The following is a 57,671-nucleotide window of genomic DNA, read 5'->3' as shown; positions in this document are numbered from 1 at the left end:
CTCCGGCATAAAACACCGCCTGCACGTCTCCGAAACCGACGCGGTCGCCATCCTTGAGCAGCGCCTCCTCGATTTCCGCTCCATTGACGCGGGTACCATTGCTGGAATCCAGATCCTGCACGAAAACGCCCTTCTCAGACTGTTTGATGATGGCATGCCGCCCCGAGGACGAGGGGCAGGTGAGCATGACATTGCTCTCAGGGTGCCGCCCGATGGTGGTGACATCGTTTTCCAGCTTGTGAACGAGCGTGGTGCCGTCCTCCATGTAAAAGACTACCGAGGCCATGAAAATGCAGAGGGGTGAGAGGGTGAAAGTTCGTCCATTCCTGAGTCAGGCACGAACAGCGGAACAGAAACTTGGGATTTTCCTGATGCAACGGCTATGTTCGCATGTGACAGTGAAATTCCCATCCGATTGTGTCATGCGCACTCCAGCCGCCTTTTCATCCCTCGTTTCCACCGCCCTTTTCGTTTTAACGCTGCTCATGCCGCCAGTGTGGCTGCATGCCGGTGACAAAGAAGACGCCGAGGCCGCCGCCCACGCGCTGGCCTACGACCAGGAGAAGGAGGAGTTCAACATCCGTGCGGAAACCTGGCAGAAGGATCTCGGCCCAAAAACCGGCAAAGCCCTGCGCATGCAGCTCTACAAGGGCAACGAATACTGCTTCTGCGTCGCCGTGCCGAAAAAATCCGGCGTCCACATCACCGGCGCGGTGCTGGATCTCGAAGGCAAGCCCGCCGGCGAAATCCTTCCGGTGCTCGATGGCTGGGGCTTCGTGCTCTTCTACAAGCCGAAGAAAACCGGCATGTACATGATCGCCATTCATCAGACCGACCAAGGCAAGCGCAAGGACGTGCCCTGCGCCATGGTCACCGGATACAAGTGAGCCGGGACGGTCTGACTCCGCAACCTGCGGACTTAGGCTGGTGCCGAATCGACACCTAGCAGTTGAGCCATTGGCAGCCCGATGCCGTGCTCTTACGCTTCAACGCACCGCGAGACACCGGATATGCAGCCGATCTTCGAGTCCGGAAAATGACGGCTCACACAAAAACTACGTTGCTCTAGGCCCTCCGCTCTCTGCTATCCCGCCCCGCATGTTTTACGTCGCTGAAGATCACGAAGAAGGAGTCGCTGGCCGCATCTCCAGGCCGCCGCTGGCGCCACGCATGCGGCACGCCTTCTCCAATGACGGCAAGATGGCCGAGTCACCGCAGTTCGAGTATCGCCCGCAGCAGCAGCGCATGGCGGAACTCGTCGGGGCCGCGCTCGATGGCAATCACGCCTTCGTCTGCGAAGCCGCCACCGGTGTCGGCAAATCGCTCGCCTACCTCGTTCCGGCCGTCACGTTTGCCCTCGAACAGAAGCGCAAGGCCATCATCTGCACGCACACGATCAATCTGCAGGAGCAGCTCATCACGAAGGACATTCCCATCGTCAAACAGCTCGTCGGCGACTTCCATGCGGAGATTTTGAAGGGACGTGGCAACTACCTTTGCCCCACACGCCTCAAACGCGCCCTCAACGAATCCGGCGACCTCTTTTCCTCCTCCGAAGCCTCCGAACTAAGTCTCCTGCTCGACTGGGTCGCTGAAACCGAGGACGGCACGCTTAGCGATCTCAATTTTACACCCAGCGCCCGCGTGTGGTCGCTCGTGTGCAGTGAGCCGCATGCCTGCACGCCACGCCGTTGCCCGCCCGGCAGCCGCTGCTGGTATCAGGACGTGCGCCGCCGCATGGAGCAGGCGGATGTCATCGTGCTCAATCACACGCTGTTCTTCACGCTGCTCGCCTCCGCCGACGAAAACACCACGGAAGACTGCAATTTCCTCTTCCCACGCGACTTCGTCATTCTCGACGAGGCCCACACCATCGAGAACGTCGCCGCCAAGGCCTTCGGCCTGCACATCAGCGAATCGAGCATCAAATTCGAGCTTGGCCGCCTGCACAATCCGAAGACGCGCAAAGGCTTCTTCCAACTCGTCGGCGACAAAGACGGCGTGCGCGAGGTCATGATGACCTTGGACAGCGTGGACACCTTTTTCCGCGCCGCCGAGGCCAGTTGCAAATTCAACGCCATGGGCCGCGAGTTCCGTGTGCGTGAGCCCGGCCTCGTCGAAGACACGCTCAGTCTCCCGCTGCAACGTCTCGCCCAAAAAGCCATCAAAGCCGGCGACGCTGCCAACAAAGAAGGCACCAAGCTCGAACTCCTCGACCTCGCCAAGCGTCTCAGCGCCATCCGCGTTGGCTTGAAGACCTTCCTCGATCAGGAAAACGAAGATCACGTCCACTGGGTTGAGCGCGGGGGCCTGGACAACCGCATCGTCTCCTTCCACACCGCGCCGGTCGATGTCGCGCCACGACTGCGGCAGATCTTTTTCGCCAGCCACAAGGCCTGCATCTTCACCAGCGCCACGCTCAGCATCGGCGATGACCCCAAGCTCCGCTACTTTCGCAACCGCGTCGGCGCCGAGGACGCCCGCGCCGCCTTGATCGAGAGCCCCTTCGATTTCAAAAAGCAGATGAAGCTCTATCTGCTCAAAAAGATGCCGCAGCCCAGCGAGCCCGGCTATCTCGACCAGCTTGAGCACTGGATCACCCATTTCATCGATCTCAGCATCGGTCGCGCCTTCATCTTGTTCACCAGTTACAGCCAGATGACCTCCCTGGCCGACAAACTTGAAGCGCATTGCGAAAAACGAGGCTGGCGCTTGCTCGTGCAAGGCCGTGGCATGCCACGCCATCAAATGCTCGCCGAATTCAGAAACGATACCCACAGCGTCCTCTGCGGCACCGACAGCTTCTGGACCGGCGTCGATGTTCCGGGCGAATCGCTGAGCAATGTCATCATCACGCGCCTCCCCTTCGCCGTTCCAGACCACCCGCTCACCGCCTCGCGCATCGAGCATCTCACCGAGCAAGGCCTCAACGCCTTCACCGAATACAGCGTCCCCGAGGCCATCCTCAAACTCCGCCAGGGCGTCGGCCGCCTCATCCGCACCGCCACCGACAAAGGCATCTGCGCCATCCTCGACAACCGCATCCTCACCAAGCCGTACGGTCGCGCGTTCTTGTCATCGCTGCCGGAATGCCCGACGGAGATTTTGCAATGAGCGTGAGATAGGATGCCAGTCTGTTTCACATCACGGAAACAGCCCACGAATCTGCTTCGCCTCATGCACACGCTGGATGCCGAGGCTCAAAGCGGCGAAGCGCATGCTGACGTTGCGTTTGCGGCTCATGGTGAGCGTCTGCACGAAGGCCTGTTCGAGGATGCGGTAGAGCTTGCTCATCACCTCGCCTTCGTCCCAGAAGAAGCTTTGCAAATCCTGCACCCATTCGAAGTAGGAGACGATCACGCCGCCGGCGTTGCAGAGGATGTCGGGGATCACGAAGATTTCCGGGCGCTGCGAGATGATCACATCGGCCTCGGGCGTGGTTGGGCCGTTCGCGCCTTCGGCGAGAATGCGGCATTGGATTTTCGCGGCGTTTTCAGCGGTGATCTGGCGCTCCAAGGCTGCTGGAACAAGGATGTCGCAAGGCGTGATGAGCAATTGCTCGTTCGTGATCGGCTCCGCGCCGTCAAAGCCGACGATGCTGCGCGTTTTCGTGACATGCTCGTCGAGCTTCACCAGATCAATGCCGCCAGCGTTGAACAAACCACCAAAGGCATCGCTCACAGCGATGATTTTGAGACCCATGCGTGACAGCGATGCAGCGGCGACAGCACCGACATTGCCGTAACCTTGCACCACGGCGGTCGCACCACTGGCGACGATGCCGAGGGTGTCCATCGCGCGCGAAATGAGATACGCCACGCCACGCCCGGTCGATTCACGTCGACCGAGCGAGCCGCCGATGCTCACCGGCTTCCCAGTGACGACAGCGGGAACGCAATGGCCGGTTTGCAGCGAATACGTGTCCATCATCCACGCCATCGTCTGCTCATTCGTGCCCATGTCAGGCGCTGGGATGTCGATCTGCGGCCCGATGAACGGGATCAGCTCCTGCGTGTAGCGTCGTGTCACGCGTTCGAGTTCGCCGATGGAAAGCTCGCGCGGATTGCAGGTCACACCGCCTTTGGCACCGCCATACGGCAGACCGGTCAGCGCGCACTTCCAGCTCATCCACATCGCCAATGCGGCCACTTCACCGAGTGTCACGTCTGGATGAAAACGCACGCCGCCCTTGGTCGGTCCGAGCGTGAGATGATGCTGGACGCGGTAGCCCATGAATACCGTCGTGCTGCCATCATCACGCCGCACCGGCATCGCCACGCTCACGGAGCGTTTGGGCATCTTCAGGCGGTCGCGGGCGTTTTCGGGAATGTCCAAAAAATCGGCCACCAGATCAAACTGCTGGCAGGCCATGCGGAAAACGGGCGTGTCATAGACTTGCGGGATCATGTTGCTCATGGTGACCGAACTATGTCGCAGACTGGTTGTTTGCCACACGCAAATATTGGTGTCTTGACAGAACCACCGGGTCTTGAACAACTTCACCGCCATGCACCGCCGCAAGTTCCTCGTTTCCACCGCAGGCATGCTGACGCTGCGCCCCGCCTGCCTGTGCGCTCAAAACGCTCCGCCTTCGGCGCTGTCTTTCATCGTCGTCACCGACACGCATCTCGGCTACAAGGACAAGGACACCGCGCAGAAGCTGTGGCGGCAAACCGCCGCCGAAATCGCCGCCGCCGAGGGTGCGTTCGTGCTGCATCTCGGCGATGTCATCGACGGCGGTCGCATGGAGCAGTATCCCGTCTATCTCGAAGGCCGGAAGCTCATCTCGAAGCCGGTGTACGAAGTTCCCGGCAACCACGATCCGGTGGAAGGCTTCCAACAGCATCTCCGCCCGCAGGTGGACACGTTCTTCGATCATCAATGGCTGCGCATCGTGCTCATGAACAACGCGCACCGCGATTCACACGACGGCTTTTTCACCAGCGAGCAGATCGCGTGGCTCAGCATGACGTGCGACGAAGCTGCCGCCAAGAATCTGAACCTGCTGCTCTGCTGCCATGTGCCCGTGCATGACAACAAGCACCCGGACCGCGGCTGGCATGTGAAACCCGGCGGCGGGCAGGCGGAATTCTATGAGATCGCGAACAAGCACGCGCCGCGCATCCTCGCCGCCTTTCACGGCCATTTTCACAACGGTCTGCGCGGCTGGAACGATCATGCGCCCATGCACGAGGTCTGCTTCCCTTCGGCGCTCTACAACCAAGACCGCAAACTCGAATCCCAGCAGGCCCCCGGTTACAACCCGCTCGAATTTCGGCCCGGCTTCACGCTCGTCAGCATCATGAACGGTGCCCTGCACCTGTGCTTCAAAGCCGTGGGCGAAGAGCCTAAACCTCTGCGCGAACTGAAGCTCGGTGCGGCTTGATGAATTGGTTGTCTTTCCCTCCTGCCCGTGACTGAATAACACCATGCCCGCCGTCAAAGCGCCCACCAGCCTCCGCCGCCTGTTCGATGAAATCGGCACCGTCGATTATGTCGGCATTGAGGAACGCGTCGCCAAATACACCACCCGCAGCATCAAAAAGAAGTCGAAGGTCTTCGGCTTGCGTCTCGCCGTGACGATGGTCGATTTGACCACTCTCGAAGGCAAAGACACTCCCGGCAAAGTCGCCTCGCTCTGCCAAAAAGCCCTCACGCCGCACGATGTGGGCGACATTCCCTCCACCGCCGCTGTCTGCGTCTATCTGGCGATGGTGAAGCACGCGAAGAAGCACGTCGGCGGCACGAAAGTGAAGATCGCCTCTGTCGCCACGGCCTTCCCATCTGGCCAGGCCCCGCTCAAAACACGCCTCGCCGAAGTTCATGCCGCCGTGAGTGATGGAGCCGATGAAATCGACATGGTCATCAATCGCGGTGCTTTTCTCAGCGGAGAATTTGGCCGCATGCAGGATGAAATCGCCGCTGTGGTCGAAGCCTGCGGCAAAGCGACGCTCAAGGTCATTCTCGAAGTCAGTGAACTCGAAACCTACGACAACATCCGCGCCGCCAGCTTTCTGGCGATGCGCGTGATCCGCCCGAATGACTTCATCAAAACCAGCACCGGCAAGACCTCGTCGAACGCAACGCTCGGCAACAATCAGGTCATGCTGGAGGCCATCCGCGATCACTTCCTTGCCACCGGCGTCCCCATCGCCATGAAACCCGCTGGCGGCATCCGTACCGCGAAGCAGGCACTGCAGTTCCTCATCGCCGTCAAAGAGACCCTCGGCGACGACTGGCTCAACAACCGCCGCTACCGCTTCGGGGCCTCCGCATTGCTCAACGACCTCGTCCGTCAGCTCGAAAAAGAACGCACCGGCGCCTACCAAGCCCCGTGGAACTTCAGCGATGCAACGGAGGGTTATTAACTCAATCATTGTATGGCCAAAAAAATCACCAAGCCCACCCGCGAACTCGTTTTTGGCGATCTGTGGGAGTTTGATCCGGCACCGGAGACGGCGGATCCGAAGCTGAAGAAGCGCTACGATCTGTTCATTAACGGTTCCTTCGTTGCGCCGCACAGCGGTAAGTACTTTGCCACGATCAATCCGGCGAATGAAGCAAAGATCGCCGACATCGCGCTGGCAGATGCGACGGATGTGGATGCGGCCTGCAAGGCGGCGCAGAAGGCGTTTGTGAGCGTGTGGGGACGCATGCCGGGCAAGGAGCGCGGGAAGTATCTCTATCGAATCGCGCGGCTGCTGCAGGATCACGCGCGGGAGTTTGCCATCGCGGAGACGATGGATGGCGGCAAGCCGATCAAGGAATCTCGCGACTTCGACATCCCGATGGCTGCGGCGCATTTCTTTTATCATGCCGGTTGGGCGGACAAACTGGAGTTCCTCGCGCCCGGCCGACAACTCGCGCCACATGGCGTCGTGGGGCAGGTCATCCCGTGGAATTTCCCGCTGCTCATGCTCGCATGGAAAATCGCGCCAGCGCTCGCGGCGGGGAATTGTGTCGTCTTGAAGCCGGCGGAGACCACTAGCATCACCGCGCTAAAGTTTGGCGAGATCTGCCAGGAGGCCGGGCTGCCGAACGGCGTCGTGAACATCGTCAGCGGCGCGGGTGAGACCGGCGCGGCGGTGATCAATCATCCGCTGACAACGAAGGTGGCCTTCACTGGCAGCACGGAGGTCGGGAAGATCATCATGCGCTCAGTGGCGGGCACGGAGAAGAAGATGACCATGGAACTCGGTGGCAAGGCCGCGAACATCGTCTTTGATGATGCGCCACTGGATCAGGCCGTGGAGGGCATCGTGAACGGCATCTTTTTCAATCAAGGCCATGTGTGCTGCGCAGGCTCGCGCTTGCTCGTGCAGGAAAGCGTGGCGGATGAAGTGCTCGCCAAGCTCAAGCGCCGCATCGCCGTGCTGCGTGTCGGCGATCCGATGGACAAGAACACCGATCTCGGTGCGATCAACAGCCGCGAGCAGCTCACGAAGATCACGGAGCTGGTGCAAAGCGGCGTCAAGGAAGGCGCGGAGATGCATCAGAGCACGTGCCGGCTGCCGACGAAGGGCTTCTTCTTCAAGCCAACGCTGTTCTCTGGAGTCAGCATGAGTCATCGCATCGCGCGGGAGGAAATCTTTGGTCCTGTGCTGAGCATCCTGACCTTCCGCACGCTTGAAGAAGCCGTCGAAAAAGCCAACAACACCGCCTTTGGCCTCAGCGCCGGTGTTTGGACGGACAAAGGCAGCCGCATCCTCAAAATGAGCACGCTGCTCAAAGCGGGCGTCGTCTGGGCCAACACCTACAACAAGTTTGATCCCACCAGCCCCTTCGGCGGCTACAAAGAGTCCGGCTTCGGTCGCGAAGGCGGCAAGCAGGGGCTGCTGGATTATCTCAAGACGGCGTGATCGCTGCGCGAAGAATGAAGAAAGAAACCCGAATGTCGAAACATGAGCAGCCGCGATAAGCGGCATCTGTGAATCCATGCTATGTCAAACCGCACTTACATTTGTATCGAATGTCGAACATCGAAGCGCGCAGAAGCGGCCGGGGGCCTCGATACAGCTCTTCGTTGTTCGAAGTGCGGAGGGAATCTTTGGGAGTTAAGCCACAAGTGGAGAATTCCGAAGCAGTCGGACGACAAGGCTTGGCGTGAGCTGATTGCGCTCGTGCAAGTGACCCAACCACTAAGGCGGGCGCGCACACAAAAGCGGGGTAAGGAGCTGCTTGGCCAGATAGACTGGCAAATCGAAGTCATATCAAACCGCAAACCATCTCAAGCGAAGGAGGCTGGATTGAAAAAACTCCGGCGCGAGCGCGCGGATGTAGTTGCAAAGTATTTCTCAAGTAGCCTCTCGAAAGTCGAGTGACTGCTTTCCATACTCATCATCTCTGCTTTCACACACCTCCTCATGTCACGTCTCCACATCACCAAAACTCCGAAGTGCTACGTCGGCGGTGCTTTCATCCGCAGCGAGAGCGGACGCGTGGCCGAGTTGCATGATGCCTCCGGCGCGTTCTTCGCCAACATCCCGCAATGCACGCGCAAAGACCTGCGCAATGCCGTGGAGGCTGCGGCAAAGGCCGGGCCGGGCTGGGCGAAGCGCACGGCCTTCAATCGCGGACAGATTCTGTATCGCATGGCGGAGATGATCGAGGCACGCGGCGTCGAACTGGCCGAGGCGATTGCTCTTGGCGGCAGCTCGAAGGCGGATGCGTCACGCGAAGTCACAGCGACGATTGATCGCATCGTGCATTACGCGGGCTGGACGGACAAATACGAGCAGATCCTCGGCAGCGTGAACCCGGTGGCCTCATCGCACTTCAATTTCACGGTGACGGAGCCGATGGGCATCATCGGCATCATCGCGCCAGATGATTCGCCTTTGCTGGCGCTGATCTCACTGATCCTGCCCGCGATCACGAGTGGGAACAGTGTGGTGGCGCTCGCCAGCACGACGCAGCCGTATCCGAGCATTCTGCTGGGTGAAATGCTGGCCACCAGCGACCTGCCCGGCGGCGTGGTGAATCTCCTCACCGGCCTGCGCAGCGAACTGCTGCCCACCTTTGCCACGCATGAGCATCTTCGTGCCTTGAGCGGTGTGGCGAATGCCGAAGAACGCAAGGCCTTGCGACTCGGTGCCGCTGAAAGCGTGAAACGCGTACGTTTGCTGAAGGCCGAAGAACCCATCGACTGGTTCGCGGACAAGATGCAGGGCGCGGAGGAAATCCGGGCGCTGATCGAGTTCAAGACGACGTGGCATCCGGTGGGTGCTTGAGGTTGCTCTTGGGCGATGGCGACTCACTATGGCGGCCTCCATGACCGCCTACCAATCTCTCTGCGAAGTTGTTTCTGAAATCGCCCTCATTACCTCGACCGAAGCGGTGCTGGGGTGGGATCAGGAGACTTACATGCCGGAGAAGGCGCTGGATCATCGGGCACGGCAGTTGTCGTATCTGACAGGGAAGGCGCATGCGTTGCTGACCTCGAAGCATACGCTGAAGCTGCTGGAACGGGCGGAGACGGAGATGCCGGAAGATGCGACGCAGGCGGCGAATGTGCGCGGGTTGCGGCGTGACATCGACCAGGCGACGAAACTGCCGCAAAAGCTGGTGAAGGAGGAGAGCGAGGTGTGCGCGCATGCGAAGGCGGCGTGGGCTGAGGCGCGCGGGAAGTCGAACTTTGCGATGTTTGCACCGCATCTGGAAAAGGTGCTCACCATTGCGCAAAAGAAGGCGGATCTGTTTGGCTACGAGGACGAACCGTATGATGCGCTGCTGGACCTGTATGAACGCGGGGCGAAGACGCGGGAGGTGGCGGTGCTGTTTGAAAAGCTGAAGCCGCAACTAGCGGAGATCGCCCGCGAGGCGGTGGCGAAGTCGAAGAAGGTGAAGCCGGGCGCACTGCGTGGGAAGTATCCCATCGAGAAGCAGCAGGTTTTGAACCGTGAAATCGCGGAGAGCATTGGTTTTGATTTCGACGCGGGCCGCATCGACACGACGGCGCATCCGTTCTGCACCACGCTGGGGCCGGGCGACGTGCGGCTGACGACGCGGTATGACGAGAAGGATTTTCTGTCGTCGCTCTTCGGCGTGCTGCATGAGGCGGGGCACGGATTGTATGAGCAGGGGCTGCCGGGGCTGGATTACGGCCTGTACTCGGGCAGTGCGGCGTCACTGGGCATTCACGAGTCGCAGAGCCGCTTGTGGGAGAATCACGTGGGCCGCAGCCGCACGTTCTGGGCGAAGTGGCTGCCGCGGGCGCAGGAGCTGTTCCCGCATCTGCGGAAGGTGAAGATCGACGCCTTCATGAAGGAAATGCTGCGCAGCGAATTCAGCTTCATCCGCGTGGAGGCGGACGAGGCGACGTATGATCTGCACATCCTGCTGCGGTTTGGCATCGAGCGTCGCCTGGTGAAGGGCGAACTGGCGGTGAAGGACGTGCCAAAGGTGTGGAATGAGGAATACCGTGAGCTGTTCGGCATGACGCCGCCGGATGACCGGCACGGCTGTCTCCAGGACATTCACTGGAGCATGGGCGGGCTCGGTTACTTCGCGACCTACACGCTGGGAAATCTCAATGCGGCGCAGTTGTTCGCCACGGCGAAGAAGCAGCGGAAGATCACAACGGCGCTGGAGAAATGCGATTATGCGCCGCTGCTGAAGTGGCTGCGCGACAATGTGCATGCACATGGAGGCGCGCTGCTGCCGCAGGAAATTATCACGCAGGCGACGGGCAAGCCGACGGATGCCAAATGGCACATCGCGCACCTGCGGGAGCGGTATGTCGGATAAGATGAGTCAAGACGGGTCAATAGGTCAAGGAGTGGTCAAGCGTCGTGGCTTTCGCCTCTTGACCATGCTTGACCCTTTGACAGCGCAGCCTTGACCTGCACAGCAGCCATTACTCCCTCCGCACATGGCGGATCAGTCCGATCATGACGCCTTGAATCGTCAGCTCACGTGCCGGAATGAGGTCAGGGAACTCAGGGTTCTCGGCCTTGAGGAAGGGCTGTGAGTCCTGGAGGAGGTAGCGCTTGAGGGTCGTTTCGCCGTCGATGAGGGCCGCGACGATGTCGCGGGGGCGTGGCTCACGGATTTCGAGGATGACGAGGTCGCCATCGCCGATGAGGGCGCCGATCATGGATTCGCCGCGCACCTTGAGCGCAAAGCTTTTCGCAGTGCGCGGGATGCCGAGGGTGTTCACATCGACGGAGATGCATTTCTCCGCGTGCTGCACCATGTCTGCCGCAGACATGCCAGCAGGGATTTGGCCAAAGACGGGGATGTCGATGATTTCGGCGCGATCGAGGTCCTCTGGGAAGACGACGGCACGCGCCTTGTGGGCGTGGCGCTGAATGACGCCTTTCTTTTCCAGCGCACGCAGGTGGCTCATGGCGGCGGTCTGACTGGAGAAACCGAAGTGGCGCTGGATGTCACGCGTGGAGGGCATGACGCCTTCGGTGCGCTGGTAGCTGCGCAGGTAGTCGAGCAGCTCTTGCTGACGGGCGGTGAGGCGGGTGTCGGTGTCGAGGAACATGGTGGTGTTTTGGCTGTTCGACCGAACATCCCTGTTCACAAGGCATGCGCAAGAAGTTTTCCTGTGGCGCTTTTGGCGCATAGTCGGGCCATGAGGCTCCCCAATTTGCTGAAAATCTCCGTGCTGCCAGTGATGAGCGCGCTTTGCCATGCCCAGGACGGCGCGGCGCAGTTCAACCCGGCGAAGATGGAAAAAACCGGCATGCTGCCGCCACATACGAAGGTGCTGGGAGAACGTGCAGTGGCGGCGTTTGGCAAAAAAGACTGGCCCGCCGCACGCAAGGCCTACCAAGAAATGCTGGAATTGGATGATGGAAATGCACTGGTTTGGGCAAACTTGGGCGCGGTTGAGCAGCAGGCGGGCGATTTGAAACGGGCCATCGAGTGCTTTGAAAAGTCAGTGCAGTTTAATCCGCAACTCGCGCCATCGTGGACGGCGCTGGGTTTGCTCGTGCAACAGCAGGGAGACACCTACCGGGCGATCTCTTGCTTCACGCGGGCGATCCATGAGGATCCCGAAGATGCACGAGCACACAATTTCCTGGCCATCGCCGTGAAGGGCCTCGCCTGGGCCGATGCGGCGGAGGTGGAATTGCAGAAGGCGATCGAAATGAAGCCGGACTATGGCATCGCGCACTTCAACATGGCGCTGATGCTGCTGGAGCGGCGCCCGCCCGCGATTGAGCTGGCGAGAAGGCATTACGAGAAGGCCCTGACGCTCGGCGTGGCGAAGGACGATGTGGTGGAACGCCGTCTGAAGGAGTGACGTATGGAAGAGCGCACGGAACCATGGAACATCACCACGCAGCTCGACGAATTGCGCGCCCAGAGGCTTTGGCGTGAACTCACACCGCTGGACGAGGTGGCCGGGGTCGTCGTGCGGGCCGGAGGCCGGGAGTGGGTCAATTTTTCCTCGAACGACTACCTGGGTTTGGCGGGATCACCGGAAATGCGGACAGCTCTCGCAGAGGGAGTGGCAAAATATGGTGGTGGAGCAGGCGCTTCGAGACTTGTGTGCGGCACGCATCGTGTGCATCGCGATCTGGAAGAAGCTTTGGCCGATTTCAAGGGGACAGAGGCAGCACTGACCTTCAGCAGCGGATTTGCCGTGGCACTGGGCACGATCCCGGCGCTCGTGGGGCCGGGGGACACGATCATCCTCGACAAACTCTGCCATGCCAGTCTGGTCGATGCAGCGAGATTGAGCGGGGCGGCGATCCGTGTGTTCCCGCACAATCACCTCGAAAAGCTCGAACGCCTGCTGAAAACCGCGAAGGGACGTGTCCTCGTACTCACCGAATCGATCTTCAGCATGGACGGTGATGCCGCCCCGCTACGGGAGATCGTCGAACTCAAAGAAAAGTACGGAGCCTGGCTGCTCGTGGACGAAGCACACGCCGTGGGCGTCCTGGGCCCGCAAGGGCGAGGTCTTGCCGCCGAACTTGGTGTGGATCAACGCGTGGATCTGCATCTGGGGACCCTAAGCAAGGCATTTGGCCTTAGCGGAGGCTATCTGGCAGCGTCACGACAAGTCATCGACCTGCTGGTCAACCGAGCGCGTAGTTTCATCTACTCGACGGCCCCGCCGTTTCATCTGGCTCATGCTCTTTGCGCCATCTTGAACTTCATCCGCAGCGAACAAGGTGATGCCTTGAGGAAAACGGTGCGGGGCAATGCCCAAAGCACGAAAAATCTACTGTCCACAATCGGACTCGGGCCTCCAACCGCTCCGAGTACCATTTTACCGGTGATTTTGGGTGATGAAGGGCTGGCCATGAGGGCGAGTCAGCAATTGCGAGAAGCCGGATTCCTGATCCCTTGCATCCGCTATCCCACAGTCGCCCGAGGCAGCGCCAGGCTGCGTATCACCGTCAATGCCCCTCACTCGGCCGCCCAAATCGATGCTCTGGGGACCGCCTTGCGAGCGAACGTTTAAATTCTAAGGCAAGGGCATTTGCCCCAAGATCTGCAGGGCTCGCTCTCGTGCATCCTTGATCTCCTGCTTGTTCAACGAGATTCCGTTCCTGCCTGACGCCATCAGGTTCGTATGATCCTGTCTGTGTTTCAGGAACAGCACATGGCCCAGCTCGTGTGCGGCAACACGAGCGACAGGGTTGTCCGCCCCCCCTTTGACCATGGTAAATTCTGGCTTTTCGCACACCACGACAGGCTCACCGTAAAAAAAGCCATTGGGGCCCATTTCCCGGACGAAACACACATCGATGGCGGTGAGGCTGAAATCGTTTGTTGGGATTGCGGATTTCACCCAGTTACGATCCCGTTCGAACCATTTCTTGGGTCCTATATCGAAAGCCTGGAGAACACCAACGGCCTCCAGTTCAAAACGAATGCCCGCCTGCGCCCATATGGCGTTCACTTCTTCAAAGATGGTGCGTACCTCCGCCTCGCCAAGCGTCGCCTGGAGCCTGGGATGAGCAGATGACTGCACCAGATGCACCCGGACTCTCAAGCTGATGGAAGGCAGCGCTTCCTCAGATCGTAGCGGCAACAGCCAGATCAAGAAAAAAACGGAGATCAAAAGGCGCGTCATGCGCATGACTAACCACCAATCCGCATGCCATTCAATCATGAAGATGCGCGCGGCCGGGGGGCACCTTTGAGCACAAAGGCGATGCAAGAGCTGCAGACGCTGTACAACACTGAAAAAAATGCCCAAAAAAGGAAAAAAGTTCTTTCCAGCGGTTACAGCACCTGCTATTTTCCAAATCTGAACGGCTCACGTACTTTGATTTGGGACTTAATTCCAGGTCATATCATGCGAGTGTCCGACCTCAAACCAACCAACCTAATACCAACATAATCAGACTATGAAATTGAATGCATTGCTGAAAACGCTGGGGTTCTTGGCACTGGCCGCCACTCCCGTTGTGGCCGGAACCGCTCCCGCTCCTAAAAATCCGATCGCCCCCGCTCCCGCGAATGACGATCTTGGCATCAACGCCACACTCGGCTACGACTCCAGCTATGTCTGGCGTGGCGTCACCTACGGATCCAACTGGGTCAGCGCTGGCCTTAACGGCGATCTCCTCCTCGTCGGCGGTGCCGGTGAAGATGGTGCCGGCAGCACCTCCCTCCTCTGGGACGTGAGCTGGGGTTTCCTCGCTGGTGACAATGACAGCTTTACTCCTGCTTTCAGCGGAGCTCCCTTCCCATTCAGCACCCTTGGCAATGACAGCAACTCTTTCCAGCGCCTCCAACTGGGCGCGGCTTTCGCGCATGACTTTGGTCCTGCCGTCGTGAGCCTCGGCTATCGTTACTTCTATAACATGGGTGACTTGGCAGACCAGAAGGGTTACAACACCTCGAGCATCTTTACTCCTTTTGGCACCGGAAACGGCTACCATGGCATGAAAGACACTCAGGAAGTTTACCTCGGCATCAGCACCGCCGTTGGTCCGATCGACCTCGCTGCCAGCGCCAACTATGACCTGAGCAACGACGGCTGGTACTTCGACCTGACCGCCAGCACCACTGTTGCAATCACGGACGCCATCAGCTTCGTGCCCAGCTTCAACGTTGGTTACGCGAACAATTACACCTGGCAGTTCACTCCAGATTCCGTCAACACCTTCTCGGGTGGTGCCGGTGGCCTCTTCGGTTCGGGTGTCGGTGAAAGCGGTGGCGACGACGTCTCCGGCTGGGCCGCTGCAAACGTCAGGCTTGCCTTCCCAATCAAGCTTAACAGCCGTGCCACTCTCACTCCCTATGTGGCTGTCAACATGCCCTTGGGAGCTTTGAGCAATGTTGCTCAGTCCTCCCAATCCAACCCGTTTCTTGGAGCTGGCGGCGTCAATCCTCCCAGCACAGGCTTCGAAACCACTTGGTACGCAGGTGCCGCTCTGAGCATCCGCTTCTAATCAAGCTCCTGACTTAACCAAGTCTTAATTGACCTCCCGGCTGCAAAGCCGGGAGGTTTTTTTGTGTTTGAAAGCAAGAGTCGTTTGAACTGGCGAGGAGTGGCTGGCCCTGTAGAGGCGCGAATCGACGACGCATCACGCAGAGGGTGAAGAATATATTTTAACGCCAATTTAACTGGCTGCACAACATGGCATGCCTCATGCTTAAACCTTCGTGAACTGCTGAATTGCCCTCCCGGCCAGGTCAGCGCCTCAACACCAACAAAACGAAACTCGACCAAACACATGAAGCCCAATAGCATGACATCCCTCATTGCCAAGTCGGTGGCCGTTCTTGCTGCCTGTGCAGCGCTGAACGCCTCCGCTGGCACCGTTCCCGCCAAGGCACCTCTCCCTCCGGTGACTGAGCCAAGCACCCTGTTCGACTCCATCGGAGCCACCCTCGATGTCGGTTACGACAGCCGCTACTACTACCGCGGTCTGTGGTTCGCTGACAACATCGTCTGGGGTGCCCTCAACATCGCCGTGCCGATCATCGGTGGTTCCAGTGAAGATGGTTCTGGCAGCCTGACTTGGGGTCTGGGCGCCACCTACATTTCCACGGTGGACACGCCGTTCGGCAATCCCCCCAACAACAGCTTCGACTACTCTGAAATCGATCTGATCACCTCGCTCACCTATGACGCTGGCTTCGCCAAATTCGGCATCCAGTATCTGCACTACTTCTATCCGGACAGCTACGCTGGAAGTTTTGCTCCGACTGGCCTGCCATACGCTCAAAATGGCGGCGCTGATTCAGAATTCGGCATCAAGGGAGCAGGAGAAATCGGTTTCACCGTGGCAATTCCGATTCAAGCGTTGAACCTCTACTTCGGCTACTACTATGACTTCCGTATCGGCGGCTCCTATTTCCAGGCTGCGGCTGATTACACCATTCCAGTCACTGATTGGCTGAGCATCGTTCCTGCCATCCAGACCGGTTATGGCATCGACTACTACACGGGCAACGGTTCTGCCTTGTTCACCAATGTGGGCGTTCCTCTTGCTGGAGCGCAAACGTCTGGTTTCACTCATCTCCTCGTCAGCGTGGGCACTCCGATCAAACTCACCAAGATCGCGACCCTCACCCCCTATGTCGCTTGGAACCACTCCTTCCAAACGCGCTCCGGGCTGAATCTGACCGAACACAACGAAGTTTTCGGTGGTGTGAAGCTGAGCCTCGCCTTCTAATCCACGCGGGTTTCATCACCCGTTTCCAAATCTGATTAATGGTTGGAAGCTCCCGGTCAGTTCGCTGGCCGGGAGCTTTTGTTTTGCCGTCAGGCGGCCCGCTCGCTAATTTCCCCGCCGCATGACAGAAAATCACCCGCTCAACTGGAACTCCCGCAACCTCACCCACGGCTGGCAGCGTGGAGTCAATGCCTTCTTCTGGGGTCTCGGCTTCAAGCCGGAGGATTTCGACAAAGCGCAGATTGGCATCGGTACCCCGTTGCTCGATGGCAACATCTGCAACATCCACGCCCACGAGCTGGCCCAGCTCATCAAACAGGGTTGTGCCGACGCCGGCCTAATCGGCTTCCCCTTCGGCGTCTCGCCGGTGAGTGATAACATCACGCAAGGCAACATCGGCGGCGCGGCCTCTCTATGCTCCCGCAATCTCATGGCCAACGGCGCGGAAATGGTCTGCACCTCGCACTGCTACGACGCCATCATCGGCCTGCACCACTGCGACAAAAACGGCCCTGCCTTCGCGATGGCGCTTGCACGCACGAACTACCCCGGTCTCATCGTCAACGGCGGCAGCATCATGCCCGGCTGCCACAAAGGTCACTCCACCAGCATTCTCGATGTGTACGACGCTGCCGCGAAGGAAAAGCAGGGCACGATGAGCTACGAGGAGTCCGAGCAAATCATCCGCACGGCATGCCCAGGCGCGGGAGGCTGCGGTATCGCTGCCTCCTTCAACACTTGGGGCATCGCCCTCGAAGCGATGGGCCTCAGCCTCCCCGACACCTCCTCCATGCCCGCCATTGAGGCCGGAAAACGCAGCGAATGCCTCCGCGTCGGCCAGGCCGTGCGCAACCTGCTCGAAAAAAACATCCGCCCGCGCGACATCATCACCAAAGCATCCATTTCTAACGCCATGACCGCGATCGCAGCCATTGGCGGCTCCACCAACGGCGTTCTGCACATCCTTGCCGTGGCGCGCGAGGCTGGCGTGGACTTCACGCTGCGTGATGTGCAGGCCATCTGCCGCAAAACACCTGTGTTGTGCAATTTCGCGCCGCGTGGACGCGGCACCATGAACGACCTGCACCGCCTCGGCGGCACCACGATGCTCTTGAAGCACATTTTCGACACCGGTCTGCTCGACGGCTCGTGCATCACGGTCACAGGGCAAACCTTGGCCGAAAATCTCGCCGACGCGGCACCCGTCCCCTTCCCGAACGATCTCATCTCCCCGCTCGACGCTCCGTTCAAAGAATACGCCGACATCCAAATCTGCTTCGGCAACATCGCCCCTCACGGCATGGTCTTCAAAGTCTCTTCCCTAGATGAACCGCGCTTTGAAGGCGCCGCCATCTGTTTCACCGACAGTAAAGGCGTCTCCGATGCCGCTGCTGCTGGCAGGATCAAACCCGGCCACATCGTTGTCATCCGTGGCTGCGGCCCCGTGGGCCTCGGTATGCCAGAAATGCACGTCGCCAGCGCCGCGCTCGCTGTGCCAGAGCTCTACGGCAAAGTCGCTCTGCTCTCCGACACACGCGTCTCCGGCGTCTCCGGCGGCGCGGTGGGCGTGCATTGCAGCCCGGAGGCAGCCGTCGGCGGACCCATTGCCCGCGTGCAGGATGGCGATAAGATTGCATTCGACCTCCTCGCTGGCACCATTGAGGTCAAAGCGGATCTGGATGCCCGGTCGCAGACCATTCATCCCATCTCTCATCCTTTTGGCTATCTGGCCGACTTTGCCGCCACTGTGACTCAGGCGCACGAGGGCTGTGTGCCGCGCTGGGTCACACAACGAACTTGACCCCTAGCGCAGATGCTCGCCGAGGAACTTGGCGACGAGAGACATCATTTCAGGTGCATAAAACTCGACACCACCGTGCTTGCTGCCCGGCATCGTGATGAATGTCACCGGCAGCTTTTTGGCCTCGCACGCCTTCGCAAACTCACGTGACTGCTCCACCGGCATCTGCGGATCTGCATCACCGTGAATCAGCAGCAGCGGTGGATCTCCCTTGTCGAGATGTGCCACCGGGCTGGCGAGCTTTGCCAATTCAGGTTTCTGCTCCGGCACCTCACCCAAAAGAAGTTTCAGCGCAGGAATCCTTACCGTGAGGCCAAACTCTGTGCTCTGGCCGAGGATCGATTGAAGATTCGATGCGCCGTAAAAACTGACAATGCAGCTCACATCACTGCTTTGATCGAGATTCTCGCCGATGGTTCCCTCAAGCTCCTTATGGCCGTTCGTCACACCAACCAACGCGGCAAGATGCCCACCGGCTGAGGAGCCGATGATCGCGATCTTCTCAGAGTTCACCTGAAACCGGGCGGCATTTGCCCGCAGAAATCGAATAGCCGCCTTGATGTCATGAATCTGCGCCGGAAACCGGGATTGCGTCGAAAGCCGGTAATCCACACTCGCAATGGCAAAGCCGTGATCGAGCAACTCCGCGACCGGCACATCCGACTTTGAGCCCGCACGCCATGCACCGCCATGCACATAGATGATGAGAGGCGGATTCACCGCCTGCGGGCGGTGCAAATCGAGCTTTAAAGACCAGTCACCCGCTTTCGCATACTCAAGATCCGTCTGCGTGTCACACCATCCGCTGGTGCAAGCGAGCAGGAGCAGAAAAAACGCGCTTCTCATACTTCACGCCACCTCCAGCCCGCGCATGGTCGTTTCGCTCGTTGCGAAGCGCTCCTCTTCGAGGCCGAGGCGTTGCAGGGAGCTGAGGTAGAGATTGGGCAGCGGGTAGTTGTCCTTCTGGTCAAAAGCGAGGTGCTGGCCGTGCTTGAAGCCACCTCCGGCAAAGAGGACTGGCATGTTCTTGTTGTCGTGGGCGGAGGCGTTGCCGAGGTTCGAGGTGAGCAGCACCATCGTGTCGTCGAGGAGCTTGTCGGTCTTCAGTTTGCGCAAGAAGGCGGCCCACTCGTTGATCGCCGCCTGCTCCACCAGCGCGAGCTGAGCCAGCTTTTCCTCATCCATGCCGTGGTGGCTGAGCGTGTGGTAGCTCTCGTCCACACCCTCGATGCCCTGCACGTTGTTGCCCGTGACGTGCAGTGTGATGAAGCGCGTGCTGTCCGTGACGAGCGCCATGTGGACGATGTCGAGAAAGATGCGCTCCACGGCCACTTCGTTGTCGCGTGGGATCTGCGTCGGCGGTTTGAGCGTCACTTTCGGCTTAGGTTTGTGTGTCCAGGCCTCGTTCGCGGCCAGACGCTGCTCCAGCTCGCGCACGCTGGTGAACCATGCGTCGAGTTTATCGCGATCCCCTGCCCCGAGTTCACGCTGGAGTGATTTGGCCTCCGCGCCGACAACATCCATCACACTGCGCCCCTGGCGGATCAGCTCCGCCTGCCGTTCCTGCTCCACGGGCGTGTCATTCACGAACAGCCGCGTGAACAGCCGCATCGCACTGTTTTCTGCGGGAATCATCGAGCCGTTCTCCGTGTAACTCGGGCTCGTTTGCGAGTTCGTGTTCAATACGAGCGATGGGAACCGCGTTTCATGCCCCAGATGCTTCGCCATGAGCTGGTCGAGCGAAATCGTGTTCCGCGACGTGGCCCCGCGAGCATTTGGGCAGGCCGAAAAGATGCTTCCTTCCGCCGTGTGACCGCCCGTGACGCCCGGATGCGACGAACCCGACACCACCGTGAAATCCTCCCGCAAATCCTGGATGCTCGCGAGATAGCGCGAAGGCTTGTAATCCCGCCCGCTGCCCTCCGGCACCAAGTTTGGATTGTGCAGCCCCAGCGCGAGGCTCATGCCGACGAATCGCTTCGCCTGTTTTGTCTCTTTGACCGCTGCAATCGCTGGCGTCATCGCCTCCAGCAGAGGCAAACCGAGCGTGATGCCCGCGCCGCGCAGCATGGCGCGGCGGGAAAGATGTTTCTGAAAGGTGACAGTGCTCATTGGGAATGGAAACATTACTTGGTTCGGAAAATGTCGCTCAAAACGGCCTCACGGAGGAGTGAACGCATGCCCGTAGCTTTGGAGGTGATCTCATTCAGCGTGGTTACGTTGCTGAAGCGCAAGGGAGCGCCGGTGGAGTAGGTCAGGAATTGCTGAGCAAAGCCACGGGCGAGTTGATCGGCTCTCTTCGTGTAGATTTGCTTCCAAGAACTAAGGTCAGTGAAGGCGTCGCCTTCGGGCGTGGTGCCCGTGGGATTGACCTTCGCACCTTTGTTGCCCTGACCGTAGCTCGTGCGCCAGACACCGACAGGATCATAATTCTCATGCGCGAACCCAGGCGGGTCGATAGTTTGATGACAACTGGCGCAGCTCTCGTTGTTGCGGTGCTTGTCGAGCTGGTCGCGGATGCTGGTGGCACCACGGATGTCCGGCTCGATGGCGGGAACACCGGGCGGTGGCGGCGGGATGTGATTGCCGAGGATGCGCTCGTTGATGAAGACACCGCGCACTACGGGCGAGGTGCTGGTGCCGTCGGCGGTGACTTTGAGGATCGCACCCTGCGTCACGAGACCACCGCGAATATCCTGCGGCTTCAAGGCCACCTTTTGCAGGCCTTCACCAGGCTTGAGTTCCAAATCGGCGCGGTAATGACGGGCGAGCCGGCCATTGAGAAAGACGAAGTCGGAATCAACGAGGTGCGTGATGTTCAAATCACTGCGCAGCATCTCGGTGACGTAGGCGCGAGTTTCCTGAAGCATGGACTCCTGCACGGCGGGATCAAAGTCGCGGAACTGGCGCGTGTCGGGCGTGGTAAAGTCGATCTGGTTCAGCTTGAGCCATTGGTCGGTGAAGCTGTGGATGAAGCGCTTTGATTTGGAATCAGTAAGCAGTCGCTCAACTTGCTGGGCCAGCACTTCGGGTTCGTGGAGCTTGTTTTCATTCGCCAACTTTGTGAGCGTGAAATCGGGCATGGAGCACCACAGCGCGTAGCTGAGCCGCGAGGCTATGGCGTGATCATCCAGCAGCCCCGGAGCCTCGATGAAGGTCAGGAAGCGTGGCGAGCACAAGATGGCACGATAGGCGGCGCGGAGCGCTTCGGTGGGCGAATCGCCGCCAGTGAGCGATTTGCGGGCGATCTCGCGATACGGAGCCGCTTGCTCATCTGTGACCGGACGACGAAACGCACGCGTGGCGAAGCGGGTGACGAGTTTTTCGACGTTCTCCGTCTTCACCGCCTCCAGACCAGTCTCGCCGAAGAGTTTTTTCTTCACGGTGAATCGATCTGCATTCGGGTGGATGCGTTCCATGTCGATGCCGCGATGCGCGATGCCGGAGAAGCCCTGTTTGGCAAGATCACGGCCTGCGAAGGACACATTACCGCCTTTGGCACCGGTTGGGGCGCGTTTGAGCGTGCCGTCGTTCGGCTTCATCTCCAGTTGATGCCCTTTTTGAATCCAGGCCTCATAAACCATGTCACGCGGTGTGCTGGTGGCCTCGACGAGACCGATCATGTAAAGCATCGGCGCGTTGGACTCGCACTCGCCTGAGCGCAATGTGCCCCAGACGGCCCCGTCGGTCCCAGGATTGATGGCCTCCACCTCTCGCAGTGTGATGCGATACCAGCCGCTCTGCGGCACCTGGGTGGGCGTGCGTCCGAAGAACTGCAGCGTGATCGGCCAGGTGATGCTCTTGCCTTCGCGCAGCTCCGGGCCGCGATAGTTGCCACGGCGGCTTTTCGCCAGCTCCTGCGGCGTGTGGTATCTCTGAAAGGATTCATCGCCATCGACGGCTCGTTTGAAGGCCTCGCTCAGCGCCAGGTCGGCCGCATCCAGATACGCCGCAAGCTGATGATGCGAGAGTTGCTGACCATCGGCGACCGTCTCAAAGCCATGGGAGGCGCGATCCTCGGGCAGGAGAATTTTGAGCGGGATGTCGATGCCAAGCAGATCGTGCAGCGTGTGCTCATACTCAGTACGCGTGAGCCTGCGGCTGCGCACACGGCCATTCGCGGCGATGTCGGCGGCGTCTGCCTTGATCAACGGTTCCTTGAGCGCGGCGATGAAGGCTCCCTTCTCCGCTTGCTCAGGTTGCGGCTTCTTCGCGGGAGGCATCTCACCATCGCGCACTTTGTCATGCACCTGCACCCAGCGCTCCAGATTGGCTTTGCCCTTCAGTTCAAAGGTCAGCGCGGTCAGATCCAGCCCGCCCTTCTTCACATCCGCGTCATGACACTCGATGCAGTGCTGATCGAGAAACACGGCGAGAGGTTGGGGCATTTCCGCGTGGGCATTGCCACAGAGAAACGCCAAGAGACAGATGAGATGCAGCTTCATATGTCTGCCGCTGAGGCGACAAATGCCGGTAGAGCCAGGGTATGGCAGATGATTTTCATGGGGTGTGCTTTGAACGCAGGAATAAGGCCCGGCTTGCCGCAAAATTCCGCTGATCTGGCTGGGAATACGCTCGTCCAAGCAGCCGCTCATGACGCTGCAAACGACATCTGCGCGCCTGGCACCTCCAACTGAATCTTCCCGTCGTACGCCAGTCCTGCCGTCCACGGCAGCAGTAATTCGAGCACATCCGGCTTCTGAAAGTGCTCAGGTTTCGTCTCGGGATGCGGAAAATAGATCAGGCCACTCACGGGCTGTGCGTCATCACGATGCACGATCACGTCGAAGAACGAAAAAAACTCCGCTGGCTCCGTGGGATGCCATTTCACATCGCGAAAGGTGAACTTCGGCTTCACGACGCGATAGCTCAGCGGAGCGATGCTCACATTCAGCGTCCCGAGGTGGTAGCTGCTCAGATCGAGTCCCAGATCGCGGAAGAATGGCAACTGCATGCGCAGCGTGCCGCCAGGGAAACGCGGATTGCCGTTGAGGCCCGAGGCGACGCGGTGGCCTTGGACGATGGTGGCGGGGATCATGCGTAGCATAGGCTTTCTAGCCTGTGTTTTAGTGTGCTCAAAAGCCCAGCCTAAAAGGCCAGGCTACGCCAGAATCTGTTTGATCACCTTGCACGGCTCCACGCCCGTCAGTTTGAAATCGAGTCCCGCTGCACGGAAGGACAAGCGCTCGTGATCAATCCCGAGCTGATGCAGGATCGTGGCGTGCAGATCGGCGACATGCACTTCGTCTTCGATGATGTTGAAGCCCATCTCATCGGTCGCGCCGAGAGTGACGCCGCCTTTGATGCCGCCACCGGCCATCCACATGGTGAAGGCCTGCGGATGATGATCGCGGCCCATGCTGCGTCCGAGCGACACGCTGGCCTCGACCATCGGCGTGCGGCCAAACTCGCCGCCCCAGACGACGAGGGTGTCATCAAGCAGGCCGCGCTGTTTGAGGTCTTTGACGAGGGCGGCACTGGCTTTGTCAGTGGCACCGCAGTTCTTCCTCACGTTGCCTTCCACATCGCTGTGGGCGTCCCAGCCTTCGTTGTAAATGTTGATGAAGCGCACGCCGCGCTCGACCATGCGCCGTGCGAGCAGACAGGCGCGGGCAAAGGATGGTACTTTGGGATCGCAGCCGTAGAGTTCGAGCGTGGCTTTGTCCTCGCTCGTGAGGTCCATCAGCTCCGGCGCGGAGGATTGCAGGCGGTAGGCCATCTCGTAATTCGCGATGCGCGTGGCCGTCTCCCCATCGCCATCCAGCTTGAGGCGGCGATGGTTCATCGCGTTGATGAGATCAATCGTGTCCTTCTGCGTGCCAGGCGTGATGCCTTCCGGCGTGCTCACATTCAAGATGGGGTCGCCCGTGTTGCGGAAGCGTGTGCCGGAATACACGCTCGGCAGAAAACCGCTGCTCCAGCAGGCCGCGCCGCCGCTGATGCCGCTGCCGGTGCTCATGACGACAAAACTCGGCAGATCACGCGACTCCGCGCCCAGGCCATACGTCACCCACGAGCCCATGCTGGGGCGTCCGGGCTGCGAGAAGCCCGTGTTCATGAAAATCTGCGCCGGCGCGTGGTTGAACTGCGTCGTGCGGCAGGATTTCACGATGGCGATGTCGTCCACCACCGTCGCCAGATGCGGCAGCACCTCCGAAAGCTCCGCGCCGCACTGCCCGTGTTTCGCAAACTTAAAGCGTGGTCCCAGCACCGCCGCGTCCGGCCGGATGAAGGCATATCGCTGCCCACCGATGACCGACGGCGGCAGCGGCTTGCCCTCATACTTCGTCAACATCGGCTTGTGATCGAACAGCTCGAGCTGCGATGGTGCCCCCGCCATGAACATGTGGATCACCGCTTTCGCCTTCGGCGCATGATGCGAAGCCGAGGCCGCATTCGGACTCTTCGCCGCTCCATAAGCCGATTCAGCCAGCAGCGATGCCAGCGCGATCTTCCCCGTGCCAATGGCACAGTCTTCAAAGAAGTGACGGCGAGTGATATTGGAGGTGTTCATAGCAATAAGTTGTTTGGTTAGCCTCCCGAGTGAGCATTCGTGTAAATCACGCACCATAGGCCAATGGCGCTCAGCAAACCCAAGCCTAGCCCAGCGAGGCACAGTGCTTTATGGGATCGAGATCGGAGAATGAAGCACACGAGAACGACAAAGAAAATCAAGTAGCCCCACGCTGCAACATGTCGCAAGGAAACCGTATGCACGAGAGGGGCAGAACCGGCATTCGCAGAAAAAAACAGGGGAGCGATAATGCCGGCTAGCATCGCTTCACGATTCTTGACTTCTGGAGGACATGCATCGGTTTCGTAGTTCGCATGGACCATGAATCCTGAGACAATCCAAATGGCCAAGACAACCACGATGCGCGTAAACCATGAGGGTCTGGTTACCTCACTGAAGCGTGCTGCTGTATCGACGGTGTCTGGTTGTTGAGATGCCATGTTTTGAATCATGGATGCGTGATGCTTTCGTCGAGGTTGAGCGCAGCGCGTGAGACGGCCGCCCAGAGCGCCTCGCCTTCGAGTTTTTGGTCGCGTTGCTTTTGGAGGAAGGTTTTGAGCATGGCGAGCTCATCGGCTGCGACGGGGCGGGTGGTGCAGCGGCGGAAGATGTTTTGGAGGCGGGTGTCGTCGTCTTGGGATTCGGCAATCACGGCTTTGGCCATGGCCTGGGCGGCTTCCATGAACATCTGGTCGTTGAGGAGCGTGAGGGCTTGCAGCGGGCTGTTGGAGACATCGCGTTTGGCGAGGCAGGCTTCGCCGGTGGGGGCGTCGAAGGTGGTGGACATGGCAAACGGGGCGGTGCGCTTGATGAAGGTGTAGAGGCTGCGGCGGTAGCGGTCCTCGCCCTCGCTGGTCTTCCACTCAAATTTGCCGTAGGTGCCCTCGGACGTGATGCTGGCGGGCTGGGGCGGATAGACGCCAGGGCCGCCCATCTTCGGCGACAAAACGCCTGCGGCTTTCAACGCGGAGTCGCGGATGATCTCGGCATCGAGACGGAAACGAGCGCCGCGAGCCAGCAGGATGTTTTCGGGGTCGCGTTGAGCGAGTTCGGGCGTGATGCGGCTGCTTTGCTTGTAGGTGGCGCTGGTGACGATGAGGCGATGGAGTTTTTTCATCGACCAACCCAGCTCCACGAACTCGACAGCGAGCCAGTCGAGCAGTTCGGGGTGGCTCGGCGGCTCGCTTTGATAACCGAAATCCTCCAACGACTTCACGAGGCCGCGACCAAAGAATGCCTGCCACTGGCGGTTCACCGTGACGCGTGCGGTGAGCGAGTTTTCGGGCGCGAAGAGCCACTTCGCGAAGGTGAGGCGGTTCGCGGGCGCATCCTTCGGCAAGGAGGGCAGGAAGGCGGGCACGGCGGGCGGAACGGTCTCTTTGGGCGAAAGGTATTCGCCGCGATGGTAGCGGTTCGTGGGACGTGGATTGCTGGCTGGGCGCTCGCTCATGACGAGCGTGGGCTGGCCGCGTGGCGGGTTCTTTCGCGCGGCGAGCAAGGGCGCGGTGACTTGCTTCATCTCGGGCGCAGTTTCGAGGAAGCGGCGCAGAAGCACCTCGCGCTTCGACGAATCATTCGCGGCGAGCGCTTCTTCCACCTCAAGGGGATGCCCGGTGGCAATCGCATGATCGCTGGTGGTCACGGAGATTCGGAAATGGCCGAGGGGACAGGCAAAGTGTTTTTCAAAGAGCATCTTCAAATCGAAGCCGCTGGTGAGATCAATGGGCTTCTCGAAATGAAACACGGCGGCGTGCTGCACGCCGATGCCGCCGAGCACCTGCCAGCCGCTGGACATCTCGGCGTCGAGCGCAGCGCTGGCGTTGTTGGTTTTACGCGGCTTTGCGGCGGCTTTGGCCTTCGCCTTGGGTTTGGCAGCGGACTGGTCGTTGATGCGGTCTTCCTCCTCATCGTTCGTGGCTTCAGCGCGGGTGATTTTCACCCGCTGGCCGTTTTGGAAGGCTTGCAACTCGCTGAGGAAGAAGCCGCCGAGCGGGCCTTCGTAGTTCGTGAGGCCGGGGCCGTCGTTTGGCAGGCTGGGATGGCTGGCAACTTCGATGCGCAGCGCCGTCACGCCTTTGATCGGTGCTTTGAGATTCAAATCATAGACATCGCTCTTCGAGATGTCGCCGCTGCCGAGGATGAAGCCGTTGGTCTGCTGCTCGAGATGCGGCATGGTGGTCTTCATGGCCGCGGGGCGCACGATTTGCCATTTCGAGGCGCGTTTGGATTCGCCTTCGATCCAACCGGCGAATCGGCTCTGCATCGCTGCTTCACCACCGGGGAATTTTTTCGGCAACTCGGCTTCCAACTGCGCGATCTTAGCCGCGTGGGCTTTCTGCTGCGCTTCGATGTCCGGCGTGGGGATGTGGTAAAGCGGTTCGTCGGCGTTGTTCAGCAGCGCCATGACGCTGTAGTAGTCGGTGTGCAGGATGGGATCGTATTTGTGCGTGTGGCACTGGCAGCAGTTCAGAGTGAGGCCCATCCAGGCCGTGCCGGTGACGCCGACGCGGTCCACCATGGCGTAGAAGCGGTATTCGTTCGGGTCGATGCCGCCTTCTTCATTCAGCATCGTGTTGCGATGAAAGCCGGTGGCGATCAGGTCTTCGGCGCTGGCTTTGGGCAGCATGTCACCGGCGATTTGCTTGATGCTGAACTGATCGAAGGGCATGTCGTCGTTCAGCGCTTTCACGACCCAATCGCGATACGGCCAGATTTGACGCGGGCGGTCTTTCTCGAAGCCGTTCGTGTCCGCGTAACGCGCGAGATCGAGCCAGCGTCGTGCCCAGCGTTCGCCGTAGTGTTTGGAGGCGAGAAGGGTGTCCACGAGCTTTTCATAGGGCTTATGGGAGCCAGGGGATTGATGGGACTGATGAACGAAGGCATCCGCCTCGGCAGGCGTGGGCGGCAGGCCGATGAGGTCGAGATAGACGCGGCGGACGAGCGTGTAGGCAGCGGCTTCTGGCGAAGGTTTCAGGCCTTCTTTTTCGAGACGCCCGTGGATGAAGGCGTCGATGGGATGAGTTTCAGGTTTCTTGTTTCTTGTTTCTTGGGGTTCTCCTGACTTGGAACCTGAGACTTGGAACTTGGAACTTGGAACTGGCCCCTGCTTCGGCGCCGAATAGGCCCAGTGCGCCTGATACTTCGCCCCCTCGGCGATCCAGGCCTTCAGCGTGGCCTTGTCCTTGTCCGACATGACCTTCTTCGTATGCGGCGGAGGCATGACCTCGTCTTCATCGGTCGAAAGGATGCGCTTGATGACCTCGCTGGCGTCCGGTTTGCCGGGAATGATGGCGATCTCGCCGGACTTGCCTTTGCCGTGGGCGGATTCGCTCAAATCGAGGCGCAACTTGCCTTTGCGCGCGTGATCATCCATGCCGTGGCAGGTGAAGCACTGCTGCGCGAGCACGGGCCGCACGTCGCGATTGAAATCGACGGCATGGGCGGAGGCAACGAGCAGCAGGAAAAGGGCGAAGGAAGGCTTCATCACCTTCACTAACGACGCAAACCCAGGCTTTTCACGGCAAGTTCAGTCAATGACAAGACAGGACAAGTCCACGGCATGATCCGACAACTCGCATTTCCTTCAGCGGTCACGTCTTCGGCTTGATGAAGATCACCTCGGCGCGTTCGATCCAGCCTTTGCGCAGGTCCATGCGGAACCAGCCGTCGCTGTTCTTGCGGTGAATGCGGCAGCCGGAGCGCGGGCCGAACTCCTTCAAGTCGTATTGCGCCCAGGTCTTGCCCATGTCGGGCGAGTAGATGATGCCGCAGGCATAGGTCGAGGCCGGGGCGCAGTGCGTGGCGAGCATGACGCCGTCCTGCACGAGCATGTTGGCGGATTCAAACATGGGATTGAAGAGCAGCGTGTGCTTTGACGTGTCGGTGATGTCTTTCGGGTCGCACACGAAGATGCCACGGTCGTGCCGGTTGGCGATGGCGGGGCCGTTCGCGTCGGCGATCCAGTAGCATTTGCTGTCGATGAAATTAATGCCGCCGCACTTGAAGCGGGAATTCGAATCCACCGAGATGACGAGCTTCCAGTCCCACGCATCGGCCTTGGCATCGTAGGTGCCGCGTAGCCAGTGGACCTCCTTGCCATGCGTGCGGTCGATGTCGCCGGTGCAGGCGTAGAAGGCGTTCTCGCCGGGGTTGTAGGTCACGTTGTGGACGTGACGGGCGATCAGCTTGTTGTTCGGCTCGCCGAGCAACGGCGCTTCGGGAGACGCGTCCTTCTGCTGGAACTTGGGGTTCTGTCCGAAAGCGTAGGCGAGCTTCACGGTCTCGCCGTTGTCAGTGGAATAGTAGATATTCACCGGCACCGGGCCGCCGAGCACGTTGCAGTAGTTCCCCCACACAAGCATTTCCTTGCCATCCACCTCGAAGCAGTGCTCGCCATCGAGCGAATGGAAATACCAGCCCGGCTGGTCGGCCTTCACCGGCGTGTGTGGCCGGTAGTCACTGCCATCGGGCTTCTTCACGATGATCTCGCGATGCGTCTTGAGATTGTCGGTGCTGAGGAAAAGCTGCGCCAGCGTGGCAAAGAGGATGTTTCCGTTCTTCAGGATGATGCTGAGCGTGATGTTGTCCGCCTCGGCGAACGCCGCGCTGTGCGGCCAGGTTTTGCCGTTGTCTTCCGACAGGTAAATCTTCCCACCACCGAAGCCGAAGGCTTTGTTGTCGCGCTGCGAGTCGATGTATGGCCCCTCGGGCGCGAGGCGATACCAGAAGTGCTCGGTCTCGGCCGCATCCGACAGGGCAGCGTTCAGTTTCGAGCTGTCTGGTAGGAACAGTCCGCCAACGGCGGCTGCGGTGGTTCCGAGAAACTGGCGGCGATGGAGCGAGGATGGTGGGATCATGGTGATCCATACCAAACGCTACGAGCAGCGTGAATCGAACGTCTGAGGCATCAATACCCGCCCGCACCGATCTTTCCGCCTGCGGCATCCAACGTGCCCGCGGCCTCGCGCTTGCGGTAGTCGTCCATCATCGTCGCTGTCGCCGTCGCCCCACAGCGGGACCCGCCGAGATCGCGGACTTTGATGAGGCCGTCGAGATCGCGCACGCCGCCAGCAGCTTTGACCTGCACTTTGGCCGACACGTTGGCACGCATGAGCGAGAGATCGTGTTCGGTCGCGCCTTTGTAGTTGTAGCTGCCGTCGGGCTGCTTCACGAAGCCGTAACCGCTGCTCGTCTTCACCCAGTCGGCACCAGCACGTTCACAGAGCTGACAGAGTTTGATTTTGAAATCATCGCTGCTGAGTCCTGCACCGCCATTCGTGAGATAGTCGTTCTCAAAGATCACCTTCACCTTCGCGCCATGCTGGTGCGCTTCGTCACAGACGGCTTTCACATCGGCCTCCACATAGTTCCAGTCACCGCCGAGTGCCTTGCCTATGTTGATGACCATGTCGATCTCGGCCGCGCCGTCTTTGCAGGCGAGTTCGGTCTCGTAGCGCTTCGATTCGGTGGTGCTGTTGCCATGCGGAAAGCCGATCACCGCGCCGACGAGCACGCCGGAGCCGCGCAACCACTCGACGGCCTGCTTCACGGCGTAGGGCTTGATGCAGACCGAGGCCACTTGGTATTTAGCAGCCACCTTGCAGCCTTCTTCGAGGTCTTTGTCGGTCATCGTCGGGTGCAGCAACGAATGGTCGATCATCTTGGCGAGGTCGGAGTAGGAGTAGTTCATGGCAGGGGTGCTTCATTAGACCGGAGCCACGAACGAGAGCAAGCACGGCTTGATCCTACTTCAGCCGCAGTTCCGGACTGGAGATCGTCAAGGTGGAGCCGTTCTCGGCGTGCGCATGGACGGTGATGACATCCAACGTCCGCATATCGCCATCAATCTTAGTTTCGCCGCTGTAGGTGGCCGGACCGGTCTTTTGCATCGGAGCCGAGTTCCAAGCATCGAACTCCATCGCAATCGAGTAATCGGGATGGCGGTTCACGGACCACCAGACGCTGTTTTCCTGCGGCTCGCTGCCATCGGGGAAGGTGACAGTCACGGCGAGGCGATGTTTGTCCTTGTCCCACTGCGTGGTGACTTTCGGCGGAGCGACTAGGCGGCGTGCGCCGAAGAAATGATGTGTGGCGAAGGCGTAGAGGTTTTCATCCACCTCAGGCAAACCGCCGACGGATTTGACGAAGCCCGCTTCCTTTGCGCCGCCATGCTGACCGCCGGGGACGATGTAAACGGGCAGTTGCGGGAAGCGACGGCCGAGTTCGACAAGTCCGGGGCTGACGTTGTCGTTGGAGCCCTGATTATAGAAGATCTCGGTGCCACGCTGCTTGAGCACGCCGAGGTAATTTGTCGTGCGGCAGGTCTCCCATGCGGCATTGCAGGAGGTTTTCATCTCCGCTTCACTCCAGCCGGCGTCACGGGCCATCTGCACGGTGATGCGTTCGTCAGAGCGCGCTTTTTGACGGAGGAGCAGTTTATCACGGCCCACGGGGTCGGCCATGGCGGCGATGAAGGCCTCGTTCATCTTCGTGATCTCGGCGGGCATCATGCCTTCGACGTAGGGACCGCCGGGACTTTCGATCACCGGTGCGACGACGGGCATGATGGCGGTGAAGCGATCATCTGCGATGCCTGCGGCGGCCGTGGCGACGCCGCGCTTCGATCCGCCGGTGGCGAGCACCTTCTTCGGCTGAAACACCTCCTTTTCCGCCATCGCGGTGGTGAGCGCGCGCATGTCGCTGATGCCCCAGATCCACGCGGGCGTGTAGCGTGTGTCTTTGGTCTGGATGAAACGCGCCTCCATCATCGTGTGGAGCTTGCCGACCGGTTCCATCGTATCGATCGGCACACAGCCGATGAAGACGAGGCCCACGCCATGCTCCTTGAGCAACCGGAGCTTCGCGCCGGAGGTGGCAGCCACCTTCAACTGCGCACTGGTGTTCTCGATGAGCACGTTGGTGCAGACACCCTTCGCAGGTGCGAGCATCGTCACCGGCATGCGCACCTTCTGGCCCGGCCACCATTCACAGACGGTGATCTCGACGAGTTTTTGGCGGATCGCGGCGTCTTTGGGGTTTGGATGCCAATCCTCGATCACCTTCGTCTCCAGCGTCGAGGTGTCGCGCACGCTCGCCATGTCAAACTTGCCGATGGTGATGTCCGAATGAGCGGACATGGCAGACAGGGCGACGACAGCGAGGATGGCGTGGAGTTTCATGTCTTATCAACGACTCGCCCTGGCATCTTCTGCCACTTCAGTTGGGACAGCGCGCTACTTGCTTCTGAAAATTTGACTCTGCACCACGGCGTGGATCAGATCACGCATCGCATGGCCTTTGGCCTTGGATTGCGCCACAAGCTTGTCGATCTCCGTGCGGTCGGAGAAGCCCATGGGACGCCCGGTGGCGAAGATGAGAAGCTTTTCCGCCACGCAGCGGGCCACGCGGTCCTGGCCGGCGAGGAGAAGCCTTTGGAAATCGCTCATGTTCGCGAATTTGGTGCCAGTGCTGAGTTCGCCAGCGGCATCGACGGGTGGACCAAGGCGGTAGCGGACTTTGCGGCCTTCGACGGTGAGTTTGACCTGCTCGCCTTTGTCGATGCTGCGGAAACGCTCACGCCAGCCACCGATGACATCATAACTTTCCAGCGCGAAGCCGGGCGGGTCGATGACGCGGTGGCAGCCGTTGCAGCTTTCCATGTTGCGATGCTTGTCGAGCAGCTCGCGCAAGGTGGTGGCGCCGCGAATGTCCGGCTCCACGCCGGGAACACCAGGCGGCGGTGGCGGCGGCTCCATGCCGAGGATGCGGTCCATGACGAATACGCCGCGCACGACGGGCGAGGTGTTGGTGCCGTTCGCGCTGACCTTCAAAACGCTCGCCTGGGTCAAGACGCCGCCGCGATGGCTGTCCGGCGGCAGTTTGACTTTCTGCAAGGCGACTCCACTCACACCTGGAATGCCGTAGTGTTGCGCGAGGCGCTTGTTGAGCATCGCGAAGTCGCTGTGGATGATGTTTGCGACGCCGAGGTTGCCCTGAATGAGTTCGGTGATGAAACCACGCGTTTCGCGCAGCATCGAGTCGAGCAGCAGTTCGTCGTATTCAGGATAGAGCTGCTTGTCCGGCGTGGTGAAGTCGATCTCGCGCAGATTTAGCCAGCCATCGGTGAAATCGGCCACGAAGCGCTCCAGCGTGTTGCTTTTGAGCAGACGTTCGGTTTGCACGCGCAGCACTTCGGGCTGGGTGAGCTTCGCGGCGAGCAGCTCGGCATCAGGAGCGCTGCGCGTGAGGAAGTAGCTGAGGCGCGCGGCGAGTTGGAGGTCATTCAATTTGCCCGCAGGCTCCTTCAAGAACAGAAACTCCGGCGAGCACAGCACCGCGATGGCCGCCGTGCGCATGGAGGCCATGAAATCCTGACTCTCGGCGAACTCGGCATCGAAAAGCTTCAAATACGGCTCCGTATCCAGCGGAGTGGCCGGGCGACGAAACGCGGCGCTGATGAAGGTGGGGAGCAGTTTGCGAGAGTCCGCGGCCGGATCGGCGCTGTCGGCGGTGTATTTGTGTTTGAAGTCCGGGTTCTTCGCTCTCCAGGCCTGTGAAGGCGGCAGGCCATGGGGCAGTTGCCGCAGCTTCAATTCACCGAGCAGCAGCTTTTGTCCGCGTGGAGGCCAATTGGTGACGATGGGTCCTTCGAGCGTGACTTCCTGAAACGCCATGCCTTCACCGGGATAATTGGCAGGACCATCTTTGGTGGGGGAATGTCCATCCGGGCCGTTGAGCCCCTGTGGACTGATCCAGATGCCTTTGCCTTGGTCGAGATGCAGCGTGACCTCGACTGTGCCCGATTTGCCGACCGGCAGCTCATGAAAACTGTGCGTGACGTTGTCCGCATTGCGAAAATTGAAGCTGCCGGTGATGAGTGCAAAGACGACCGGCTCTTCGATTTGATAGCCGTAACCGGTGACGCGCAGCTTGTAGGTGCCGGCCAGCTTGGAGCGGAGATTTGGAATCACGGTGCTGGGGAAGCCCCCGTTGTTGAAGACGACGATGGAACCGTCGTCGCGCTTCAGCCACTGCTTGCCGATGGTGTCCTTGCGATTGCGTTCGGAATCGAGCGTGGCGCGTTGGAGTGTCGATTCCGGGCGGGTTTCCTGATTCAGCGCTGTGTTGATCGCCAACTCGGCCGCTTCCATGTAGCGCAGCATCTGGATGCCGGAGATGGAGAGCGCCTCGCCGATGTTGTCGAAGCCGTGAGCGCGACCGTCTTCGGGCAGCGAGTCGATGATGTTCACCTTCACGTCGAGCAGGTCGTTGATGGTGTTCTGATACTCGCGGCGGTTCAAACGACGCAGCACGGTGCCTTTCTGCGCGTCCGACTTCGCCACCAGATCGCCGCCGAGCGCGGCCATGAAATCCTGTACAGCATCCTGCGACGGCTGCTTCTTCTTCGGCGGCGGCATCTCGCCCGCGGCGACACGATCAAACACGCGCACCCATTTTTTCAGCGCGGCGGCGTCAGCGCCATCGGTGGAAAGCTCGGAAAGATCGAGCCCGCCTTTTTTCATCTCCGCATCATGGCAGTCCATGCAGTTCTGATCCAGAAACGGCTGGATGGCAGGCAGCGCGGCATCGGTGGCAGAGGCGAGGGCAAACAGCGGCAAGGCTGCGAGAAAACGAGACTTCATGTTCACGCCTGATTGATGTCCAAAACACCGGTGCTGAAGCCAAATTTGTCCGCTTCAACGCCCATCCGTTGCGCCAGGGAGACGAAGAGATTCGAGAACACATGCTTCTCCTTGTCGATGGCGATGTGGCGGCCGTGTTTGAAGCCGCCTCCAGCGAGAACAAGAGGAAGGTTCGCGGTGTTGTGGGCGCTGGCGTTGCCGAGATTGGAGCCGAAGATCACGGCGGTGGTGTCGAGCAGCGGGCGGCCGTTGTCCTGCGTCTGCTTGAGCTTGGCGAGGAAATCGGCAAAGGCGGTGAACTCGGCTTTCTCGATGACTTTGAGCTCTTCGATCTTCGCGGGGTCCTGGCCGTGATGGGAGAGGTTGTGCCAGTCGTTTTTGACGCCTTCGATTTCGGGCACGGCGTTCATGCCGCTGAGGCGCAGCGTGACGGTGCGAGTGGAGTCGGTTTGCAGGGCGAGCACGATGAGATCCTGCATGAGCTTCATCTTCCCGATGGCATCCGTGCGGCTCTGGATGTCGGTGGGCGGCTTTGCGTCGATCTTGGGCTTGGGCTTTTGCACCCACTCCTCGTTTTGCACGAGCCGGCCTTCCAGATCGCGTACGGCGGAGAAGTATTCGTCGAGCTTCTCCTGGTCGCGTTTGCCGAGCTCGCCATGGAGTTTCTTCGCTTGTCCCATCACGGTGTCGAGGATGCTGCGTCCACGTTTGAGGCCGCGCACTTGCGCCTGAACTTCCGCAGGGGTGCCATCGACAAAAAGCTGCTGGAAGGCCTTCGAGGGCGAGCTTTCGGCCGGCAGCGGCACGCCGCTGGCCGACCACGAAAGCGATTCGCTGCCCGTGCCGAGGATGAGGCTGGGGAAGCGTGTCCGCGTGCCAATACTCTCGGCAATGAGCTGGTCGATGGAGATGGTGTTCTTGAATCCAGCGAGACCGGGATGCTTTGCGGAGGTAAGCCAGGTCATCTCAGATGTATGGCCGTTCGCGCCGTTCTGCTCCATGTGCTGGAGACCGGAGATGACCGAAAAATCACCCTTCAAGGCCTTCAACGGCTCCAGATACGGCGTGAACGTGTAGTCCGCGCCGGTTTCCTGCGGAAACAAAAACGGCGTGTGAAAACCGAGCGTGGCGCACATGGCCAGGAAGCGCGGTGGCGGCTGTCCGACGGCAGCTTGGGCGCGCGTGGCGAAGGCGGGAATCATCGCCTCCAAAAACGGCAGCGAGAGGACAGTTCCAGCCCCGCGCAGGAAGGCGCGGCGGTCGAGATGGCGTTTGGTGGCAATGTTCATGCGTGCAGGAGAACGATGCAATCTCTGGAACCTGACAAAGAAACCGCTCCAACATCGGACTGCCCCGGAAATACACGACGGGTTCTCAATTCACCGTGAAGGCGCTCGTGAGGTTGCGCTGCACGCCGGTGGCGCTGCCGAAGCGGACGTTCACGTTTCTCGCCCCGGTGGCGGCTCCGGCGTCGATGGTGAAGGTGGCGAGCACCAGCGTCTGACTGGGACGCGAGATGCCGCTCACGGTGATGCCGGTGCCGGAAGGAGTGACGGAGTAAACAATGACGTTCGCAGGCGGCAGATTAGGGGTGAGCGCGGGGTCGAGTTCGATAACAACATTCACCGCAGTGCCACGATCACCGCTGCCGGGTGTGACGGTGTTCGGGCCGCCTCCTGCCGGAGTGGTCGTTGTGAAATAAGTGCCTGCGATGCCGTTGCGGTCATATGTCGCGAGGCTGGTGCGCGTGGTGCGGTAGAAGCGGCGCGGATTCGTGCTCGCGGCGGCAGTTTCGATCACGCTGCCGTTGTCGTCGCCGCTGAAGATCACGTCAGGCGTCAAAGCGGACCAGTTCGTGAGGTCGGGGGAGGCTTGTATCTGATAGGTGCCACCCTCCACGCCGCTCCAGGCGAGCGTCACGTCACCCGTGGCTGAATTGACGCCCACGGTGTGGTCTTCGTCGCCGCGCAGCGGTCCGGCGAGCACGGCGGTGCTCACAGGCTCGCTGATCGTCGTCACCGCGCCGCCGGTGGGATCGCCGTAGAACTGCCGGCCGGTCGTGTAAGGAAAGGTGGGCGTGCCATTCGTGTCGATCGTGGTGAAGTAAACCCATGTGCCGCTGGGAAACTCCGGCGTGACGCAGAAGCGGGCGTTTTGCTCGTTCAGATCAAAGTGCATGCCCTGCGTGAAGCCGAGATCGCCGAGATACTCGAAGTCCTCGATGTAATGACCAAGCAGGAAGCCCGCGCCGATCACCGGGCCGTATTGATTTGCCGCGAGTGTGGCGCTGCGGTTCTGCACACGGGCAGCCCAGGCAGGCAAGATCTGCCGCACGGTGATCGCCGTCGTTCCATTCGTGCCATCACGCAGCGCAAAGCCGCTCACCATGCGCCGCACGCCGCTGTTCGCATCCATCGGTGACGAGTAGCCGTGCGGTCCATATACCGGCAGCCCATCCTGCGCCCAGGCGACGATGGGCGAGTGCTCCGTGACCGGCGTGGTGCTCTCCGTGTAGAGATTCGTCGTGGCATTGTAGTCCACATGATCGCCGAGCTGGTAACGCAGCGCGATGGGCTGCGCGTGGTAGTGGTAGTTGTTGCCCGCTTGATGCGCGTAGGCCGGATCAAAGGTCACGCTTTCATTGTGATACGCGTCGCGGTTCCAGATGCCGTCGCCGGTGAAAGCGCCGCCGGGCGTGGCGTCGGCGGAGTTGGCGTTCGAGTAGGAAAAGGCGTCGCGGCAGTCAAACAGGCTCACGCCATTGACCATGCGGCCCGTGGCACCGAGTCCGGTGCTTACCTTCGTCGTGGGGATCACCGGCGTGCGTGGAAAGCGCCATTTCACGACGGTGTTCGACGGATAATTCGGAAACAGGTTTGTCTTCGCCGCATTCAGATACCACGGTCCCATGATGTGACTGGCGAGGCCGGTGCTGTGGATATAAACCCAGCTCGTGCTGTAATCGACCTGATGCACATCACTGTAGGCCGGGGTGCTTTGCGTGCCGGTGCCGCGACTCCAGGTCGTGGTGGAGGTCTGCGCGGTCTGATCGGCCAGCGTGGGATAAATCCGCGCATACTCGCCGCTGTTCACCGTGTGCCAGGAGGTAATGAGCGGCACATTCGGCACGCCTGAGGCAGAATACGCCGCCGATTGCACCTTCAGCGCCGCGTAGGCCGTCTGCGCGGCATTGGTGATGCTGGTGCCGAGCAGGTTCGTGCCTTGGTTCACATCCGTCGCGACATTGAAAAGCTCCTCATGGCCGTCATCGAACTGCAGCAGCGTATAACCGCCTGAATCGGTGATCACGCGGCCACTCACGCTGGTGGCTAGCTCCGTGCTAAACATCTGGCTCATCACCACGCGGACGCTGTCCGCCGTGTTTTGCAAAACGGGCAGCAAACTGCGCGAATCGACCGGATTGGCCGCAGGCTGCGTCACGGCCACGCTGATGCCCGCCAGCTCCAAAATCGTGCTGTAAAGGTCCACCACATGCACGGGCACATCGCTATTGCGATTTGGGCTCACCACCGACGGCCCCGCGATGATCAGCGGCACCCGCGTTCCACCTTCATAGATCGTTTCCTTCGAGTGCGCAGCGCTGTAGGGCGTCTGAATGACGTTCGAGGGCGTGCCGTTGTCGCCCACAAAGATGACATGCGTCGTGGTGAGGTTCACACTGGCCAAAACGCGGCCCACTTCCGTATCCAGCGCCTCGCACATGGCCTCATACATGAGGCGGTTCGTCGCTGGCGTGCCGTAGCTGTGCAAATTCGACGGCGGCACATGCAGCGGCGCATGCGGCGCATTGAAGGCCGCCCACGCAAACCACGGCGTGCCGCCGGGCTGCGCCGTGATGAAGGAGATCACGTCATTGGCCGTGTCGGTCGTCGCATAGGTCGTGGTGGCTGCGGAGACGTTGTTGGTGATCTTGGTCCATGCGGAGTAGTCCGGCAGCGCCCCGATGATCGTGCCCGCAAAATGCGGCCAGCCGCCGATCGTGCGCGGCGTGTCATTCGTGCCCGCGCCGGAGTTGAGGTGCCATTTGCCAAACATCGCCAGCGAGTAGCCGAGGCCTGAATTGACCGCGAAAGCCTCCGGCAGCGTGAACTCCGCCGCGCTGAGCTGCGGACTCGTGGCTCCCGTGAGCTGCGCCCCGATGCCCGTGCGAAACGGATGCCGCCCCGTGAGCATCGACGCCCGCGTCGGCGAGCACGTCGGTTGCGAATGCGCGTTCCGAAACAGCACGCCGCTGTTTTTCAGCGCGGTGATGTTCGGCATCGGCGGCAGCGTGCCGCCCGTGGCCGTCAGCGGAAAACTATCCGCTCCCAGATCATCCGCGATGATGACGAGGATGTTCGCCGGCTGGGCATGCGCGGGCACCAGCACAACGCACCCAAGCAGGCCGAGTACGAAGAGGGTAGATTTCAGGTAAAACGACAAGGAAGAGTCCATACGCCGCCAGCATGGGGCAGACAACCTTTCAGCAGCATGAAGAAGCGCCGCCTTTTTGGCCCCGGCGGCGGCTGTCTTCATCTTCCTGAAAGGTTGCACATGCCACCTTCCCACTGCCAGACTCCATCATGCGCATCCTTGTTGTCGAAGACGAACCCGATCTGCTCCGCATCCTCGCCCGGACGCTGCGCGAGGAAGGCTATGCGGTCGATGAGGCGGCAGATGGCGAGGATGGTCTGTTCAAAGCTGAAGGCGTCGCCTATGACGCGATCATTCTCGACGTGATGCTGCCCGTGATGGACGGCTTTGAAATGCTGCGGCGGCTGCGGCTGGTGAAACACACACCTGTGCTCATGCTTACCGCCCGCATCAGGACGGCGGACCGCGTGCGCGGACTCGACAGCGGCGCGGATGATTATTTGCCGAAGCCTTACGACATCGACGAACTGCTTGCCCGCCTGCGCGCGCTAATCCGGCGCACGGGCTCTGCTGTGAGCACGACGATGAGCATCGCGGATGTCTGCATCGACTTTGCCGCGCGCCGCGTGACACGCACAGGCGCTGAGGTGGCGCTCACTTCGCGCGAGTACTCATTGCTGGAGTATCTCGCGCAGCATCGTGGGCGGCTGTTGACGCGCACGGAGCTGTACGAGCATCTCTATGATGAGAACAGCGACACGCTCTCCAATCTGCTCGATGTCGTGGTTTCCAATGTGCGGAAAAAACTCGGCCACGAATTCATCACCACCCGCCGCGGTCACGGCTACAGCATCGAATGAAACCGTCTCACTCGCTGCGCTGGCGCATCCAGATCTGGCACGGGCTGCTGCTCGTGGTGGTGCTCATGCTGTCGGGCGTGGCGGCGTATCGTCATCAGCACACCAGCGAGCTACGGCGCGTGGATCGTGAGTTGCGCGAGCGTGTGGCGGTGATTGTGGACTCCCTGCCGATGATCGGTGCCTGGGCGCGACATGATGCTGGTGCAACGCCCCCCGGCAGATCACCGCTCTACACCCTCCCTCCTGAACGGGCGGCCCTGTTTGATCCGCAAAGCAAGCCCGCCTTTTATTTCGTGGTGTGGAAACGCGACGGCACTGAGTGGGCGCGTTCCGCAGGCATCCATGTGGATGTGCCCATGCCGGAACGCCCGCCACCCGGATCACTGGGCCAAGTGGATCGCACTCGCGGCGATTTGCGCGAGGCCTTTACCTTCACTCCACCCGGCGAATGCCTGCTTGTGGGGCGTTCCACCGCACTCGAGATGGCCGCGCTGCGTGAGTATCTGCGCGGCATTATCACGCTCGGACTCGCCGTGCTTGCGCTTGGATTTGGTGGTGGCTGGTGGATCACCTCGCGTGCTTTGCGGCCGCTGCAAGCCATCACCGCAACGGCGGAGCGCATCTCCGAAGGCCAGTTGAGCGAGCGTATCAACGCGCCTGAAAGAGACAGTGAACTCGGCGAGCTGGCGGCTGTTTTGGACGATACCTTTGCCAAGCTGGAGACATCTTTTACGCAGCAGGCGCAATTCACCGCCGACGCCGCGCACGAACTCTGCACACCGCTCAGCATCATCATCTCCCACGCCCAGCGCGGCCTGCGTGGCGAGCGCAGCGCAGAGGAAAACCACGAACTCTTCGACGCCTGCCACCGTGCCGCGCGCCGCATGGAAAAGCTCACCACCTCGCTGCTCGCACTCGCGCAGCAAGATGCAAATGCTGCCGCGCCGGACAAACAGCCCTGCGATCTCGCCGATCTCGCGCGTGAGACTGCGGCACTCATCCGCCCCGCCGTCGATGCGAAACAACTCACGCTTCATCTCGATCTCGCGCCCGCAGCGTGTGTCGCTCATGCCGACGGCACCGCACAGATCATCCTCAATCTCCTCACCAACGCCCTCGAACACACGCCCGCAGGCGGCAGTGTCACGGTGAAAACCAGTGTAGATGCCGGTCATGCCACACTCGCCGTCACCGACACAGGTCCCGGCATCGCCGCCGAACATCTCCCGCATCTTTTCGAACGCTTTTACCGTGCCGACCCCTCTCGCAGCCGCAGCACCGGCGGCGCGGGTCTCGGCCTTGCCATCAGCAAAGCCATCGCCGACGCGCACGGTGCTGCGCTGGAAGTTGCGAGCACTGTGGGCGCCGGCAGCACCTTCACCCTCCGCCTCGGCGCGGTTTCCGCTGAACCGGCTACAACCGCAGCTTCTTTGTCAGCAGTGCTTCCTTTTCGTCTTCGGTCATCGGCTTGAAATCGACTTTGCAGTTCGGCAGCGCGGCCTTGATGGCCTCCACGTCGGCTTCGGTGATGTCCACAGTCTCGATGCGGAGCTTGGTCAGTTTTGGCAACGCTTTCAGGTGCGGGATGATCTTCGCGCTGAGCCGCGCCTCGGTGAGTTCGAGGGATTCGAGCGTTTTGATCTGCGCCAGCGTCTCCAGGGTCGATTCGTCGAAGCTGATGGGCGAGTCCTTACCCCAACTCGGCAGTCGCTGGCCGATGCGCAGGGCAGTGAGAGCGAGCTTGGTGAGATGCGCGTTCCCCGCCTGGGTCTGTGCGGTGTGCCAAGAGCGGAATTCTTTGAGCTGCGTGAGCTGGCCGATGGCCTCCAGCGCGGCATCGCCAGCCGTTGAGCCGGCAAAGGTAAGTTTCTCCAGCTTCGGCAATGCCTTCAAATGCACCAGCCCGCTGCCCGTGAACTGCTCCGAACGAAACGCGGGATGGAAGAACGACAACGATTTGAGCTTCTGAAACGCCGCGAAGTGCTTGTAGCCCGCGTCCGTGAGCTGGATGCCGTCGCTGCTGAGCCGTTCGAGCTCCGTCAGGCCGGTGAGCAGTGCGAGCGTGTCATCCGTGATCGTTTTGCCGCTGATGGTGAGGTCTTTGATCGTCTTGATGCCGCCGAGTGTCTTGAAATCGGCCTCGGTGAAGGCGTCGCACTTCACGTTCACCTGCGTGACGACTCCGGCGGTCTCCGTGACTTTCGCGCCGAGTTTGGTCAAGGCATCGGCACCGGGCGCGGCGACGCTCGATTGGATCAACAGGCAAAGGGCGAGAGTGGTGAGCGTGGGTGAGTTCATGGTGATGGTTGGAGTCAAACGGGCTGGAATTCAAATCATCGCCGCGATGTGGCCGCCGATGGCGAGGGAGGCGGTGGCGGCGGGGCTGGGGGCGTTGAGGATGTGCAGGGCGTGGTTGCGGACGACGATGTGGAAGTCCTGCACGAGGTCGCCCTGCGGGGTCATGGCCTGGGCGCGGACGCCGGAACCGCCGGGGGCAAGGTGCTGCGGCTGCACGTCGGGGACGAGTCGCTGGAGGGCGCGGCAGAAGCGCTCGCGGCTGAAGGATTGCGCCAGTTCGGTGAAGGCCATCGACGGATAGCGTTTCAAGAAGCGCCACAAGCCTGGGAAAGTGAGCGCGTCAGCGAGATCGCGCAGATTGATGTCGCGCAGGCGGTAACCTTCGCGGGCCAAGGCGAGCACGGCATTCGGTCCGGCTTCCACACCGCCGCCGATCATGCGGGTGAAGTGAACGCCGAGAAACGGGAACGAGGGATCGGGCACGGGATAGATGAGGTGACGGCAGAGATGCTGTGCGTCGGAGCTGAGCTGGTAGTATTCGCCACGGAAAGGCACGATGCGCACGTCGCGCTGCTCGCCCGCGAGTTCGCTGACGCGGTCGCAGTGCAGGCCGGCGGTGTTGATGAGCCATTGGCCGCGTGCTTCGCCGTTGGCGGTCTGCGCGATCCATTCGTCATTGTGGCGATGCAGCTTGGTGACCTGAGCATTGGTCAGGATGATGCCGCCGCGCTTTTGAATCTCGGCCGCCATCGTGTCGCACACGGCGCGGTAATCGACGATTCCTTCCTCCGGCACATGCGCGGCGGCGAGACCGGCGGCATGGGGTTCGATGCGCTTCATTTCATCTGGCTCGATGCGGCGCAGGCCGGTGAGGCCGTTCGCAGCGCCACGACGCAGCAGTTCATCGAGGCGCGGCAGCTCCTCTGCACGCGTGGCGACGACGAGCTTGCCGCAGATCTCGTGCGGAATGTCATGCGCGCGACAGAATGCTACCATTTCACGAATACCGGCGACAGCGAGCTTCGCCTTGAGTGAGCCGGGCTTGTAATAGAGGCCGCAGTGCAGCACGCCGGAATTGTGCGTGCTCTGATGCCGCGCGACGCCCGCTTCTTTTTCCAACAGCGTGAGTTTGGCCGCTGGAAAGCGCTCCAGCAGCTTCAAAGCCGTGGCAAGGCCGACAATGCCGCCGCCGATGATGATGCAGGAGTTCATTGGGAAAAAACGTCGATGAGTTCAGTGACGGCGATCCAGCCAAACAGCAGCAGCGAGACGACGAGCGCCGCATTGCGCACGATGCCGTTGCGCAGGTCGCCGATCCAGTCGCGGCGGTTGTTCAGGTAGAGCAGCAGCGCGGCGAGAAGCGGCATGAAAAACGCGCCGATGACGGTGAACAGCACCACCATGGCCACCGGTTTGTCCGCGAACAGCAGCACGAGCGGTGGACCGGCGAGAAAGAGCAGGTAGCCGCGATAGGCGGGGGTGTTTTTCAAGTCTGCGGTGCTCGTTGCGGCAGTACGCGTGCGATGCGCCATGAAGTCGGCAAAGAAATACGGCACGCCCTGCCACACACCGAGCATCGAGGCGAACACCGCACACCAGAAGCCGATGAGGAAAGCCCAGCGGCCCGCAGGCCCGAGCGCGGACTCCAGCCGCGTCGCGACCTCCAGCGCCATGCCATTACCCTGCGTGACGGCGGCATTGCAGCCTGCGGCGACGATGGTGAGCGCGATGGCGAAGATCAACGTGACGCCATAGGCCAGCAGCAGGTCCGCGCGCACCACGCGCTGGTGGCTGGCACCGCTCCAGGCGTTTTCACGAATCCAGTAGCCGTAGCAAAGCATCGTCATGCTGCCGCCGATGCCGCCAAAGATGCTGAGCACGGCCTTGCCCGAGTCCGGTGGCAGCACCGGCCATGCAAGATGCCGCAGCAGCTCGGCAGCGTTGGGTTTCAGCAGCACAGCGCAGATCAAAACGCTGAGCACCATCACGCCGACAAGCACTTTCATCACGCGTTCGAACAATCCAAAGCGCCCGACCCACACCAGCGCCGCCGCGATCACTGAATGAATGATGCCCCAGGCCCACACCGGCCATTGCGGAAACAAACTGTGCCCCGCGAGACCGCAGGCATTCGTGAGCGAGGCGCTGACGAAGAACGTCCACAGCAGCAGATAGAGAAAGAAATACACGCTCACCCAGCGCGGCAGCCGCGTCATGCAGGCTTCGATCACGGTGGTGCCGGTGGCGAGCTGCCAGCGCGCGAGGCCTTCATTGAGCACCCACTTCAACACCACGCACACCAGGAGCGCCCACGCGAGGCTGGTGCCAAACTGCGCGCCCGTCACCGTCGCCGTGATCACATCCCCCGCGCCAATGCCGGCAGCGGCGAGGACAAGACCGGGACCGAGGGCTTTGAACGGTGACAGAAGAGAAGGGCGCGACATGCGGAGGAGGCTTCGGCGGCATGATCGCGAGCATTTTAGCGTGCGCCAGTGAAGCCCATGTCCTTGAGCCATTCTTCCGCGCGCTGCGGCCAGCGCGTCACCGGCTGATCCGTGGGCCGTAATCCGTAGCCGTGGCCGCCGTGCGTGTAGATGTGCATCTCGGCGGGCACCTTTGCGCGCTTCAACTCGCTGAACAGCGCGGTGCAGTTGTCACTGTTCACCGGATCATCCTGAGCCATCGCGAAGAACATCGGCGGCGTGGTTTTGTCCGCGTGCAGCCAGGGCTTCAAATCACCGGTTTCTTTGTCCACCAACGCACCGGGATAGATGAGCAGGGCGAAATTCGGCGCACAGGATTGATCGTCAGCCGCATCAAGCTTCGCGTAAGCACGCTTGTCGCCGTTCAGGGCATTCAAGGCGGCGATGGCACCACCGGCGGAGAAGCCCAGGATGCCGATGCGCTGCGGATCAATGCCCCACTCCGCCGCGTGAACACGCGTGAGGCTCATCGCGCGCTGCGCATCCATCAGCGGGCCGAGCGTCATCAGCGATGCCTTGCAGTCGTTGTTCAGCGTTTCCGCCAGCGTGTCGCCATGCTCGCGCGTCGGCACGCGATACTTCACCACGATGGCTGCAAAACCGAGTCCGTTCAGCCATTCCGCCACCTCCGTGCCTTCCAAATCCCATGCGAGAATGGTGAACCCACCGCCAGGACACACCAGCACCGCCGCGCCATTCGCTTTGTCCTTCGCTGGCAAAAGCACCTGCATCTGTGGCGCGCTGACGTGGCCGAGTTTGATGATGCGCTGACCAGCGATGAGCTTGTCCTCAGGCTTGGCCAGATCACGCTCCTCGCCGTCAGTTTTCGATGCGGGGCCGGGAGGTGTCGCGGGCCAGAGGTTTTGAGTGATGGGTTCTGCGTTGGCGGCAGTCGCGATGATGGCGATCAAGAAAACGAGCTTCATGGGTTCGTGAAACGATCCCACGCATCGTTTTCTGACTCAATCATTCCACGCACCACTTCATCCGCTTCGCGAAGTCCGCCTGAAAATCGCCGCGCCAACGACTCACCGTGCTGCGCGGATCAAAGTCGGGCTTGGCGGGCAGATCACGCCACCAGCCGTCGGATTCGCGCTGAAACTGGCCGCCCCAGCCGGGTTTCGTCGGATCGGAGGGATCGTTGCCGCCGAGCGGGAGGAAGAAGAACCACGAGGGTGTGTTGCCTTCCTTCATGCAGGCGTGCTTGTTGGGCGCGGTGAAGGTTTTCATGGGATACAGCGCGCCGAGCGGTCCGCGTGACTTCACATTCGCCTCAATCCACGCCTTGCTGGTCAGTGATTCATCACCAGTGAGATACACGCCGCGATAAGTACCTTCGCGTTTGTCACGGCCTGGCGGTGCCTTGCCCAGGATGTAGTTCAGGCCGGGAAACTCACCGCGCATCCAGTCAGCAATGCGGTCCTGGTCGTTGATGTCATACACGCGCAGCTTTTTCGCGAACACCGCCATCCCCCCACCTCCACGCTCCTGCTTCACGCGCCAAAGCGCCTGCGCAAAATCCGTCTGCCCGCCCCAGATGGCCACATTCAGCGGCCGCTCCGCGCTGCCCGAATCGACAAGCCGGATCAACTCGCGCGAGCCCTCTGTGTCATGCCCCACGCCGATGTGCTCGCGCCCGCGTCGCGGATTGCCGGACTTCACCCGCTGTCGCAGCGCCTCCGCCTCCGGCCAGCCCTCCGCGTGCTTCTGCAGATTCGGCAGCACCTTCTCATAACCCGCGATGATCTCGCGAATCAGTTCCGGCTTCGTCACCGCCTCCTTCAGCTCCCCCGGCGTCCCCGCCGCACTCGCGAGCAGCAGTTCAACATCGAACTCATTCGCATACACCATCAGCCGCACCATCGACTGCTGGTCATCGGGGTCTCCGCCGATGTCGGTGAGGACGGCGAGGCGTGAGCCTTCGGCGAAGGCGTGGAGGGTTGCAGTTAGCAGAAGTGCGAGTGTGGCGGCCGTTCGCATGGGTGTGCTACTGCAAGCCGATCAATTCAAACTTCGCAACCATGAATCCAAGCACGAGTGGTTCCTCAAAACATTATCCTCAAACAGGGCGGCCTCATCTCATCCGATAGAAGCATGGGCCATCGTCGTTCGTGACTCATCATGAAGCGGCGAAGCTTTGTCACCAATACGGGCGCGGCCACGCTGGCGGCGGCGCTTGGCAATGCACAGGAAACATCCACTCCCCGACAGTTCCGCCTATGGGCGATGGGCGACGCGCATGTGGGCACGGACATCGCGCGGAAACGCGAGTCGCTCGCGGATGCGATCCGCCAGTCCGAGCAAGGAGGCAAGGAGGGCTCGCCGCCGTTTGACTGGGACCTCGCGATCAACGTCGGCGATTTCTCCGGGGATCAAGGCCCGCCCAAGGACGACGAAGGTCATGAAGTGGTGCGGCAGTTCGCGGCTTTGACGAAGCACCGGCGCGAGGACTTCTACGACATCGCGGGCAATCACGATGCGAGCGACCAAGGCGAGCCGACGATGGGCTGGTTTCGCAAGTGGGTTGATCCGCTCGGTGAGAACACGGTGTTCTCCGGCGTCGATGCAGCGCGCCGTCGTTATCCGGTCATCGGCACATGGGAGCGCTACGAGTTCCGGGTCGGTAACGTGCTCTTTCTCATGATGAGCGACCGCAATGACCTCCCGCAGCCGATGGGACGCGGTAAGCGCGGCGGCTATCCCGCAGGCGCCGTAACGCGGGAGACCTTCGAGTGGTGGCGCGGGCGGGTGGAGGCGAACCGTGACAGCAGCATCATCTCAGCGCATCACCACATGCTGCGCGAGACCACCGTCGGCTCAGGCGACTGGGAAGGCGTGCTCAAGAAGCCGGACGGCAGCTATGAGAGCAAGTATCACGGCTACCAGAAGGACGCCGGTGCCGCCGTGGAGGGCGCGTCATATCTCTACTTTGTGGATGACCAGCCCAAGGCGATGGCCTTTGAAAACTACCTCGCCATGCATCCAGGGGCGATTGATCTTTGGTTCGGCGGACACACGCACACGAATCCCGACGACAACTTCAACGGCCGCACACACATCGAGCGCAAGTGGGACGTGAACTTCATCAACTGCTGCGCCCTGACGCGCTTCCACGGCGCGGAGCGCTCACGTCCGATGAGCCGCCTGCTCACCTTCACCGAAGGCAGCGCCGAGGTGCGCGTGCAGTGCCGCCTGCACACGGACAAGCACGCGCCGCAGGGCTGGTATCCCAAGGCGGAGCGCATAATCCGGCTGGGAAAAGCGTTTCGACCTGGGTGAGACGGCGCGATCTGATTTCTTGCCAATCTGCGGTCTAACGGTCAGGATGCTCAAGCATGCGAGCCATACATTGCCGTTTTCTTTCTTTCTCCCTCATGGCTGCCGCGTCCGCAGCCAGCGCGCTCGATTCCATCCGCCCGCCGGGGCATCGACCTTTGGAATCTTCGTCTCATGCGCTGGTTGGCGCGCGCGTGGTCACGAAGCCGGGGCAGGAGATCGAAAAGGCAAACATCATCCTGCGTGATGGCCGCATCATCGCCGTCGGTGCAGATGCCGCCGTGCCGGCGGATGCGCGGGTGCATGACATGAGCGGCACGACGATCTATGCGGGCTTCATCGACATGCATGTGTCCTTTGCGAAGTCGGCCAGCTCACGAACAACGCAAGGCAATGAAGGGCCGCCTGTCGATGCCCTTGATCTCACATCGGGTGCGGGCAGTGGATTTCTCGGCGTGGCATCTGCGGCGGGAGAGCCTGGGACAAAGTCTGTCGTTACGCCGGAGCGGCACATGGCGCGGGAGTATGCGCCGGAAAAGAAGGCGCTCGATGCACTGCGCACGGAAGGTTTCACCGCGGCGAACATCGTGCCGGATGCGGGTGTCATTCGTGGCGTGAGCGCCTTCGTTTCACTGGTGTCGAGTGATCCTGATCTGGCGATCATGCGTGCGGAAAGCTTCCAGCATATCGCTATCGATTCACCGCGCTCTTCGAAGGAGGACTCGGAGCGGCCCGAGGCCTATCCAGGCTCGCTGATGGGAGTCATCGCGGTGATACGGCAGACGTTGCTCGACACGCGCTTTCAGTCTGCCGACCTCGCGCACTTTGAAAAGAATCCAACGAACCGTCCACGTCCGGCCTTTGATTCGTCACTCGATGCACTGCTGCCCGCGACGAGGAAGGCCATGTCGGTCATGTTTGAGCCAGCCAGCATGCTCATGGTGGATCGTGCTACTCGACTGGCACAGGAGTTTGATTTGCAGCCGATGATCCTCGCGACAGGCCAGGAGTGGCGCAGGCCTGATCTCGTCCGCGAGACGAAAGCTCCCTTCATCGTGCCCGTGGATTACCCCGAAGCGGTGAAGCTGCCCGAGGACGACGACTGGCTTGCCATGCCACTTGATCAACTCCGTGCCTGGGATCACGCGCCGGGCAATGCCGCGCTGCTGCGTCGCGAAGGCCGCGAGATCGCGCTCACCACTCATGCGCTCGCAAAAAAGACCTCCTTTCGCGCGAATGTGCGTCTCGCCATCGCGCGTGGTTTGAGTGAGGCAGATGCGCTCGCTGCACTCACCACCGTGCCTGCCAAACTCTGCGGCGTGGCGGATCAGCTCGGCAGCATCGAGCCAGGGAAGCTGGCGCACCTCACGGTGTTTGAAAAAGGTCGTGCCTTTGATGAAGACGCGCGCGTCCGCGAAATATGGATCGATGGCAGGCAGTTCCTCGCGCCGATGCGTGAAGACAAAAAGCCCCCTGCGAAGAAGGATAAACCCAAGCTGCGCGAAGAACTCACCGCTGTGCCATCGAACCAAGACCGCGGCTCGTTGCTCTCGCCGAAGTCCGTCTTCATCCGAGACGCGACGATTTGGACCTGCGGACCGAAGGGCAGTATCGAGCACGCGAGCCTGCTGATCACCGATGGAAAAATCACCAAGGTGGGTCAGTTCAAAGCAGAGCCCGGACCTGACACGCATGTCATCGACCTGCCTGGCATCCACATCACGCCCGGCCTGATCGACTGCCACAGCCACAGCATGATCATGGGCGGCGTGAATGAGGGCACGCTGCCGAGCACGTCGATGGTGCGCGTGGCAGATGTGATCAATTCCGAGTCTGAAACGATCCACCAGCAGCTCGCGGGTGGTCTCACCGTGGCGAACCAACTGCACGGCTCCGCGAATCCCATCGGTGGACAGAACTGCGTCATCAAGCTGCGTGACGGAGCCTCGCCGGACGGATTAAAACTCAAAGGCGCGCCCGAGGGCATCAAGTTCGCGCTCGGCGAAAACGTGAAGCAATCCAACTGGGGCGATGCCTTCAAATTCCGCTTCCCACAGAGCCGCATGGGCGTGCCTGCATTCCACACAAACCGCTTCACCGCCGCGCAGCACTACATGGCAGCGCTCTCCAAAAAGGGCGGCCCACCTGTGCGGCGTGATTTGGAACTCGAAGCCATCGCCGAGATCATTCGCGGTGAGCGGCTCATTCATTGCCACAGCTACCGGCAGGACGAGATCCTCGCCTTCCTGCGCGTGATGGAGAGCTTCAAAGTCCGCGTCGCCACACTGCAGCACATCCTCGAAGGCTACAAAGTCGCCGATGAGATCGCGAAGCATGGTGCAGGTGCCTCCGCCTTTTCCGACTGGTGGGCCTACAAGTTCGAGGTGCTCGATGCCATCCCCTACGCGGGCAGCATCATGCGCGAGCGCGGTGTCGTGGTGTCCTTCAATTCCGATTCATCCGATCACGCGCGACGCATGAATCTCGAAGCCGCGAAGGCCGTGAAGTATGGCGGCACGAGCGAGGAAGAGGCGCTAAAGTTCGTCACACTGAATCCCGCCAAGCAATTGCGCATCGACAAGCAGGTCGGCTCGCTCGAAACCGGCAAAGACGGCGACTTCGTCGTGTGGAGCGGGCATCCGCTGGCCACCAGCAGCGTGTGTTTGCAGACCTGGATCGAGGGCAAACAATACTTCGAGCGCGAGGCCGCACACCGCCGCGCCGCCGCTCGCCATACCGAGCACCTTGCGCTGATCGACAAGGCAAAGAAGCTCGCCACCGACTCCAGCGCTGATTCCGCCGACGCAAAAGCCGAGGCAAAATTCTTCTTCCGCGCCCTGGAGGAACGCCAGGGCCACCTCTGCATCGACTGCTGCATGGACCGCGAACTCTCATGGAAAAACTAATCCTCACCCTCCTCGTCGCTCTCACCACGACGAGCGCTTCCGCCGACACCCTGCTGCTGCGCGGTGCCACCGTGCATACCGTGGCCAACGGCACGCTCTCGACGGGCGATGTGCTCATTCGCGATGGCAAGATTGCCCAGGTCGGTGAGAAGATCGAGGCGCAGGCGGATCGCACGGTCGATCTCAAAGGCCTGCATCTTTTCCCCGGCCTCATCAGCGCCAGCACGGACCTCGGTCTCGTCGAAGTGGCTGGTGTGCGTGCCTCGGTGGATGATCGCGAGACAGGCGAGTTCACGCCCGAGGTGGAGTCCTGGCTCGCGGTGAATCCCGACTCCGAAATGATCCCCGTAGCGCGTGCGAACGGCATCATACACTTCGCGCCGACACCACAGGGCAAGCATGTGACCGGCACCTCCGCACTGCTCGCCACACGCGGCTGGACCATCGAAGACATGCTCGTGCAACGTCGCAGCGCCATGCATCTCGTATGGCCAGATCATGCGCTGAGCATTCCCAAGCCAGATGCATCGCCAACGGCGAAGTCGCTGGACGAGCAAGCCCGCGAGCGCCGCGAAAAGGTGCGCGGCATCGAGCAATTCTTCGCCGATGCCGAAGCGTGGTCAAAGCGCCCCGCCAACAGCGCTCCCGTGCCCGCTTGGGAAGCCATGCAGCCTGTGCTGAAGGGTGAAGTGCCGCTCATGATCCACGCGCAGGGTTTGCGTGAGATCCGCGCAGCTTTGAAATGGTCCGAATCGCATCCCAAACTGCGTATCACTCTCGTCGGCGGACGCGATGCCTGGCAGCTCGCTGATGAACTCGCCAAACGCAAGATCGCCGTGATCTACAGCGAGGTTTTCACGCTGCCCGCGCGCTCCAGCGATGCCTATGACGTGCAGTTCTCCGCACCCGCCGTGCTGCACAAAGCCGGTGTCACCGTGGCGATCAGCGAAGGACTTGAGAGAGCCAGCGCCTCCGGCCAGCGCAATCTCCCCTACATCGCCGCCCAAGCCGCCGCGTTTGGACTGCCAGCCGATGCCGCGCTCGCCGCGATCACGCTGGTGCCAGCACAGCTCCACGGCGCAGCAGATCGACTCGGCAGCATCGAGGCCGGCAAAGACGCTTCGTTGTTCGCTGCCACTGGCGACATTCTCGACATCCGCAGCGAGGTGAAGCACCTCTGGATCGGCGGTATCGAACAATCCCTCGAAACCAAGCACACCCGGCTCGCTGAGAAGTATCGCGCACGGCCGAAGGTGAAGTAACGCTCCATGAATACCGCCCGCCGCATCTCCCGATTGGTCGCCTTGTTGGCAGCGGCAGGCATTTTTTTCCAAGGCCTCGCGTCCGCTGCCGAAACGGAGAAGAACGCCGCCGTGCCGATGCGTGATGGCGTCATTCTGCGCGCGAATGTGTTCCGACCGGAAGGTGAAGGCCCTTGGCCCGTGCTGGTGCTGCGCACGCCGTATGGCAAGGACGCACAAAAGCCGGACGCTTATGTGAAGGCGGGTTACATCGTCGTCACGCAGGATGCGCGTGGGCGCTATGCCTCGGATGGCCGATGGGAGTCGTTTTACCGCGCTGACACACACGATGCGGCGGATGGCTACGACACCGTCGAGTGGGCGGCGAAGCTGCCGGGATCGAATGGCAAGGTGGGCACCTTCGGCGTGTCGTACAATGCATTCCTGCAATGGCGGCTCGCCCCACTGCGACCACCCTCGCTCGTGGCGATGTGCGCACGCTCCATTCCCGCGCGGCTCACACAGCTCGAAGGTCCGGGCACCATCCGGCCTGGGCGGCGGTTGAACTGGTTCTACGCCGGCATGGCACCGGACATGCGTGCGCATTCCGACACGGAAGGAGTCAAAACGAAGGCCGAGGCCGCCAGGCTTTGGAAAGAGGGCGAGGGCGAACGACTGCTGCATTTCCTGCCGTGGCTCGATCTGCCAAAAAATGTCTTCGAGCACGAGAAGGAGGCCGTCGATGCCTGGTTGCGCGAGCCGCATCGCGAGCCCTGGCAGTTCGTCGAGCACTGCGCGGAGATCAGCGTGCCGAACCTCGACATCTGCGGCTGGTTTGATCACTGCAATGACGGCATCGAGATGCACCAAGCCATGCGACGCGTGGGCAAGACCGAAATCGCCCGCACCGGCCAGCGCCTCATCATTGGCCCATGGAGCCACAGCGGCGCGGGCGCGAGCAAGGTCGGAAGTGTGAACTTCGGCAAGGCCGCCGCACTCGACACCAAGCAGGTCGAGATCCGCTGGTTCGACCACTGGCTCAAAGGCAAGGACAACGGCATGAGCAAGACCGCGCCCGTACGCATCTTCGTCATGGGCGCGAACCGCTGGCGCGATGAGCAGGAATGGCCGCCTGCCCGCGCGGTTACGACGACTTTCCATCTCCACAGCAGTGGCCGAGCAAACACACCGTCCGGCGATGGCACTCTGTCGACCAAACCGCCCGCCGCAGGCCAGGACACCTACCGCTACGACCCGCACGATCCCGTGCCCACACTTTGGAGCGCGGCGCTGTTCACCCTGCCTGCCGATCAAGCGCCGCTGGCGAAGCGCAACGACATCCTTGTCTATCAAACCGCCCCGCTCACCACTGCGCTGGAGGTCACCGGCTATCCCGAAGTCATCCTGCACGCCGCATCCTCCGCGCCTGACACCGATTTCTTCGCCAAACTCATCGACGTGGCCCCCGACGGCACGAATCGCGACATCGCCTCCGGCATGGTGCGCGCGCGGTATCGTGACGGCCTGGACAAACCCAGGCTCCTCAAGCCCGGTGAAGCAGTCGAATACCGTATCAAACTGCGGCCCACCTCCAATGAGTTCCAACCTGGACACCGCATCCGTCTCGACATCACCAGCAGCGATTTTCCCAACTACGACCGCAGCCACAACACCGCCGCCGACCCAAATGCCGACGCGGCCCTTGAAACCGCCGAACAAACCATCCACCACGGCGGCACGCGGCTGTCACGGCTTGTTTTACCCGTCATTCAGCCATGAAACATCTCTTTGCCACTCTCCACCTCGTCATAGCATCGGCGGCCATGGCTCAGCCCATGCTGCACACTTTTGACCGTGTGATTCTCACGGACATCTACTACTCCGAAGGCATTAACGCGGCCGACATCGACAACGACGGGCACATGGACGCGATCTACGGCCCGTTCTGGTTCGCGGGCCCGGACTTCAAGACGAAGCACCTCATCTACAAGGCCTTTCCGCAGCCGCGAGAGGCCTACGCAAACCACTTCTTCGCCTGGACGTATGACTTCAACGGTGACGGCTGGGCGGACATTCTCACCGCCGGATTCCCGGGCACTCCGGCTTATGTGTATCAAAACCCCGGCAAAGAAGGCCATGCCGCGCCGTGGCCGAAGCATGAAGTCTTCGACTGGGTATCGAACGAATCACCGCACTTCGTGAACCTCGTCGATAAAGACAAGCCGGTGCTCGTCTGCACGCGAGATGGCTACTTTGGTTATGCGGAACCGAGCTGGAATGTGCCTTTTGAGAAGTGGAACTTTTATCCCATCTCTGATCGCATCGCTCCAACGAAGTTCGGACATGGACTTGGCATGGGCGATGTGAACGGCGATGGACGTCAGGACATTCTCATGAAGGACGGCTGGTTCGAGCAACCCGAGGATCTCACCCAGGGACACTGGACACTGCACAAGGCCGCCTTCGCTCCACGCGGTGGTGCGGAGATGTTCGCGTATGATGTCGATGGTGATGGCGACAACGACGTCATCACCAGTCTCGCCGCGCATGAGTTTGGCCTCTCCTGGCATGAGCAGACGCCTGCGGGTTTCAAAGAACACCTCATCATGGGCGACCGCCCCGCACAGAGCCGCTATGACGTCGTCTTCAGCGAGCTGCACAGTGTCCAACTCGCCGACATGGATGGCGACGGATTGAAGGACATCGTCACCGGCAAGACCTACTGGTCACATCACCAAAAGTCACCGATGTGGGACGCTGGCGCGGTGGTGTATTGGTTCAAGCTCGTGCGCGGCAGCGATGGCGTGGACTGGGTGCCGATGAAGGCTGATGGCGAGGCGGGCATCGGCAGGCAGGTCATCCTCAAGGACGTCAACGGCGACAAGCTGCCCGACATCCTCACTGGTGGCATGAAAGGCGCTCATGTGCTGCTGCATCGCACGAAAACCGTCTCCGAAGCTGAATGGCAGGCGGCGCAGCCCGAGCGCGTCTCCATCACCGAGACACCGCCGCTGCGTGGCGATCCCGCACCGATTGATGCGGCCACTGGCAACGTACCTGACGCTCTCGAAGGTGAATCGCTCACCGCCACGGCCAGCAAGGGCAAGGCGGCCACGCAAGGCATGAAGAACTTTAAAGCCGCGCGCTGGAGCGGCGACGCGCAGCTTTTCTGGCGCGGCGGCGGCATGGGGGACACGCTGGAGTTTGACCTCACCACACCTGCAGCCGGTGATTACATGCTGGAAAGCGTCTTCACCATCGCGCCCGACTACGCCATCGTGCAGCTCGTGCTTGATGGCAAAATGCTCGGCGATCCGATCGATCTCTACGACTCCGCCAAAGTCGCCACCACCGGCGTGCTCAAACATCCGCTTGGCAAGCTCGGCGCCGGTACCCGCAAGCTGACGATCCGCATCACCGGTGCCAACCCTCGGGCGAACCAGGCCTTTTGCGTGGGTCTGGATTATGTGAGGCTCGTGCCGGTGAAGTGATTTTCATTCCTGCCCTGTCATCCATGCCGTCGCCTCGTGATTTGCCTGAGTGATCGCTTGCAGCGCCTCCTTGTCCGGTTTTTCCGCAGCATCACGCAAAGCGCGCTTGCGAGCATTGTTGCGGAGATAGGCACCGCAGAGGTGGTAGCCAATGCAGCCAGGGGCTTGACGTAAAGCGGCGAGTGTTTGGGCATAACCTGACCCATCGTGACGACCACCTCCATCGGCAGCGCGAATCTGAATGCAGTGATCGGCGAGGAGGACGGGTTTGCCGGTTTTCTCATGCCAGTGCGTTAGATTGGCGGCGACTTTGTCCGGCGAAGCGAAATGCTGGAAGCTCAGGACATCGACATACGGCAGCGCCGCGTCGACGACCTCATCGGCGATGGGTCTGGCGGCTTCATAGCGGTCGCCAAAGATGAGGTGATGCTTGTCGTAACGGCGGATGGCATCGTGCGTGATACGATACCACTTGGTGGCGAGAGCGTGGAGTTCCTTGCGGCCCGCTTCCGTTTTGAGCTGCTCAGGATCGAACATCGGACCTTTCCATTCGTTCTCCGGGCGGGCGTGAATCCAAGTGGGACAGTCGAGGTAAAAGTAGCCGATCAGATTTGGATCGTCCCTCATGCGAGCACAGTGCTCGCGGGCCACATAGTCACACCATTCGGCGAATTCGGGCGCGTCAAAGCTTGGATGCCGCGTCTCAGCCTCCCACTGATGGAAATCGGCGAACGGCAACTGATGAAAATACGGCTGCCCCAGCCACTGATACTCCTCCAGCGTGAATGCCCGCGAGTGACGATGATTCGTAAGCCCACGCGTGACGACCTCCTGTGTCCAGCCGACCGAATTGAAACCCCAGGCTTTCAAATCCGGCGCGACGGCCTCTTTGAGCCACTTCTCCATCGAGTTGCCGTATTTGCGCTGCCACAGGTCGCCATTCACCTCATAGCGCAATGGCGACGGATCAATGTGATTGAGGCCGATGGAGAAAAAGGGCTTCCCCTCCGGCGTGATGAGCCACCAGCGGCCTTTGCGCTGCGCAAGGGTGAACCATCTGCCCGGCACTGCGGCACGAGCCGCCATAGATGCCGAGGCGAGTGCGGTGATGAAATGGCGGCGGTTCACGAGACGTGGCACGAACGAAGCCACGCTATGACGACTTTCAATTCACGTCACTCTTTGGCAGCCGCTGCTCCCAGAACCGGCCCGGAGGGCAGACGGATGCTGAAGATGTGGGCGATGATGTCCCAGCGCTGCGCTTCCGTGAGCGTCTTGTCAAAGCTGACCATGGGAGTGCCATTTAAACCGGTGGTGAGGACGCGGAAGACGTCAGCAGGGCTATCGCCACAACGCAGATGCGGCTGGCGAAGATCCGACGGAGCGGCGGGGATGCCCCAGATGTCCTTCAAGGCGATGGCGGCGGGGCCTTTGCCATCCGCTTTGTCGCCGTGGCAGGCAGTGCAGTTCGTGGTGAAGAGCTTTTGACCGGCCTGGGCATGGGTTTTGAACGCTACGGGATCCTTGAGCCATTCGGGTGGCGGCGAAAGCTTCACGGGCTGTGCGTGATTCTCCGGCTTGCGCCAGCGGCGGGAGAAGGACTTCACATAGGTGATGACAGCGACGATTTCCTCCGAGGAAAGCTGGGTGAACATGCCCATCGCGGTGCCGCTGAGACCGCCGGTGATGGTGCGGCGCAAATCGGCATCGGTTGGCAGGAAACCCTGCGGAGTGGAGCGGAATTTGAACATGCCTTCGCGGAAGGAGCGGGGTTTTGGCTTCAGCGTGGGGCTGAGCTCGCCGTTGCCATCGCCACGGGCACCGTGGCAGACGATGCAATTGCGCTCATAGACGTAACGGCCCTGCATGTAGAGGTTGAAATCCAGCGACGCGGCGGGGTCGGCCGCCATCAGAGCTGAGGCGGCGGCGAGCAGGGCAAATGCGGCGGGGATTTTCACAAACAGTTCATCGCGCCGAGAAGGCTCTGGCACCATGCGGTTCTTGCCAAACGTTGCGCCGCAACTGCCGCAAAGGCAGCTTGCGTGCGTGGGCGCGCCCGCCACTTTGCGCGCCCCCCACAACACCACGCCATGTCCAAGAAAACCGCCGCCAAGCCCAGCCTGCACCGCAAACACAGCGCCATCGTCGTTGATGGCGTGGAACGCGCGCCAAGCCGCGCCATGCTGCA

The 57,671-nt window shown here is 60.9% G+C and carries 43 protein-coding genes (1 of these 43 running past the window's edge); 20 read left to right on the top strand and 23 right to left on the bottom strand.

All coding sequences use genetic code 11. The features are described from left to right. Window positions 1-286, bottom strand: partial view of an FHA domain-containing protein gene (locus U1A53_RS08820; protein ID WP_322280291.1) — the 5' portion only. The gene continues 362 nt to the left of window position 1, outside the view; the window shows 286 of its 648 coding nt (coding positions 1-286); the start codon lies at window positions 284-286; its stop codon lies off the left edge, out of view. A 136-nt stretch (window positions 287-422) separates the two neighbouring features. Between U1A53_RS08820 and U1A53_RS08815 the strand changes: the two genes are divergently transcribed. Both U1A53_RS08815 and U1A53_RS08810 read left to right on the top strand, forming a co-directional pair. Further along, window positions 423-887 (top strand): hypothetical protein, encoded by a 465-nt coding sequence (locus U1A53_RS08815; protein WP_322280290.1) that lies wholly within the window; start codon window positions 423-425, stop codon window positions 885-887. Between the two features lie 211 nt (window positions 888-1,098). Then, on the top strand, window positions 1,099-3,114 hold the full coding sequence (locus tag U1A53_RS08810; RefSeq protein WP_322280289.1) for a helicase C-terminal domain-containing protein: 2,016 nt from the start codon (window positions 1,099-1,101) through the stop codon (window positions 3,112-3,114). A 30-nt stretch (window positions 3,115-3,144) separates the two neighbouring features. Here the strand turns inward: U1A53_RS08810 and U1A53_RS08805 are convergent, their stop codons facing one another. Continuing rightward, entirely contained in the window at window positions 3,145-4,416 is a 1,272-nt protein-coding gene (locus U1A53_RS08805) for a Glu/Leu/Phe/Val dehydrogenase (RefSeq protein WP_322280288.1), read from the bottom strand. A 91-nt stretch (window positions 4,417-4,507) separates the two neighbouring features. Between U1A53_RS08805 and U1A53_RS08800 the strand changes: the two genes are divergently transcribed. The 5 genes from U1A53_RS08800 (at window position 4,508) to U1A53_RS08780 (ending at window position 10,746) form a co-directional block, all read left to right on the top strand. Beyond that, window positions 4,508-5,386 (top strand): metallophosphoesterase, encoded by an 879-nt coding sequence (locus tag U1A53_RS08800; protein ID WP_322280287.1) that lies wholly within the window; start codon window positions 4,508-4,510, stop codon window positions 5,384-5,386. 43 nt (window positions 5,387-5,429) lie between these two features. Then, window positions 5,430-6,368, top strand: a complete 939-nt coding sequence (deoC, locus tag U1A53_RS08795) for a deoxyribose-phosphate aldolase (protein ID WP_322280286.1) — start codon at window positions 5,430-5,432, stop codon at window positions 6,366-6,368. A gap of 12 nt (window positions 6,369-6,380) precedes the next feature. Beyond that, window positions 6,381-7,859, top strand: a complete 1,479-nt coding sequence (locus tag U1A53_RS08790) for an aldehyde dehydrogenase family protein (RefSeq protein WP_322280285.1) — start codon at window positions 6,381-6,383, stop codon at window positions 7,857-7,859. Between the two features lie 504 nt (window positions 7,860-8,363). After that, window positions 8,364-9,230: an aldehyde dehydrogenase family protein gene (locus U1A53_RS08785; protein ID WP_322280284.1), complete on the top strand. Its 867-nt coding sequence runs from the start codon at window positions 8,364-8,366 to the stop codon at window positions 9,228-9,230. 40 nt (window positions 9,231-9,270) lie between these two features. Next, complete coding sequence (locus tag U1A53_RS08780) at window positions 9,271-10,746, top strand: carboxypeptidase M32 (protein ID WP_322280283.1); 1,476 nt, start codon at window positions 9,271-9,273, stop codon at window positions 10,744-10,746. A 109-nt stretch (window positions 10,747-10,855) separates the two neighbouring features. Here the strand turns inward: U1A53_RS08780 and lexA are convergent, their stop codons facing one another. After that, a complete protein-coding gene (gene lexA / locus U1A53_RS08775) occupies window positions 10,856-11,491 on the bottom strand; it encodes a transcriptional repressor LexA (RefSeq protein ID WP_322280282.1) in 636 nt (211 codons plus the stop codon). Between the two features lie 90 nt (window positions 11,492-11,581). On the opposite strand from lexA, the gene U1A53_RS08770 reads away from it, so the two are divergent. Both U1A53_RS08770 and U1A53_RS08765 read left to right on the top strand, forming a co-directional pair. Then, a complete protein-coding gene (locus U1A53_RS08770) occupies window positions 11,582-12,256 on the top strand; it encodes a tetratricopeptide repeat protein (protein ID WP_322280281.1) in 675 nt (224 codons plus the stop codon). Window positions 12,257-12,259: 3 nt separating this feature from the next. Continuing rightward, window positions 12,260-13,426 carry an 8-amino-7-oxononanoate synthase gene (locus U1A53_RS08765; protein WP_322280280.1) on the top strand — a complete coding sequence of 389 codons (1,167 nt, stop codon included), beginning with the start codon at window positions 12,260-12,262 and terminating at the stop codon, window positions 13,424-13,426. Between the two features lie 3 nt (window positions 13,427-13,429). Here U1A53_RS08765 and U1A53_RS08760 read toward each other — a convergent pair whose 3' ends face one another. Continuing rightward, window positions 13,430-14,080: a hypothetical protein gene (locus U1A53_RS08760; protein ID WP_322280279.1), complete on the bottom strand. Its 651-nt coding sequence runs from the start codon at window positions 14,078-14,080 to the stop codon at window positions 13,430-13,432. Here U1A53_RS08760 and U1A53_RS08755 point away from each other — a divergent pair. The 4 genes from U1A53_RS08755 to U1A53_RS08740 all read left to right on the top strand — a co-directional run bounded on the left by U1A53_RS08755 (window position 14,066) and on the right by U1A53_RS08740 (window position 18,399). Continuing rightward, window positions 14,066-14,311, top strand: coding sequence for a hypothetical protein (locus tag U1A53_RS08755; RefSeq protein WP_322280278.1), 246 nt, complete (start codon window positions 14,066-14,068; stop codon window positions 14,309-14,311). The two genes, U1A53_RS08760 and U1A53_RS08755, sit on opposite strands and share 15 nt — an antisense overlap. 7 nt (window positions 14,312-14,318) lie before the next feature. After that, window positions 14,319-15,368, top strand: coding sequence for a hypothetical protein (locus tag U1A53_RS08750; RefSeq protein ID WP_322280277.1), 1,050 nt, complete (start codon window positions 14,319-14,321; stop codon window positions 15,366-15,368). 300 nt (window positions 15,369-15,668) lie between these two features. After that, on the top strand, window positions 15,669-16,598 hold the full coding sequence (locus U1A53_RS08745; protein ID WP_322280276.1) for a hypothetical protein: 930 nt from the start codon (window positions 15,669-15,671) through the stop codon (window positions 16,596-16,598). 121 nt (window positions 16,599-16,719) lie between these two features. Further along, window positions 16,720-18,399, top strand: a complete 1,680-nt coding sequence (locus U1A53_RS08740; protein WP_322280275.1) for a dihydroxy-acid dehydratase — start codon at window positions 16,720-16,722, stop codon at window positions 18,397-18,399. 3 nt (window positions 18,400-18,402) lie between these two features. Here U1A53_RS08740 and U1A53_RS08735 read toward each other — a convergent pair whose 3' ends face one another. The 12 genes from U1A53_RS08735 to U1A53_RS08680 form a co-directional block, all read right to left on the bottom strand. Then, on the bottom strand, window positions 18,403-19,245 hold the full coding sequence (locus U1A53_RS08735; protein WP_322280274.1) for an alpha/beta hydrolase: 843 nt from the start codon (window positions 19,243-19,245) through the stop codon (window positions 18,403-18,405). A 3-nt stretch (window positions 19,246-19,248) separates the two neighbouring features. After that, on the bottom strand, window positions 19,249-20,511 hold the full coding sequence (locus U1A53_RS08730) for a DUF1552 domain-containing protein (protein ID WP_322280273.1): 1,263 nt from the start codon (window positions 20,509-20,511) through the stop codon (window positions 19,249-19,251). Window positions 20,512-20,525: 14 nt separating this feature from the next. Beyond that, on the bottom strand, window positions 20,526-22,787 hold the full coding sequence (locus U1A53_RS08725; RefSeq protein WP_322280272.1) for a DUF1592 domain-containing protein: 2,262 nt from the start codon (window positions 22,785-22,787) through the stop codon (window positions 20,526-20,528). Window positions 22,788-22,990: 203 nt separating this feature from the next. Further along, window positions 22,991-23,437 carry a hypothetical protein gene (locus U1A53_RS08720; protein WP_322280271.1) on the bottom strand — a complete coding sequence of 149 codons (447 nt, stop codon included), beginning with the start codon at window positions 23,435-23,437 and terminating at the stop codon, window positions 22,991-22,993. A gap of 63 nt (window positions 23,438-23,500) precedes the next feature. Beyond that, complete coding sequence (locus tag U1A53_RS08715; RefSeq protein WP_322280270.1) at window positions 23,501-24,913, bottom strand: DUF1501 domain-containing protein; 1,413 nt, start codon at window positions 24,911-24,913, stop codon at window positions 23,501-23,503. A 448-nt stretch (window positions 24,914-25,361) separates the two neighbouring features. Next, the gene (locus U1A53_RS08710; RefSeq protein WP_322280269.1) at window positions 25,362-28,397 is read right to left on the bottom strand and encodes a PSD1 and planctomycete cytochrome C domain-containing protein; all 3,036 of its coding nucleotides are present in this window, start codon (window positions 28,395-28,397) and stop codon (window positions 25,362-25,364) included. Between the two features lie 106 nt (window positions 28,398-28,503). Continuing rightward, window positions 28,504-29,769 carry a hypothetical protein gene (locus tag U1A53_RS08705; RefSeq protein ID WP_322280268.1) on the bottom strand — a complete coding sequence of 422 codons (1,266 nt, stop codon included), beginning with the start codon at window positions 29,767-29,769 and terminating at the stop codon, window positions 28,504-28,506. 50 nt (window positions 29,770-29,819) lie between these two features. Next, window positions 29,820-30,602 (bottom strand): deoxyribose-phosphate aldolase, encoded by a 783-nt coding sequence (deoC, locus tag U1A53_RS08700; protein WP_322280267.1) that lies wholly within the window; start codon window positions 30,600-30,602, stop codon window positions 29,820-29,822. 55 nt (window positions 30,603-30,657) lie between these two features. After that, on the bottom strand, window positions 30,658-32,091 hold the full coding sequence (locus tag U1A53_RS08695; RefSeq protein ID WP_322280266.1) for a PhoPQ-activated protein PqaA family protein: 1,434 nt from the start codon (window positions 32,089-32,091) through the stop codon (window positions 30,658-30,660). 54 nt (window positions 32,092-32,145) lie between these two features. Next, window positions 32,146-34,554, bottom strand: coding sequence for a DUF1592 domain-containing protein (locus U1A53_RS08690; protein ID WP_322280265.1), 2,409 nt, complete (start codon window positions 34,552-34,554; stop codon window positions 32,146-32,148). Window positions 34,555-34,556: 2 nt separating this feature from the next. Continuing rightward, a complete protein-coding gene (locus U1A53_RS08685; protein ID WP_322280264.1) occupies window positions 34,557-35,843 on the bottom strand; it encodes a DUF1552 domain-containing protein in 1,287 nt (428 codons plus the stop codon). Window positions 35,844-35,928: 85 nt separating this feature from the next. Then, a complete protein-coding gene (locus U1A53_RS08680) occupies window positions 35,929-39,009 on the bottom strand; it encodes a sulfatase-like hydrolase/transferase (RefSeq protein ID WP_322280263.1) in 3,081 nt (1,026 codons plus the stop codon). Between the two features lie 128 nt (window positions 39,010-39,137). Between U1A53_RS08680 and U1A53_RS08675 the strand changes: the two genes are divergently transcribed. Both U1A53_RS08675 and U1A53_RS08670 read left to right on the top strand, forming a co-directional pair. Further along, window positions 39,138-39,788, top strand: coding sequence for a response regulator transcription factor (locus U1A53_RS08675; RefSeq protein WP_322280262.1), 651 nt, complete (start codon window positions 39,138-39,140; stop codon window positions 39,786-39,788). Next, window positions 39,785-41,260: an ATP-binding protein gene (locus U1A53_RS08670; RefSeq protein ID WP_322280261.1), complete on the top strand. Its 1,476-nt coding sequence runs from the start codon at window positions 39,785-39,787 to the stop codon at window positions 41,258-41,260. Before U1A53_RS08675 ends, U1A53_RS08670 begins: the two co-directional genes overlap by 4 nt. Here the strand turns inward: U1A53_RS08670 and U1A53_RS08665 are convergent. The 5 genes from U1A53_RS08665 to U1A53_RS08645 are packed head-to-tail and all read right to left on the bottom strand — an operon-like array spanning window position 41,202 to window position 46,549. Further along, window positions 41,202-42,086: a hypothetical protein gene (locus U1A53_RS08665; RefSeq protein ID WP_322280260.1), complete on the bottom strand. Its 885-nt coding sequence runs from the start codon at window positions 42,084-42,086 to the stop codon at window positions 41,202-41,204. The genes U1A53_RS08670 and U1A53_RS08665 overlap by 59 nt on opposite strands. 30 nt (window positions 42,087-42,116) lie before the next feature. After that, a complete protein-coding gene (gene lhgO / locus U1A53_RS08660; RefSeq protein ID WP_322280259.1) occupies window positions 42,117-43,298 on the bottom strand; it encodes an L-2-hydroxyglutarate oxidase in 1,182 nt (393 codons plus the stop codon). Next, window positions 43,295-44,530: an Nramp family divalent metal transporter gene (locus U1A53_RS08655; RefSeq protein ID WP_322280258.1), complete on the bottom strand. Its 1,236-nt coding sequence runs from the start codon at window positions 44,528-44,530 to the stop codon at window positions 43,295-43,297. Before U1A53_RS08655 ends, lhgO begins: the two co-directional genes overlap by 4 nt. A gap of 35 nt (window positions 44,531-44,565) precedes the next feature. Then, window positions 44,566-45,495 carry an alpha/beta hydrolase gene (locus U1A53_RS08650; RefSeq protein WP_322280257.1) on the bottom strand — a complete coding sequence of 310 codons (930 nt, stop codon included), beginning with the start codon at window positions 45,493-45,495 and terminating at the stop codon, window positions 44,566-44,568. Between the two features lie 40 nt (window positions 45,496-45,535). After that, window positions 45,536-46,549 carry a DUF1593 domain-containing protein gene (locus tag U1A53_RS08645; RefSeq protein ID WP_322280256.1) on the bottom strand — a complete coding sequence of 338 codons (1,014 nt, stop codon included), beginning with the start codon at window positions 46,547-46,549 and terminating at the stop codon, window positions 45,536-45,538. A 141-nt stretch (window positions 46,550-46,690) separates the two neighbouring features. On the opposite strand from U1A53_RS08645, the gene U1A53_RS08640 reads away from it, so the two are divergent. From U1A53_RS08640 to U1A53_RS08620, 5 genes are all read left to right on the top strand, one after another. After that, window positions 46,691-47,848 (top strand): metallophosphoesterase, encoded by a 1,158-nt coding sequence (locus U1A53_RS08640; RefSeq protein ID WP_322280255.1) that lies wholly within the window; start codon window positions 46,691-46,693, stop codon window positions 47,846-47,848. 95 nt (window positions 47,849-47,943) lie between these two features. Further along, window positions 47,944-50,751: an amidohydrolase family protein gene (locus U1A53_RS08635; protein ID WP_322280254.1), complete on the top strand. Its 2,808-nt coding sequence runs from the start codon at window positions 47,944-47,946 to the stop codon at window positions 50,749-50,751. Further along, window positions 50,739-52,013 (top strand): amidohydrolase family protein, encoded by a 1,275-nt coding sequence (locus tag U1A53_RS08630; protein ID WP_322280253.1) that lies wholly within the window; start codon window positions 50,739-50,741, stop codon window positions 52,011-52,013. The genes U1A53_RS08635 and U1A53_RS08630 overlap by 13 nt, the downstream gene beginning before the upstream one ends. A gap of 6 nt (window positions 52,014-52,019) precedes the next feature. Continuing rightward, window positions 52,020-53,771: a CocE/NonD family hydrolase gene (locus U1A53_RS08625; RefSeq protein ID WP_322280252.1), complete on the top strand. Its 1,752-nt coding sequence runs from the start codon at window positions 52,020-52,022 to the stop codon at window positions 53,769-53,771. Continuing rightward, window positions 53,768-55,483, top strand: a complete 1,716-nt coding sequence (locus U1A53_RS08620) for a hypothetical protein (protein ID WP_322280251.1) — start codon at window positions 53,768-53,770, stop codon at window positions 55,481-55,483. Before U1A53_RS08625 ends, U1A53_RS08620 begins: the two co-directional genes overlap by 4 nt. 3 nt (window positions 55,484-55,486) lie before the next feature. On the opposite strand, the gene U1A53_RS08615 is transcribed toward U1A53_RS08620, so the two are convergent. Together U1A53_RS08615 and U1A53_RS08610 are read right to left on the bottom strand one after the other, a co-directional pair. Continuing rightward, window positions 55,487-56,611, bottom strand: a complete 1,125-nt coding sequence (locus U1A53_RS08615; protein ID WP_322280250.1) for a hypothetical protein — start codon at window positions 56,609-56,611, stop codon at window positions 55,487-55,489. A 47-nt stretch (window positions 56,612-56,658) separates the two neighbouring features. Then, a complete protein-coding gene (locus U1A53_RS08610; RefSeq protein ID WP_322280249.1) occupies window positions 56,659-57,441 on the bottom strand; it encodes a cytochrome c in 783 nt (260 codons plus the stop codon). Window positions 57,442-57,671: the final 230 nt, after the last annotated feature.

Source organism: Prosthecobacter sp., from assembly GCF_034366625.1.
Taxonomy (GTDB): Bacteria; Verrucomicrobiota; Verrucomicrobiia; order Verrucomicrobiales; family Verrucomicrobiaceae; genus Prosthecobacter.
The sequence above is the reverse complement of the archived record's forward strand: the minus strand, read 5'-3'. Positions and strand labels throughout refer to the sequence as shown.

Bases quoted from the DNA above. Each gene is read 5' to 3' on its own strand.
- U1A53_RS08750 (WP_322280277.1), top strand. From the start codon at position 14,319: ATGAAATTGAATGCATTGCTGAAAACGCTGGGGTTCTTGGCACTGGCC.
- U1A53_RS08685 (WP_322280264.1), bottom strand. From the start codon at position 35,843: ATGAACATTGCCACCAAACGCCATCTCGACCGCCGCGCCTTCCTGCGC.
- U1A53_RS08740 (WP_322280275.1), top strand. From the start codon at position 16,720: ATGACAGAAAATCACCCGCTCAACTGGAACTCCCGCAACCTCACCCAC.
- U1A53_RS08735 (WP_322280274.1), bottom strand. From the start codon at position 19,245: ATGAGAAGCGCGTTTTTTCTGCTCCTGCTCGCTTGCACCAGCGGATGG.
- U1A53_RS08655 (WP_322280258.1), bottom strand. From the start codon at position 44,530: ATGTCGCGCCCTTCTCTTCTGTCACCGTTCAAAGCCCTCGGTCCCGGT.
- U1A53_RS08625 (WP_322280252.1), top strand. From the start codon at position 52,020: ATGAATACCGCCCGCCGCATCTCCCGATTGGTCGCCTTGTTGGCAGCG.
- lexA (WP_322280282.1), bottom strand. From the start codon at position 11,491: ATGTTCCTCGACACCGACACCCGCCTCACCGCCCGTCAGCAAGAGCTG.
- U1A53_RS08715 (WP_322280270.1), bottom strand. From the start codon at position 24,913: ATGAACACCTCCAATATCACTCGCCGTCACTTCTTTGAAGACTGTGCC.
- U1A53_RS08755 (WP_322280278.1), top strand. From the start codon at position 14,066: ATGCCATTCAATCATGAAGATGCGCGCGGCCGGGGGGCACCTTTGAGC.
- U1A53_RS08645 (WP_322280256.1), bottom strand. From the start codon at position 46,549: ATGCGAACGGCCGCCACACTCGCACTTCTGCTAACTGCAACCCTCCAC.
- U1A53_RS08620 (WP_322280251.1), top strand. From the start codon at position 53,768: ATGAAACATCTCTTTGCCACTCTCCACCTCGTCATAGCATCGGCGGCC.
- U1A53_RS08790 (WP_322280285.1), top strand. From the start codon at position 6,381: ATGGCCAAAAAAATCACCAAGCCCACCCGCGAACTCGTTTTTGGCGAT.
- U1A53_RS08805 (WP_322280288.1), bottom strand. From the start codon at position 4,416: ATGAGCAACATGATCCCGCAAGTCTATGACACGCCCGTTTTCCGCATG.
- U1A53_RS08780 (WP_322280283.1), top strand. From the start codon at position 9,271: ATGACCGCCTACCAATCTCTCTGCGAAGTTGTTTCTGAAATCGCCCTC.
- U1A53_RS08745 (WP_322280276.1), top strand. From the start codon at position 15,669: ATGACATCCCTCATTGCCAAGTCGGTGGCCGTTCTTGCTGCCTGTGCA.
- U1A53_RS08730 (WP_322280273.1), bottom strand. From the start codon at position 20,511: ATGAGCACTGTCACCTTTCAGAAACATCTTTCCCGCCGCGCCATGCTG.
- U1A53_RS08695 (WP_322280266.1), bottom strand. From the start codon at position 32,091: ATGAAACTCCACGCCATCCTCGCTGTCGTCGCCCTGTCTGCCATGTCC.
- U1A53_RS08800 (WP_322280287.1), top strand. From the start codon at position 4,508: ATGCACCGCCGCAAGTTCCTCGTTTCCACCGCAGGCATGCTGACGCTG.
- U1A53_RS08675 (WP_322280262.1), top strand. From the start codon at position 39,138: ATGCGCATCCTTGTTGTCGAAGACGAACCCGATCTGCTCCGCATCCTC.
- U1A53_RS08725 (WP_322280272.1), bottom strand. From the start codon at position 22,787: ATGCCCCAACCTCTCGCCGTGTTTCTCGATCAGCACTGCATCGAGTGT.
- U1A53_RS08705 (WP_322280268.1), bottom strand. From the start codon at position 29,769: ATGATCCCACCATCCTCGCTCCATCGCCGCCAGTTTCTCGGAACCACC.
- U1A53_RS08810 (WP_322280289.1), top strand. From the start codon at position 1,099: ATGTTTTACGTCGCTGAAGATCACGAAGAAGGAGTCGCTGGCCGCATC.
- U1A53_RS08765 (WP_322280280.1), top strand. From the start codon at position 12,260: ATGGAAGAGCGCACGGAACCATGGAACATCACCACGCAGCTCGACGAA.
- U1A53_RS08770 (WP_322280281.1), top strand. From the start codon at position 11,582: ATGAGGCTCCCCAATTTGCTGAAAATCTCCGTGCTGCCAGTGATGAGC.
- deoC (WP_322280286.1), top strand. From the start codon at position 5,430: ATGCCCGCCGTCAAAGCGCCCACCAGCCTCCGCCGCCTGTTCGATGAA.
- U1A53_RS08640 (WP_322280255.1), top strand. From the start codon at position 46,691: ATGAAGCGGCGAAGCTTTGTCACCAATACGGGCGCGGCCACGCTGGCG.
- U1A53_RS08815 (WP_322280290.1), top strand. From the start codon at position 423: ATGCGCACTCCAGCCGCCTTTTCATCCCTCGTTTCCACCGCCCTTTTC.
- U1A53_RS08630 (WP_322280253.1), top strand. From the start codon at position 50,739: ATGGAAAAACTAATCCTCACCCTCCTCGTCGCTCTCACCACGACGAGC.
- U1A53_RS08670 (WP_322280261.1), top strand. From the start codon at position 39,785: ATGAAACCGTCTCACTCGCTGCGCTGGCGCATCCAGATCTGGCACGGG.
- U1A53_RS08665 (WP_322280260.1), bottom strand. From the start codon at position 42,086: ATGAACTCACCCACGCTCACCACTCTCGCCCTTTGCCTGTTGATCCAA.
- U1A53_RS08760 (WP_322280279.1), bottom strand. From the start codon at position 14,080: ATGATTGAATGGCATGCGGATTGGTGGTTAGTCATGCGCATGACGCGC.
- U1A53_RS08650 (WP_322280257.1), bottom strand. From the start codon at position 45,495: ATGAAGCTCGTTTTCTTGATCGCCATCATCGCGACTGCCGCCAACGCA.
- U1A53_RS08635 (WP_322280254.1), top strand. From the start codon at position 47,944: ATGGCTGCCGCGTCCGCAGCCAGCGCGCTCGATTCCATCCGCCCGCCG.
- U1A53_RS08785 (WP_322280284.1), top strand. From the start codon at position 8,364: ATGTCACGTCTCCACATCACCAAAACTCCGAAGTGCTACGTCGGCGGT.
- U1A53_RS08680 (WP_322280263.1), bottom strand. From the start codon at position 39,009: ATGGACTCTTCCTTGTCGTTTTACCTGAAATCTACCCTCTTCGTACTC.
- U1A53_RS08690 (WP_322280265.1), bottom strand. From the start codon at position 34,554: ATGAAGTCTCGTTTTCTCGCAGCCTTGCCGCTGTTTGCCCTCGCCTCT.
- lhgO (WP_322280259.1), bottom strand. From the start codon at position 43,298: ATGAACTCCTGCATCATCATCGGCGGCGGCATTGTCGGCCTTGCCACG.
- deoC (WP_322280267.1), bottom strand. From the start codon at position 30,602: ATGAACTACTCCTACTCCGACCTCGCCAAGATGATCGACCATTCGTTG.
- U1A53_RS08720 (WP_322280271.1), bottom strand. From the start codon at position 23,437: ATGATCCCCGCCACCATCGTCCAAGGCCACCGCGTCGCCTCGGGCCTC.
- U1A53_RS08710 (WP_322280269.1), bottom strand. From the start codon at position 28,397: ATGAAGCCTTCCTTCGCCCTTTTCCTGCTGCTCGTTGCCTCCGCCCAT.